The sequence below is a fragment of the Rheinheimera faecalis genome, assembly GCF_021290965.1.
In the GTDB taxonomy this organism is placed as follows: Bacteria; Pseudomonadota; Gammaproteobacteria; order Enterobacterales; family Alteromonadaceae; genus Pararheinheimera; species Pararheinheimera faecalis.
This window is the reverse complement of record NZ_JAJOYT010000008.1, coordinates 115,344-169,679: the sequence shown is the minus strand read 5'-3', so window position 1 is coordinate 169,679 and position 54,336 is coordinate 115,344. Positions and strand designations below refer to the sequence as shown.

General features: G+C 46.8%; 50 protein-coding genes and 6 tRNA genes (1 of these 56 cut by a window edge). 22 read left to right on the top strand and 34 right to left on the bottom strand.

Annotation, left to right across the window (positions count from 1 at the left end; genetic code table 11):
* Window positions 1-237 precede the first annotated feature (237 nt).
* From LSG34_RS14635 to LSG34_RS14580, 12 genes are all read right to left on the bottom strand, one after another.
* The gene (locus LSG34_RS14635) at window positions 238-2,181 is read right to left on the bottom strand and encodes an apiosidase-like domain-containing protein (RefSeq protein ID WP_233009830.1); all 1,944 of its coding nucleotides are present in this window, start codon (window positions 2,179-2,181) and stop codon (window positions 238-240) included.
* A gap of 16 nt (window positions 2,182-2,197) precedes the next feature.
* A complete protein-coding gene (locus LSG34_RS14630) occupies window positions 2,198-3,379 on the bottom strand; it encodes a hypothetical protein (protein ID WP_233009829.1) in 1,182 nt (393 codons plus the stop codon).
* Window positions 3,380-3,501: 122 nt separating this feature from the next.
* Window positions 3,502-4,461 carry an alpha/beta hydrolase gene (locus tag LSG34_RS14625; protein WP_233009828.1) on the bottom strand — a complete coding sequence of 320 codons (960 nt, stop codon included), beginning with the start codon at window positions 4,459-4,461 and terminating at the stop codon, window positions 3,502-3,504.
* Between the two features lie 90 nt (window positions 4,462-4,551).
* Window positions 4,552-5,676 carry a glycoside hydrolase family 43 protein gene (locus LSG34_RS14620; protein ID WP_233009827.1) on the bottom strand — a complete coding sequence of 375 codons (1,125 nt, stop codon included), beginning with the start codon at window positions 5,674-5,676 and terminating at the stop codon, window positions 4,552-4,554.
* 305 nt (window positions 5,677-5,981) lie between these two features.
* Window positions 5,982-7,823, bottom strand: coding sequence for a DUF885 domain-containing protein (locus LSG34_RS14615; RefSeq protein ID WP_233009826.1), 1,842 nt, complete (start codon window positions 7,821-7,823; stop codon window positions 5,982-5,984).
* Window positions 7,824-7,852: 29 nt separating this feature from the next.
* Window positions 7,853-9,016, bottom strand: coding sequence for a radical SAM family heme chaperone HemW (gene hemW / locus LSG34_RS14610; RefSeq protein ID WP_233009825.1), 1,164 nt, complete (start codon window positions 9,014-9,016; stop codon window positions 7,853-7,855).
* The gene (rdgB, locus tag LSG34_RS14605) at window positions 9,016-9,630 is read right to left on the bottom strand and encodes an RdgB/HAM1 family non-canonical purine NTP pyrophosphatase (RefSeq protein ID WP_233009824.1); all 615 of its coding nucleotides are present in this window, start codon (window positions 9,628-9,630) and stop codon (window positions 9,016-9,018) included. The genes hemW and rdgB overlap by 1 nt, the downstream gene beginning before the upstream one ends.
* Before the next feature lie 56 nt (window positions 9,631-9,686).
* Complete coding sequence (locus LSG34_RS14600) at window positions 9,687-10,112, bottom strand: DUF4426 domain-containing protein (protein ID WP_233009823.1); 426 nt, start codon at window positions 10,110-10,112, stop codon at window positions 9,687-9,689.
* Complete coding sequence (locus tag LSG34_RS14595; RefSeq protein ID WP_233009822.1) at window positions 10,112-10,402, bottom strand: DUF167 family protein; 291 nt, start codon at window positions 10,400-10,402, stop codon at window positions 10,112-10,114. The genes LSG34_RS14600 and LSG34_RS14595 overlap by 1 nt, the downstream gene beginning before the upstream one ends.
* Window positions 10,403-10,945: a YggT family protein gene (locus LSG34_RS14590; RefSeq protein ID WP_233009821.1), complete on the bottom strand. Its 543-nt coding sequence runs from the start codon at window positions 10,943-10,945 to the stop codon at window positions 10,403-10,405.
* Between the two features lie 9 nt (window positions 10,946-10,954).
* Window positions 10,955-11,770 carry a pyrroline-5-carboxylate reductase gene (proC, locus tag LSG34_RS14585; RefSeq protein WP_233009820.1) on the bottom strand — a complete coding sequence of 272 codons (816 nt, stop codon included), beginning with the start codon at window positions 11,768-11,770 and terminating at the stop codon, window positions 10,955-10,957.
* Window positions 11,760-12,452, bottom strand: a complete 693-nt coding sequence (locus LSG34_RS14580; protein WP_233009819.1) for a YggS family pyridoxal phosphate-dependent enzyme — start codon at window positions 12,450-12,452, stop codon at window positions 11,760-11,762. Before LSG34_RS14580 ends, proC begins: the two co-directional genes overlap by 11 nt.
* A 42-nt stretch (window positions 12,453-12,494) precedes the next feature.
* Here LSG34_RS14580 and LSG34_RS14575 point away from each other — a divergent pair, with 42 nt between their 5' ends.
* Both LSG34_RS14575 and LSG34_RS14570 read left to right on the top strand, forming a co-directional pair.
* Window positions 12,495-13,562, top strand: coding sequence for a type IV pilus twitching motility protein PilT (locus LSG34_RS14575; RefSeq protein ID WP_233009818.1), 1,068 nt, complete (start codon window positions 12,495-12,497; stop codon window positions 13,560-13,562).
* A gap of 2 nt (window positions 13,563-13,564) precedes the next feature.
* A complete protein-coding gene (locus LSG34_RS14570) occupies window positions 13,565-14,683 on the top strand; it encodes a PilT/PilU family type 4a pilus ATPase (RefSeq protein WP_233009817.1) in 1,119 nt (372 codons plus the stop codon).
* A 32-nt stretch (window positions 14,684-14,715) separates the two neighbouring features.
* Here LSG34_RS14570 and LSG34_RS14565 read toward each other — a convergent pair whose 3' ends face one another.
* The 9 genes from LSG34_RS14565 to metK all read right to left on the bottom strand — a co-directional run bounded on the left by LSG34_RS14565 (window position 14,716) and on the right by metK (window position 25,079).
* Window positions 14,716-17,091 carry a two-component system response regulator gene (locus LSG34_RS14565; RefSeq protein ID WP_233009816.1) on the bottom strand — a complete coding sequence of 792 codons (2,376 nt, stop codon included), beginning with the start codon at window positions 17,089-17,091 and terminating at the stop codon, window positions 14,716-14,718.
* A gap of 4 nt (window positions 17,092-17,095) precedes the next feature.
* A complete protein-coding gene (locus tag LSG34_RS14560) occupies window positions 17,096-18,904 on the bottom strand; it encodes a PAS domain-containing sensor histidine kinase (RefSeq protein ID WP_233009815.1) in 1,809 nt (602 codons plus the stop codon).
* Window positions 18,905-19,044: 140 nt separating this feature from the next.
* Entirely contained in the window at window positions 19,045-19,305 is a 261-nt protein-coding gene (locus LSG34_RS14555; RefSeq protein ID WP_233009814.1) for a DUF1653 domain-containing protein, read from the bottom strand.
* A complete protein-coding gene (gene ruvX / locus LSG34_RS14550) occupies window positions 19,295-19,729 on the bottom strand; it encodes a Holliday junction resolvase RuvX (RefSeq protein ID WP_008897896.1) in 435 nt (144 codons plus the stop codon). The genes LSG34_RS14555 and ruvX overlap by 11 nt, the downstream gene beginning before the upstream one ends.
* A complete protein-coding gene (locus LSG34_RS14545; protein WP_233009813.1) occupies window positions 19,729-20,286 on the bottom strand; it encodes a YqgE/AlgH family protein in 558 nt (185 codons plus the stop codon). Before LSG34_RS14545 ends, ruvX begins: the two co-directional genes overlap by 1 nt.
* A 39-nt stretch (window positions 20,287-20,325) precedes the next feature.
* A complete protein-coding gene (gshB, locus tag LSG34_RS14540) occupies window positions 20,326-21,276 on the bottom strand; it encodes a glutathione synthase (protein WP_233009812.1) in 951 nt (316 codons plus the stop codon).
* 23 nt (window positions 21,277-21,299) lie between these two features.
* The gene (gene rsmE / locus LSG34_RS14535) at window positions 21,300-22,028 is read right to left on the bottom strand and encodes a 16S rRNA (uracil(1498)-N(3))-methyltransferase (RefSeq protein WP_233009811.1); all 729 of its coding nucleotides are present in this window, start codon (window positions 22,026-22,028) and stop codon (window positions 21,300-21,302) included.
* A gap of 117 nt (window positions 22,029-22,145) precedes the next feature.
* Window positions 22,146-23,705: an AbgT family transporter gene (locus tag LSG34_RS14530; protein ID WP_233009810.1), complete on the bottom strand. Its 1,560-nt coding sequence runs from the start codon at window positions 23,703-23,705 to the stop codon at window positions 22,146-22,148.
* 216 nt (window positions 23,706-23,921) lie between these two features.
* Window positions 23,922-25,079, bottom strand: a complete 1,158-nt coding sequence (gene metK / locus LSG34_RS14525) for a methionine adenosyltransferase (protein WP_233009809.1) — start codon at window positions 25,077-25,079, stop codon at window positions 23,922-23,924.
* A gap of 80 nt (window positions 25,080-25,159) precedes the next feature.
* Between metK and LSG34_RS14520 the strand changes: the two genes are divergently transcribed.
* The 17 genes from LSG34_RS14520 (at window position 25,160) to LSG34_RS14440 (ending at window position 37,130) form a co-directional block, all read left to right on the top strand.
* Complete coding sequence (locus LSG34_RS14520) at window positions 25,160-25,312, top strand: hypothetical protein (protein ID WP_233009808.1); 153 nt, start codon at window positions 25,160-25,162, stop codon at window positions 25,310-25,312.
* A 115-nt stretch (window positions 25,313-25,427) separates the two neighbouring features.
* Window positions 25,428-27,425 (top strand): transketolase, encoded by a 1,998-nt coding sequence (tkt, locus tag LSG34_RS14515; protein ID WP_233009807.1) that lies wholly within the window; start codon window positions 25,428-25,430, stop codon window positions 27,423-27,425.
* A gap of 67 nt (window positions 27,426-27,492) precedes the next feature.
* Window positions 27,493-28,506 (top strand): erythrose-4-phosphate dehydrogenase, encoded by a 1,014-nt coding sequence (gene epd, locus LSG34_RS14510; RefSeq protein WP_233009806.1) that lies wholly within the window; start codon window positions 27,493-27,495, stop codon window positions 28,504-28,506.
* A gap of 48 nt (window positions 28,507-28,554) precedes the next feature.
* Window positions 28,555-29,739, top strand: a complete 1,185-nt coding sequence (locus LSG34_RS14505; protein ID WP_233009805.1) for a phosphoglycerate kinase — start codon at window positions 28,555-28,557, stop codon at window positions 29,737-29,739.
* Window positions 29,740-29,877: 138 nt separating this feature from the next.
* Window positions 29,878-30,942: a class II fructose-bisphosphate aldolase gene (gene fba, locus LSG34_RS14500; RefSeq protein ID WP_233009804.1), complete on the top strand. Its 1,065-nt coding sequence runs from the start codon at window positions 29,878-29,880 to the stop codon at window positions 30,940-30,942.
* Between the two features lie 178 nt (window positions 30,943-31,120).
* Window positions 31,121-31,957, top strand: a complete 837-nt coding sequence (locus LSG34_RS14495; RefSeq protein ID WP_233009803.1) for a DUF3450 domain-containing protein — start codon at window positions 31,121-31,123, stop codon at window positions 31,955-31,957.
* A gap of 6 nt (window positions 31,958-31,963) precedes the next feature.
* Entirely contained in the window at window positions 31,964-33,328 is a 1,365-nt protein-coding gene (locus LSG34_RS14490; RefSeq protein ID WP_233009802.1) for a MotA/TolQ/ExbB proton channel family protein, read from the top strand.
* The gene (locus LSG34_RS14485; RefSeq protein ID WP_233009801.1) at window positions 33,328-33,852 is read left to right on the top strand and encodes a MotA/TolQ/ExbB proton channel family protein; all 525 of its coding nucleotides are present in this window, start codon (window positions 33,328-33,330) and stop codon (window positions 33,850-33,852) included. The genes LSG34_RS14490 and LSG34_RS14485 overlap by 1 nt, the downstream gene beginning before the upstream one ends.
* Before the next feature lie 13 nt (window positions 33,853-33,865).
* Window positions 33,866-34,267, top strand: coding sequence for an ExbD/TolR family protein (locus LSG34_RS14480; RefSeq protein WP_147903726.1), 402 nt, complete (start codon window positions 33,866-33,868; stop codon window positions 34,265-34,267).
* A gap of 1 nt (window position 34,268) precedes the next feature.
* Window positions 34,269-34,889, top strand: a complete 621-nt coding sequence (locus tag LSG34_RS14475; RefSeq protein ID WP_233009800.1) for an energy transducer TonB — start codon at window positions 34,269-34,271, stop codon at window positions 34,887-34,889.
* Between the two features lie 4 nt (window positions 34,890-34,893).
* The gene (locus LSG34_RS14470) at window positions 34,894-36,159 is read left to right on the top strand and encodes a tetratricopeptide repeat protein (protein ID WP_233009799.1); all 1,266 of its coding nucleotides are present in this window, start codon (window positions 34,894-34,896) and stop codon (window positions 36,157-36,159) included.
* Between the two features lie 393 nt (window positions 36,160-36,552).
* Window positions 36,553-36,628, top strand: a tRNA-Ala gene (locus tag LSG34_RS14465).
* 16 nt (window positions 36,629-36,644) lie between these two features.
* A tRNA-Glu gene (locus tag LSG34_RS14460) sits at window positions 36,645-36,720 on the top strand.
* A gap of 26 nt (window positions 36,721-36,746) precedes the next feature.
* Window positions 36,747-36,822, top strand: a tRNA-Glu gene (locus LSG34_RS14455).
* 34 nt (window positions 36,823-36,856) lie between these two features.
* Window positions 36,857-36,932, top strand: a tRNA-Glu gene (locus LSG34_RS14450).
* Window positions 36,933-36,956: 24 nt separating this feature from the next.
* Window positions 36,957-37,032 (top strand) — tRNA-Glu (locus LSG34_RS14445).
* 22 nt (window positions 37,033-37,054) lie between these two features.
* Window positions 37,055-37,130 (top strand) — tRNA-Ala (locus LSG34_RS14440).
* Between the two features lie 202 nt (window positions 37,131-37,332).
* On the opposite strand, the gene LSG34_RS14435 is transcribed toward LSG34_RS14440, so the two are convergent.
* Window positions 37,333-37,938: an arylesterase gene (locus LSG34_RS14435; protein ID WP_233009798.1), complete on the bottom strand. Its 606-nt coding sequence runs from the start codon at window positions 37,936-37,938 to the stop codon at window positions 37,333-37,335.
* Here LSG34_RS14435 and LSG34_RS14430 point away from each other — a divergent pair.
* Window positions 37,937-38,653 carry an ABC transporter ATP-binding protein gene (locus LSG34_RS14430; protein ID WP_233009797.1) on the top strand — a complete coding sequence of 239 codons (717 nt, stop codon included), beginning with the start codon at window positions 37,937-37,939 and terminating at the stop codon, window positions 38,651-38,653. The two genes, LSG34_RS14435 and LSG34_RS14430, sit on opposite strands and share 2 nt — an antisense overlap.
* Window positions 38,643-41,123, top strand: coding sequence for an ABC transporter permease (locus LSG34_RS14425; protein ID WP_233009796.1), 2,481 nt, complete (start codon window positions 38,643-38,645; stop codon window positions 41,121-41,123). The genes LSG34_RS14430 and LSG34_RS14425 overlap by 11 nt, the downstream gene beginning before the upstream one ends.
* Here LSG34_RS14425 and LSG34_RS14420 read toward each other — a convergent pair.
* From LSG34_RS14420 to LSG34_RS14405, 4 genes are all read right to left on the bottom strand, one after another.
* A complete protein-coding gene (locus LSG34_RS14420) occupies window positions 41,114-42,007 on the bottom strand; it encodes a TIGR01777 family oxidoreductase (protein WP_233009795.1) in 894 nt (297 codons plus the stop codon). The two genes, LSG34_RS14425 and LSG34_RS14420, sit on opposite strands and share 10 nt — an antisense overlap.
* 72 nt (window positions 42,008-42,079) lie before the next feature.
* Window positions 42,080-42,469, bottom strand: a complete 390-nt coding sequence (locus LSG34_RS14415; protein ID WP_233009794.1) for a hypothetical protein — start codon at window positions 42,467-42,469, stop codon at window positions 42,080-42,082.
* Entirely contained in the window at window positions 42,466-43,788 is a 1,323-nt protein-coding gene (locus LSG34_RS14410) for an ATP-binding protein (protein WP_233009793.1), read from the bottom strand. The genes LSG34_RS14415 and LSG34_RS14410 overlap by 4 nt, the downstream gene beginning before the upstream one ends.
* Window positions 43,789-44,466 carry a response regulator transcription factor gene (locus tag LSG34_RS14405; RefSeq protein WP_233009792.1) on the bottom strand — a complete coding sequence of 226 codons (678 nt, stop codon included), beginning with the start codon at window positions 44,464-44,466 and terminating at the stop codon, window positions 43,789-43,791.
* 440 nt (window positions 44,467-44,906) lie between these two features.
* Between LSG34_RS14405 and LSG34_RS14400 the strand changes: the two genes are divergently transcribed.
* Window positions 44,907-45,221 (top strand): ComEA family DNA-binding protein, encoded by a 315-nt coding sequence (locus tag LSG34_RS14400; RefSeq protein WP_233009791.1) that lies wholly within the window; start codon window positions 44,907-44,909, stop codon window positions 45,219-45,221.
* 17 nt (window positions 45,222-45,238) lie between these two features.
* Here LSG34_RS14400 and LSG34_RS14395 read toward each other — a convergent pair whose 3' ends face one another.
* The 8 genes from LSG34_RS14395 to LSG34_RS14360 form a co-directional block, all read right to left on the bottom strand.
* Window positions 45,239-46,462, bottom strand: a complete 1,224-nt coding sequence (locus LSG34_RS14395) for an EAL and HDOD domain-containing protein (protein ID WP_233009790.1) — start codon at window positions 46,460-46,462, stop codon at window positions 45,239-45,241.
* A 144-nt stretch (window positions 46,463-46,606) separates the two neighbouring features.
* Window positions 46,607-48,100: a sodium/proline symporter PutP gene (gene putP, locus LSG34_RS14390; protein ID WP_233009789.1), complete on the bottom strand. Its 1,494-nt coding sequence runs from the start codon at window positions 48,098-48,100 to the stop codon at window positions 46,607-46,609.
* Window positions 48,101-48,222: 122 nt separating this feature from the next.
* Window positions 48,223-49,866 carry a BatD family protein gene (locus tag LSG34_RS14385; protein WP_233009788.1) on the bottom strand — a complete coding sequence of 548 codons (1,644 nt, stop codon included), beginning with the start codon at window positions 49,864-49,866 and terminating at the stop codon, window positions 48,223-48,225.
* On the bottom strand, window positions 49,860-51,686 hold the full coding sequence (locus tag LSG34_RS14380; protein ID WP_233009787.1) for a vWA domain-containing protein: 1,827 nt from the start codon (window positions 51,684-51,686) through the stop codon (window positions 49,860-49,862). Before LSG34_RS14380 ends, LSG34_RS14385 begins: the two co-directional genes overlap by 7 nt.
* Window positions 51,676-52,668, bottom strand: a complete 993-nt coding sequence (locus LSG34_RS14375; protein ID WP_233009786.1) for a vWA domain-containing protein — start codon at window positions 52,666-52,668, stop codon at window positions 51,676-51,678. The genes LSG34_RS14380 and LSG34_RS14375 overlap by 11 nt, the downstream gene beginning before the upstream one ends.
* Complete coding sequence (locus tag LSG34_RS14370) at window positions 52,668-53,126, bottom strand: DUF4381 domain-containing protein (RefSeq protein WP_233009785.1); 459 nt, start codon at window positions 53,124-53,126, stop codon at window positions 52,668-52,670. Before LSG34_RS14370 ends, LSG34_RS14375 begins: the two co-directional genes overlap by 1 nt.
* Window positions 53,113-54,054 (bottom strand): DUF58 domain-containing protein, encoded by a 942-nt coding sequence (locus LSG34_RS14365; RefSeq protein WP_233009784.1) that lies wholly within the window; start codon window positions 54,052-54,054, stop codon window positions 53,113-53,115. The genes LSG34_RS14370 and LSG34_RS14365 overlap by 14 nt, the downstream gene beginning before the upstream one ends.
* Before the next feature lie 10 nt (window positions 54,055-54,064).
* A protein-coding gene (locus tag LSG34_RS14360) for an AAA family ATPase (protein WP_233009783.1) crosses the window boundary here: on the bottom strand, window positions 54,065-54,336 show its end. The gene runs 682 nt beyond the window's last position; 272 of the gene's 954 nt are visible here — the last part of the coding sequence; its start codon lies beyond the right edge, outside the window — the gene reads right to left on this strand; its stop codon occupies window positions 54,065-54,067.

Here is a 54,336-nt window from a genome sequence, read left to right as displayed (position 1 = left end):
AGCCTGGTTTTACCAGTTGACATGCCGCGTTTAATTGTCTGAGCCACAAAGTGGATCTCTAAGAAGGTTTATCCCTATTCAGGAAAAATCGTGCTGGCACGCTATTCCTTTTTGGCGACCTGTTATTTACTAGCTCTATAACCCTAAGCTTCTAAATTAGAACGTTTTTCCTCCTTCAGCAACAAATAACTGTGCCTTCTAAGCCAGCGAAAGCGCGAGCCTCCGCTGCGCATCCATTTAAAGCGTAATTTTCGCTGCCCAATCGCGGCTGGCGATTTGTTCATCTTGCGGAAAACCCGGTAGAACTAAAGAGCCTTCACTATTCGCAGTCATCGAAACCGATTTTTGCCATTGACCATTGATTGGATCGAACCATTTCAAGGAATAGGTTTTATCTGGGACGAAGCCTTTTAACTTTGGCAGGACAGCTTTATTTTCAAAATAAAGCAGCGCAAAATCTTTTTCCGCTGTGCGCATCATATAAGACCAACCATCGAGCCCATCCTCTGGGCTGCCCGGAGCCTTACGCACAGATATCTCGTCAGAGGCTAACAATAAATCCTGATAGCGGCGGCCTTCCGAAAGCATAAAGGCATGCAGATGCTGCATGTAGGTGGCGGATTGGTAATTTAATGCATCCCAGATATGCGGCCTGGCACCTGCGGGTTCACCGCTAGAGGTAACGTCATAGGCTGCAGTGCCGTGCACATGGCCAGACAAGCCGCCCGAAAGCACTGAGCCATACATTTGTGCGCGCGCAAAATAATTATCCCGTGCAGAATTTGCCGGAGGTTCTTCACCCGCGGGTTTATTAATTTCGTGCAGCCAGCCGGTGTAATAGGGTTCGAAATTAATAGTTGGATAGGCTGGCGTCAGTTTAAATTGCGTTTCCAATGCCGAACTTACACGATGATCGCGTGGTTTGTTCCCCACGCTGTGCATGTTAAGCCAGGGGACTTGCTCAGTATGACCAAAAGCTTCATAGGTGGAGCGATCAATCAGTACAGTCACAGGTTGGTTAAAGGGCGGTGGGCCATATTTTTTTAAGTGATAGGTCAGCGCCTCATTAAATTGTGCAGCGCTCAGGCTGAACTCTTTTGGGATCCAATCTAAATGAATACCGCTAAAGACGATGTTGTTGGCGCCATAACGCGCAATTAAATACTGCGTGTAACGGGCAAAAGTTTCATTGAAATTAAAATAGGCATGCCATGAAGGGCCCACATCGCGCCGCACAGTTTCCAGCAGCGGCACGAAACCCTGTTGCGACAAATAATTCATTTTGCGGTCGAGGCTTTTGAAATAGGCCGGGTTGATGCGGGTGAAATCTGACACACCTTTATGCTCTGCCGACATCGCAAAAGGCAGATGGCCGTATTCATCGCGCATACTTTTTGCGGTGAACGAACCCCAATAACTGACGCCGCCCGATGCATCTGTGCCTTTTCCGCTTGCTACGTCGTAACCGAATTTTTCCCACGCATTTCTAAGATAAACGCCATTTTGATCAGCATGAGTACTAGGGTTTAAATCTGCATCCCAATTGGGAAAAGCGGCAATCATACTGACGGAGTTAAACCCCTGCTTCTTGCGAAAAGCCACTGCATCTTCAAAACCAATACCAGGGCCTGGTTGGTAGTCATTGGAGGTGGGCGCATTACGAAATGGCAAGCGCCAGGTGGTGCCAGCCAGCCAGGTGTCACCCAGCATAAAGAAGGGCGTTCCATCGGCATATTCAAGGGCATGACCATTTTGCGAGACACGGACAAAACCTTGACGGTTCGGGTTCTGTATTTTTTCAGCAGCAGACCATTCAATGGCAGTGAAGGAACCTGAGTGGCCATTTAGACCAGCATCATCAGGATGGTTGGAGCTACTTTGCCATGTCCATTCGCCCGGCTTGGTGGCCACCACGCGCACCACAAAACGGTTCTCACCATCCCAGAAACCATAGACGCGCTTATCAAAACCTGGTCCCTTCAACTGCACCCAGATATCTACATCGGTGTAATAATTTGGGTAAGACTTTTCTGCAAGCAGCACAATTTCCTGCATCTGCCAGGTATGGATTTGATTTGGTGCCGCTGTGTTAGCTGATGGCGTTGTACAGCCTGCAAGCGCTATTACAGCAACGAGGGCCAGCAGTTTCAGTATGGCTAGCAGTTTAAAAAATCGGTTCATGGGGGGCCTCAGCTGTTTATTGCGCGCTGCTACTGAAATGCAATGTGGGGGCTTGACTGCCATCGCCGTGCTCTGAGTCGTAGAACGACACTTCAAGCGCACCAAGGGGCTGCAGCAAGAGTCCGCGCGTGGTGCCATCGAGCAGGCGTTGTAATACGGGGCGGGGGATTGTTACCAGGGTTTTCCCTTGAGCTTGAGCAACCTCTGTATCAAAAATCATTTGGCCGTTGATGGTCGATTGCAGATCTTTGCCCTGGGTAAAACTGTTGAAGGTGACAGTATTTTGTTGCCAGTTTTCATCGCCGCCGAAAACTTCAAACACTCTTACTTTATCGAACTCAATACCAAAATCTTCTCCCAAAGCGCCTCTGTAGTCGCCACCTTTTTGCACCGATTGGGTGGTTAGCTCCAATACACCCGCTGCTTTGGCTTTTTGGCCGCGAAAGCTTTGTAAGTCCCAGCGCAGCAGTGGGTATTGCCCGGCACTTACAGTGAAAACGCGCGTATTGTCGGATGTCCACTTATTGAAATTCACTAAAGGGAATGCGGAGTTAATAGTTGCATCATGCTTTACCTTCAGATGCTGTGAGAAGCTTTTAAGTGCAGGGATAGGGGGATGATAAACAAGAGGCTCGCCTAGATCCGGTTTTGCATTCTTCACTGGAACCACTTCAGCGCGAAAATAATCTACATCTAAGTGATATTCGCCTGGCCCCCAATCAGTCACTCCAAGTTGTATATTCACTTGATCGCCAGGCACAGCATCCAGGTTGCGTGTCGTCATACTGATCACTTGCCAGTCAGAAGTTTGTCCCAGATCATATTCCCGTAAATGCTCGTGATAATCCGTGGTGCGCTGTGTGTTAATCATAAAGTTGACCCGCCGCGGTGCATGGCTGGGGCGCACGCGCGCTTCGACGCGCAATTCGTAATCCGGGCTTTTCAGCTTTTCCATATCCAGATACTGGGCAACATCACGTTTGATAATGGTCCAATAGATGTTGTGTTGATCTTGAGTAGCATCGACCTGCATACGGGCAAAACCATCCATAGCAACAAACTTCAGCTGCGCCTCGCCATCGCCGGTCAAGGTTTGCCAGCCTGCTACTGATTTATTAAAGTCGTCGACAAAATCGGCCTGACAAAGTGGTGTGAAGAGTAACAGTCCGCCTAATAGAGTGGTTTTTATAGTTTTCATTTTGCATCTCTCTTGAATGGTATACATAGGCCCCAAATGAAGCGGATTTATTGAGGAGCCAGGCAGATCAACTGAAAGCGGGCGCCCACAAGGGACGCCCCTACAGATCATTAGAGCAGGCCTTACTTTTTCGGCTGCATCATGCCGTGCATCTTCAGCCAGCTGCTAAAGGCATTAAACCAGCCAGTACTAGTGGTTTCTTTTGGATACATACCAAAGCCGTGACCACCTTGCTCGTAAAAGTGAAACTCGACTGGCTTCTTGGCTAGATGCCAGCTTTTGATCAGGCCAAAGTCACCATTAGCAAAAAAAGGATCGTCTGCAGCAAGAGCTACGAATAGCGGTGGCGCGTCTGCTGGCACTGTGACTTCAGCCAAAGGGCCATAGATATTGGCGATAAAAGCGGGTTTAGTTTCTTTACCTACCAGTGTAGTTGCCATAGTCAGCATAGCGCCGGCGGAAAAACCTATCATGCCAATACGGTCCGGATCGACCTTCCATTCAGCAGCGCGCTTGCGGATCAGTGTAAAGGCCGCGCTTGAGTCTTCCAGTTGTGGTGCCAGACGCTTCACCATTTCGGATGGTTCTGGGCGGGGTGGCCGGCGGGCAGTACCGGAAAACATCTGCGCCATTTCTTGCTCAAAGGCAGCCATATCGGCCGGTGTTTGGTTTAAGCGATACTTCAGTACAAAGGCGGCAATGCCTTGGCTAGCCAAAGCTTTGGCGACATCCCAGCCTTCGTTGTCCATCGACAAGGTGCGAAAACCACCACCAGGGGCAACAATAACCGCAGCACCGCTGGCTATTTTTGCATCGGGCAGAAATGGAGTCAGGGTGGCGACTGTGACATTACGCGCAAATCTGCTGCCATACTGCGAATGCCATGATTCTTGCGCCTTCGCATCAGGCAGCGGGCCTGTACCAAGTTCTATTGCATTGCTCTGATCGGGGGCTGCTATTGGCGTCATCACATCGTTGGCCTGCGCCACAGCTTGCGCTGTCCATAAATAAGCGGCCAGCAACAGGCTCTGCCGGAACAGGCCAAAGTGTGAGGAGCTGCGATTTATCAGGTTAGTTTTCATCTCGTTCCTTTCCTTGTTGTCTCTTTTGAATAAACAGATTATCCGGGCTATTTCTTGGACGTCCTGACTATTTCTTTGACGTTCGCACTATTATTTTTTGGACGTTCGCACTATGGGTTTAATAGTGCCGTCTTTATTGAAATACACTCGGTCGAGGCTGACTGAACGGCGGTAATTGCCACCGCCCGGCAGGTCTGCGCTGTGATAAGCGAGATAGGTGTTGCCTTTAAAATCAAACATTGCCGGATGGATAGTGGTGGTGTTAGGCAGAGGTTCCATAATGATGCCCTGGTATTTCCATGGGCCTGTAGCGGACGAGCTGGTGGCATAGGCCAGACTTTCCGGAAAACCCGCCGCATACACCAAATAATAGATGCCGTTGTGTTTTGACAGATAAGGGCCTTCTTCGAAATTAGGCAAGGTATCGACAGCATGGATTTTGACCTTGCTGGTATCGCGGTTTTGCATCTTGCCTTGTGCATCCAGGCTGTAGCTTTCGCCTTTCAGATGCACTAAATCGGCTTCAAGCTCAACCCACCATAACTGCTGATTACCCCAATACAGGTAGGCTTTGCCGTCGTCATCAATAAAAACGGCTGGATCTATATTGCGCCAGGTGTGATCTTTATCCTTTGCTGTATCTTCCAGCAAAATCATCGGCATACCGCGTGCGTCTTTAAACGGACCTTCAGGGCTATCTGATACGGCCACGCCAATAGAAAATCCAAATTTCCCTTCGGTTTGGCCACCTTCCACTGCGGCATAAAAATAGTACTTAGACTTGCCCGAAGCATCTTTACGGTGGATCACATGGTGAGCGTAAGCATTGCCTGTTTTTTCATTTCCTCTGGCCCACGGAAAGTCTGAGTAGCGAAATACAGCGCCTTTGTTTTGCCAGTTGACTAAGTCTTTACTGGTCCAAAGCCTATAGTCGTACATCCGATAATCTTTGCCATCCGGCAAGGCTTCATCGTGCGTGCTGTAAAGGTATAAAGTATCACCCAGCACCAAAGCGGCCGGGTCTGCTGTGTAGATCAAGTCACCCACCTGTCTGGTCGGGTCCTGGGTATCGTATTTAATAATAGGGTTGTCGAAGCTTGAGGGCGCTGTCTCTGCCAGCGCTGTACCACAGGCTAATGAGCCTAAGAAAGATAAAGCCAGGCACAGCTGCGCTAAGGGTTTTTTATTTGTACTGAAGGTTTTAACGGTAAACATTGAAGCGTATCCTTAAGCCGCAATAATGGGATAAGGCACAGTGTGTAGAAATTTTCGGCATAACGGAACGGCTATCCTGTTACGAATCCGTTTAATAGCTTTACCTTATTTGGTCAAGAGCTGAGCAGGTTAGAGCTGGGATTTTAAATAAGGATCCTGAGGTATCAGTAGCGGAGAGTTATGGAAAAAACAGTCTGTGTTTTAGAGTGTTATGAGCAGCTTAGACTGAAAAATGGTGTGAACTTAGGCAAAAAAACGGGCGCCCACAAGGGGCGCCCCTACAGCATATATTTAGTGAACTTCAATTAAGCTTTGGCTTTTGCCGACTGAATATACTGGTCCACTAACTGCTCCAGTACATCCAATGGCACTGCGCCGTTTTTCAGTACTACGTCGTGGAACTGGCGGATGTCGAACTTGTCGCCCAACGCTGTTTTGGCTTTTTCGCGCAGTTCCAGCATTTTTAACATACCTACAGTGTAAGCCGTGGCTTGTCCTGGCATGACGATGTAACGTTCAATGGCGTTGACCGCTTCACCTTTGGAGTTTGGAGTGTTGTCAACCAGATACTGAATGGCCTGTTCGCGGGTCCATTTTTTATCATGTAAACCGGTGTCGACCACTAAACGGCAGGCGCGCCACAGTTCCATGGCTAAACGGCCGAAGTCTGAGTAGGGGTCCTGATACATGCCAATCTCTTTTGGCAGGAACTCAGTGTATAAACCCCAACCTTCGATATAGGCAGTATAACCACCAAACTTACGGAACTTAGGCACATTCTCCAGCTCCTGAGAGATGGCAATTTGCATATGGTGACCCGGAATACCTTCATGATAAGCCAAAGCTTCCATTTGATACTTTGGCATGCCACTCATACGGTACAGGTTGGCGTAATAAATACCAGGGCGGCTGCCGTCCATAGAAGGTTGTTCGTAAAAAGCTTTACCAGCGGATTGCTCACGGAACGGCTCTACCGCTTTGACTACCATATCGGCTTTAGGTTTGACGATAAAAAGCTCGTCTAAGCGAGATTTCATTGTATCGATAATACGGGTAGCTTCAGCTAAATAAGCCGCTTTACCTTCTGCTGTATCCGGATAATAGAACTGCGGATCGTCACGCATAAAGGCAAAAAACTGCTGTAAATCACCTTTAAAGCCGACTTTTTTCATGATGCTTTTCATTTCATCATGAATACGCGCCACTTCAGATAAACCCAGCTGGTGAATTTTTTCAGCGCTGTAATCTGTGGTGGTAATACGGGCTAAGCGGGTGGCGTAAAACTTATCGCCATCTTTAAAGCGCCATACCCCATCTTCAGTACCAGCTTTTTCTTCCAGTGTGGTCAGCAACTTGATCAGGTTTTCATAAGCTGGTTTTACGCTGCCGACTAAGGCCAGCTCAGCTTCTTTGATCAGCAAATCTTTTTCAGCTTGTTCCAGCTTTAATTCCTGCACTTTGCCACGGAAATCTGCCAGTAAGGTGCTGTCATTACCGCCGTCAAAAGGCGCGCCGCTGATAATGTTACGGCTGGCTCCTATCACATGAGCAAAGACAAATTTCGGCGGTAACACGCCTGCATCAGCACGGACTTGCAGTAGTTGTTCTAACTGCTTGAAGTAGGTGGTGACATTTTTTAAGCGGCCAATATAAGCTTTGGCATCACTTTCATTGCTAATGCTGTGTTGGTTAATCAGTAGCGATGGCACATTGGAATGGTAGCCATACATTTGATTGACTGGGTAGCTGTATAAATCCCACTTCGCGTCGTCCAGCTCTTCCTGCAAGGCAGCTGTGAGTAATTTCACACTCAACTGACGGCCGCTGTCGAGGCTTTGCATATTCAGCGCCTGCACTAAAGCCAGTTGCTGTTTGGTTTGCTCCAGCTCTTTATCACGATGTGCCTGAGATAAATCGTCCCATTGGTCGTAATTGGTTTTTAGACCTAAACCCGTTTGGGTTTCCGGACTGTTATCCACTGATTGCTGGAAAATACTTTCAAACAGAGCATCTGCTTTTTGGTTTTCTGTCAAAACCACAGTGGCTTCAATGATTTTGCTTTGATCGATAGGGGTAGGAGCCGGTTTACAGCCTGCTACTGTTGCTAAGCTTACCGCCAGCGCCAGTGCTGAGTAACGTAAATGCATAAGTAAATGGACCTTTGTTCTATTAATGGTTAGTCGATGAAAAGAGATAGTAAATCGTTCAGATACCTGGCGCCTTTTGGGCTGATTTGCCAGTGTGTTTCTGTGCTGTTAATTAACCCCAGTTGCTCTGCTTTGGCAAGCGCATCTTCCACAGATGTGATGGGCAAACCGGTGTAAGCGCTGAAATCCTGTTTAGGACAAGCTTCGAGTAAACGAAAGCGGTTCATAAAAAACTCAAAGGCGCGATCATCAGGCTGCACTTCAGTGCTTTCATCCAGATAACCTTTGCTGATATCCATATAACCTTTGGGGTGTTTGATTTTGACCGGCCGAATAATTTTACCTGTCTCTGGCACAGTGATTTTGCCATGAGCACCACAGCCAATACCTAAGTAGTCGCCATAACGCCAGTAGTTCAGGTTATGTCTGCACTGCAGACCAGGCTGGCTGTAGGCTGATATTTCGTACTGAGTGTAGCCATGCTGTTGTAACAACTGATGGCCTTGCTCCTGAATATCCCATAAGGCTTCGTCTTCCGGCAACACAGGAGGGCGGGAGGCAAAGGCGGTATTAGGTTCAATGGTCAGTTGATACCAGGATAAATGCGGCGGTTTTAAATCAATAGCTTGCTGTAAATCGGCCAAAGCTCCTGTGACATTCTGATTGGGCAGGCCGTGCATTAAATCCAGGTTAAAGCTTTTAAGCGGCAAAGTAGCGGCCAGCTGTGCTGCTTTAATGGCTTCATCACAATCATGAATACGGCCCAAGGCTTTGAGTTGTTCGGTCTGAAAACTTTGTACACCAATAGAGAAACGGGTGACACCTGCTGCCACATAAGCGGAAAAACGGGCTGCTTCCACAGTGCCTGGGTTGGCTTCCATGGTGATTTCGCAATCTCTTGTCAACTGAAGCTCTGTACGCACACCATCTAAAATGGCCTGAATACCCTCACCGGTAAAAGTGCTGGGCGTACCGCCGCCAATAAAAATAGAGCTGATTTCGCGGCCCTGCACGTAACCCAGGTCCTGACGTAAATCAGCCAATAAATGGCTGATATATTCCTGCTCCGGGATGCCTTGTTTCACCGCATGCGAGTTAAAGTCGCAATAAGGGCATTTTTGAATACACCATGGAATATGGATATAAAGCGCCAGCGGCGGCAGTTGCAGCTGTGTGGTTGATGCAAGGTTCATCAACCTTGTTCGCCTTTTAATTGTTCGCCTTTTAATAAGGACACCAATAAGCGCAAGGCTTTGCCTCTGTGGCTTAACTGCTTTTTCTGCTCTGCGGTTAATTCAGCTGCAGTGCCTTGGGCATCATTTGGCAAAAATATCGGGTCATAGCCAAAACCACCTGAACCTGCAGCGTCAAAAGCAATTTGACCATGCCAGATGCCATGGGCTATCACAGGAACAGGATCGTCCGCATGACGGACAAAAGCCAATACACAGTGAAACTGAGCTGCACGCTCGCCTTGTGGTACATCTTTTAAATCCGACAGCAATTGCTGCAGGTTTTTTAAATCATTGCCGTGCTCACCGGCATAACGGGCTGAATAAATACCAGGCGCGCCACCTAAAGCATCCACAGCTAAACCTGAATCATCTGCAACAGCGGGTAAACCAGTTAAACGGCTGGCGTGGCGGGCTTTAATCAGCGCGTTTTCAATAAAACTTAAACCATCTTCAATAGCGTCCGGCACCTGAAAATCGGACTGCGGCAACACCTGCCAGTCAAAAGGTGCGAGCAGGGCAGATAACTCGGCTAATTTGCCTTTATTGCCAGTGGCTAAAACAAGTTTATGCATAAGAGAAACCTTTGAAACAAAAGGCTCAGTGGATACTGAGCCAGATAAACAGGGGATTATTCGGTATAAAACATCTGTGAGAACTCTAACTTTTGGTTTTCTGTGCCTTGCCAGATATCCAGCTTAAAGTTCAGGTGTTTTTGGTCGTGCACCGGCACCTGGGCCAGATAATAAATGGCATCCCCTTCTTTCACTTCACGAAAGGTCAGTTCAATCTGCTTTTGAGTTAAATCAGTGGCGGTGCCTGAAATTCGCACCTGTTGTGCTTTTTGGTCTTTGCTGTTCAGAACCGAAATATTCAGCACTGCCTCGTACCTGCTGCGCTGTAACTGGTAACTTTGTGCCACTTTGGCATCGAGCATGGTGCTGTCAAAAGCGATGTAATGTACATCCCATGGCCCCAGCACTTTTTTTTGTTCAGCCTGAAGTGGGCTTACAAAAAAGGCCAGAACCAGGCTTGCTACCAACAGATAAATTTTCATCAGGACTCCAGATAGGGTTGTAAGGCATCGGGAACAGAGCAGGGAGCGACAATGCGCCATTTTTTCTGCCGACTCAGTTCGCCTTTTTCCAGCAGCACCTGACGTTTAGGAACGTCAAAACACAATGCCAGAAACTGCTGTAAATGCGCATTGGCTTTGCCATCAACAGGAGGTGCTTTAATCGCTACCTTGATGGCATCGCCATGCAGACCTAAAAACTGATCACGACTGGCGCCTGGCTGCACATGCAATTGCAGAAGGACATCGCCATTGGCCAGTCGGGTTAACATTTAGAAACCACGTAACATATTACTCAATAAAATCTGGATAAACTGGATACCTAACAGCACCACCAGTAAAGACAAATCCAGACCACCCATCACAGGGACTACTCTGCGTACCGGACGTAATAAAGGTTCGGTTAATTGGTGCATCACCAGCTCTACCGGATTACGGCCCTGACTGAACCAGCTCAGTAAAGCGCGGATCACTAAAATCCAGAATGCCAGTTGTAGCGCTTCGGTGATCAGCAATACCAAGGCACTTAACGGCAGATAGATATAAAGCACCTGACCTAATTGCAGCAGTTGTACTATAGCCACATGCAGCACACAAATGGCAAAAGCAAAGATCCAACTAGCCGTGTCGACCGGGCCCATGCTTGGCAGAAAACGGCGCAGCGGAACAATGGCCGGATTAGTCGCCTTGACCACAAACTGGCTGAACGGATTGTAAAAATCAGCTTTAGCGCTTTGCAACCAAATGCGTAATAACACCACCATCAGATAAAGTTTGATCAGGCTGCTTAACAGAAAAAAGAATGCTTCGGTCATTATGAGTCCTTAAAGAGTTTTTGCCATTTCTTCAGCACGGCGTATCGCTGCATACATGGCGTCTTTGACCATGCTTTCAAGATTATGTTGTTTAAAAGTTTCAATAGCTTCGTGAGTGGTGCCACCTTTGGAAGTCACCTGAGCACGCAAAGCTTCAAAAGATAGCTCTGACTGATTGGCCATAGTGGCTGCACCTAAAGCCGTTTGCGCCACCATAGCTTTGGCCTGCGTTTCATCAAAACCAAGCTCTTGCGCGACTTGTTGCATGGCCTGCATAAAATAGAAGAAGTAGGCCGGTGCACTGCCAGTGACGGCAATAATAGCGTTGATGTCCTGCTCTTTTTCCAGCCAGACCGTTTTGCCTGTGCCTGCAAACAGCTTTTCAGTAAAGGATTGCTCGTAGACAGAGCAGCGGCTTGGGAATAAACCTGTGACGCCTAAACCGACCAAAGCCGGAGTATTTGGCATAGCACGGATAATACGTACCTGGCCCAATAACTGTTCAAAACGCTCAACAGAAATACCAGCGGCGACTGAAATAAACAGCTTTTCCTGACATTCAGGGGCTTGTTCTACCAGTTGCTGACAAACTTCAGCCATCATCTGTGGTTTCACCGCCAGTACTATGACATCAGCTTTGGTTACAGCTTCGATATTGTCTGTGGTGGTTTCAATCTTGTACTGGTCTTTTAAAACTTTTAACTTTTCAGCATTACGGTTGGCGGCAATAATATTTTCAGCCGGATAACCCTGCTGAATCATACCGCCAATAATGCACTGCGCCATATTGCCAGCGCCGATAAATGCGACTGTGTTATCTATCATCAGAATGTGTTTCCCTGGCTCCAAAAATGGCCGTGCCTAATCTTATCATAGTAGAACCAAAGCGCAGAGCGTCTTGCCAGTCATCTGACATGCCCATGGAAAGTTCTTTTGCATCAGGATGTTGTTGTTGCAATTGCAGTGACAGCTTTTGCATTTGCGCAAAAGCTTCAGCGCCTTTGCCTGGTTCTGGAATAGCCATTAAACCTTTGAGTCTAAGCTGCGGTAATTTGGCGACTGAAGCTGCTAATCCGGCTAAGTCGGCAGGGTTTATACCTGATTTGGACTCTTCGCCACTGATATTAACCTGCAGCAGCACCTGAAGTGGTGTTTTATCCAAAGGGCGCTGTGCTGATAAACGTTCTGCAATTTTTAATCTGTCTATGCTGTGAACCCAATCGGCATACAGTGCTATGTCTTTGGTTTTGTTCGACTGAATAGGACCAATAAAATGCCATTCTATGCCGTCAAGCTGGTGCAGTTCTGTTGCTTTACTGACCAGTTCCTGCACATAGTTTTCACCAAAAGCGCGTTGACCCGCCTGATAGGCCGCAGCAACAGAGGCTGCAGGTTTGGTTTTACTAACGGCAATAAGCCGACTTTGTTGGTTTAATTGCTGTTTTGTCTGAAATTCTGTGATGGCGTTGTAGGCTGATTTCAACGCTTCTGCTATGTTGTTTGTCATATCAACTCTGTTTTTAGCCCTTGCTTTGGAGTGCTTTCCACCATGGATATTACCGAATTACTCGCTTTTAGTGTGCAACATAAAGCCTCGGACTTACATTTATCAGCTGGTGTACCGCCACTGATCCGGGTGGATGGGGATGTGCGACGTTTAAATATTCCGGCTTTAGACCATAAAGCAGTGCACTCTTTGGTGTACGACATTATGAATGACCGTCAGCGTAAAGAATACGAAGAAAAGCTCGAATCCGATTTTTCTTTTGAAGTGCCGGGTTTAGCGCGTTTTCGTGTCAATGCTTTTGTGCAAAACCGCGGCGCTGCCGCCGTGTTTCGTACCATCCCAAGTGACGTATTAAGCCTTGAAGATTTAAATGCACCAGAAGTATTTCGCAGTATTTCGGACAACCCTCGAGGTCTGGTGCTGGTGACTGGTCCTACAGGCTCGGGTAAATCCACTACTTTGGCGGCTATGATTGACTACATCAACACCACCAAAAACCATCATATTCTGACGATAGAAGATCCTATTGAATTTGTGCACCAGAATAAACTGAGTTTAATCAACCAGCGTGAAGTGCACCGTGATACTCATAGTTTTAGCAATGCACTGCGCTCAGCCCTACGTGAAGACCCTGATGTAATACTGGTCGGTGAGCTGCGGGATTTAGAAACCATTCGTCTGGCGATGACAGCAGCTGAAACCGGTCATTTGGTGTTTGGTACTTTGCATACTACCTCAGCACCAAAAACCATAGACAGGATTATTGACGTATTCCCAGGCGAAGAAAAAGCCATGGTGCGCTCTATGTTGTCTGAATCATTGAGAGCTGTTATTTCACAAACGCTGTTGAAGAAAAACGGCGGTGGCAGGGTTGCAGCACATGAAATTATGCTGGGGGTTCCGGCCATTCGAAACTTAATTCGTGAAGATAAAATTGCCCAGATGTATTCAGTGATCCAGACCGGCGCCTCTCATGGTATGCAAACCATGGATCAATGCCTGATTAATCTGGTCAGCCGTGGTGTGATCAATCAAAAAGATGCATTGTCCAAAGCTCAGGATAAAAACTCCTTTAACAGCATGGGCTCTATGGGCCGGATGGGGCAATAGCAATGGGCTTAATCGACTATTTACATAAAATGGTGGCTGCTGGTGCTTCGGATTTATTTATCACGGCTGGCCTTGCGGCATCCGCCAAAATTAACGGTGAAATGCAGCCGATCGCCGAACAAGTGCTGAACCCTGAGCAATCTCTGGAGCTGGTTTTATCGGCTATGACCGCCAAACAACAAGCCCAGTTTCAAAAAGATAAAGAATGTAACTTCGCTATTGCCAATGACGCCGGACGTTTTCGGGTATCTGCCTTTTGGCAACGAGATCAGGCCGGTATGGTGGTGCGTCGTATTGTCACTACTATCCCAAAAGCAGATGATTTAGGCCTACCGCCTGTACTCAAAGACATCATTATGTCCAAACGTGGGCTGGTGCTTTTTGTTGGCGGCACTGGCGCTGGTAAATCCACCTCACTGGCAGCGTTACTTGGTTATCGCAATCAAAATGCCCGTGGTCATATTTTAACCATCGAAGATCCAATTGAATTTGTGCACGATCACCAAAAAAGCCTGGTGACGCAGCGCGAAGTGGGTATTGATACCGAGTCGTTTGAAGCTGCGCTGAAAAGCTCGTTACGTCAGGCACCTGATGTGATACTTATCGGTGAAATCCGTAGTCAGGATACGATGGAATACGCCTTGTCTTTTGCAGAAACCGGCCATTTATGTATCGCCACTTTGCACGCCAACAACGCCAATCAGGGCATAGACCGTATTATGCATTTGGTGCCTAAAGAAAAACACGGCAAATTACTCTTTGATTTATCACTGAATTTACGCGCTATAGTAGCCCAACAACTGGTGCCTACTATGGATGGTAAAAAACGGGTGGCAGCTATTGAAGTGCTGCTCAATTCACCGCTGATTGCCGATTTAATTAAACGTGGTGAGATAGGGGAAATCAAAGCGGTGATGAGCAAATCCCGTGAACTGGGTATGCAAACTTTTGACCAGGCGCTGTACGATTTATACAAAGCAGGCCAAATCAGCCACGCCGATGCGCTGCATTATGCTGACTCACCCAATGATTTACGTTTAATGATGAAACTGCAGGAAGGCACAACAGGCTCAGGTTTATTGTCTGGCGTGACAGTGGCAGGTTTAACGGATAATGATTAAGTCGGGGCTGGGACTATCCAGCCCTTATTATTTCAACTCAGCGGTCCTGGCCTGCCAAATAAGTAGCCCTGAGCTTTATCACAACCTATGTCTTTTAAGATCTGATATTGCGCAGTAGTTTCCACCCCTTCTGCGATAATGGTCAGTTGTAAGGCTTTGCCTAAAGCGCAGATGGCGCGGACTATCTCCGCGCTGCTGCGATCCTGTTCCAGACTGACAATAAAAGCTCTGTCTATTTTTAAGCAATCAATGGGCAGTTCGCGCAAACGGCTTAAGGACGAATAACCTGTGCCAAAGTCGTCTACCGAGATACGGGCACCCAGACTGCGCAGCTGTTCCAGCGTGCTCAACAAGCTTTGGCTTTGACTCAGGGCTGTTTCTGTAATTTCAAAATAAATCAAAGACAAAGAGACGTTGAACCGGATTGCCAGCAGCCTGATTTTCTCAGCCAGCAGTTGATCTTCTAATTGCCGCACCGACAGATTGATAGAAACAGTGATATCTGTACCATAACGCTGGATCAGCCCTGCGATATCTTTAAACACCTGCTGCAGCACCCAGTCGCCTACTTCGTTAATCAGACTACTTTGTTCAGCCACTTTAATAAAACGATCCGGTGGAATAAAACCCATAGTGGGATGAGTCCAGCGGATCAGCGCTTCAAAACCTCTTAGCTCTTCATCCCGGATCCGTACTATCGGCTGGTAATACATTAATAGTTCGCCGGTTTTATACAGGGCTGTTTTCAGATCTTTTTCAATCTGCACCCTTTGTCTGGTTTTTTCTGCCATCAAAGGGTTAAAAAATGTGAATCTGTTCCTGCCATCGTCTTTGGCTGCAAACATGGCTAAATCAGCACATTTCAGCAGTTCTTCGTAACTGGTCGCGTCGTCCGGATAGCAGGCAATACCTATGCTGGCAGAGACATTCACTATATTGTCCTGCAATGAAATATCCTGAGCTAAGGTATGCAATATTTTTTCAGCGATACGCAGGCAGTCGGATGGATGATGAATATCGGGCACCACCAGTACAAACTCATCACCACCGACACGAGTGGCCACATCCCCGGCGCGGGTGAGTTTGCAAATGCGTTTGGCGACTTCTTGTAGTAATAAATCACCAGCGTGGTGACCTAAGGTATCGTTCACCAGCTTAAAACCATCCAGATCCAAATATAAAATACCTAACATGCTTTGATTTCTGTCGGCCCTGACCAGTTCTGTTTTCAACATTTTCTCAAGCTTGACGCGATTGCCAAGCCCGGTTAAATGATCGCTAAATGCGAGTGTGGCCAGATTTTCTTCAGCACGCCTAAGCGCAGAGATGTCAGAGAACATCACTACATAATGGCTGATAGTTCCTTTGGTCATGGGTGAACGTACTTTACACAGGTGCTGCCAGGTCGGAAAATGTGAGCCGTCTTTGCGCTTACACTCCACTTCTCCGCTCCAGTGACTGGAACTTAATTCCTGCAATCGGATAGAAACAGGAGATGCCAGTTGTTGCGGGTATAAAAAATCATCCGGCTGCAGACCTTGTACTTCAGCTTCACTGTAGCCTGTCACCAGACTAAAAGCCGGGTTTACCGACAGCACTTTACCTGCTTCGTCCAGGACTAAAATGGCTTCTGATGTGGTTTTAAAAACAGTACTGGCCTGACGTAACTGCAGTTCTTCTTTTTGCTTATGGGTGACATCGCGCAGTATTCCGCTGATCAGGTGTTGATTCTGCGAGGTCTGAAAATGCCCAAACAATTCTATGTAGCGTGGCGGCTTGTTCTGAGCTGACATAAAGACCGCATTAAAATCCCGTTTGCGTGCAAAAAGCCGCGACAAACGTTGATGTTCATCGCTTGCAAGCATGGCTTTTAACTGTGAAAGACCTCCTGATTGGGAGGCATAGGCCTGTTGCTGGTCGTAAAAGTTACCGTCTATTTCCAGTTGGTCTGTGGATAAATCCAGTTGCCAGTGACTCATTTTTGCCGCGTTCAATGTCAGTTGCAGTCGTTGTTCTGAGCGACGGACTTTCAATTCGGCCTGGTGTCTGATCAGCGCCATGCGAATGCTTGCCTCCAGCTCACGACGGTCAAAAGGTTTGATCAGATAACCGTGTGGAAAAGACTTTTCGGCCTGCTCCAACACATTTTCATCACAGAAAGCGGTTAGAAAAATAACCGGCACATCCATTTGTTTTTTTAACTGTTCAGCGGCTTCAGTGCCACGCATTTTGTCTGCCAGCTGAATATCCATCAGCACCAAATCGGGCGGGTACTCCATAGCTTTTGCTACCACATCCTCACCCCGCGCTACTGTGCCAGTCACTTTGTGGCCTAAGTCTTCCAGTGTACTTTTTAAGTCCAGAGAAACGACATACTCGTCTTCAACAATCAGAATATTACTCTGCATAACCTTATTCCCTGGTTGATGAAAAATGAATGGAATAGAGGGTGCCCTGATGCCTGCTTAGTTCTATCTGAGCGCCTAACTGCGAAATAAAGGCCGGTATCAATTGCATGCCCAAAGAGTTGCCCTGACCTAATTCAATACTTTCAGGCAAGCCTATGCCGTTATCGCCTATTTCCAGTGTTATTCTGTGTTCGCTTTGTGTTAAGGCCAGTGTGACCTTACCTTTTTGATGATCTGGAAAGGCATGTTTAATGCTGTTGGTCAGTATTTCAGTGGCTAATAATCCGCAGGGAATGGCTTGTTCAAGCGCCAGTACTATCTGTTCGTCCATTTCTGCAAAATCGAAGCTGATAAAGTCGGCGTTAGTCAGGGTTTGCCTGACTAACTGGCAAAGTTGCCGTAAATAATTGGCCAGAGGTACTGAAGAGAAATCACGTTTTTCGTAAAGTAACTGGTGAGTCAGTGCCATGGTGCGAACCCGCAGCTGGCTCTCCAGCAATACTTGTTTTAGTTCAGGTGTTGCGCCGCGCGATCGTAAACTGAGTAGGCTGGACACAATCTGCAGATTGTTTTTCACTCTGTGGTGAACTTCGTTGAGTAATAAAGTGCGTTCAGCGAGCAAGGCTGTTTTTTCATCAATGATGCCTTGCAGGTTTTGCTGCGCTTCTTTAGCGGCTGATACATCAGTGATGGTCGCCAGTACAGCAGCTTTTTTATCACCTTCAAGATAAGTTAAACCAATTTCTACCGGAAACTCTGAGTTGTCTTTGCGTTTTGCATACAGCTCTCTGTGCTGCCCCATGGGTCTGGTCGTCGGGGCGAGCATAAAGCCCTGACGTAATTGAGGATGGTGCTGCTGGTAGCGCTCCGGTAACAAAGTTTCTATAGGTAGCCCTGTCAGCTGACCTGCTTCATAGCCGAACATTTGTAAGGCTCTGGTATTGGCCAGCGTAATAAGACCCTGGGAATCAATAGAGACAAGTCCATCCGCTGTACTGTCAAACACGCGGCGAAACCGGGTTTCGCTATCCTGCAATTCCTGTTCACTGCGTTTTCTGCTGGTAATTTCGATGCCTGAAGGTACCAGAAAGCTCAGTTGCTGATTGTCGTCATAAACCGGGGCCAGCATAAAATCGATGATGACGATGTCGTCTTTCATTTGCGCTGTGATATCAAAACGGCTGATGATACCGGCTCTGGCGTCTTGCACTGCTTTTTCTATCCGCTTAGCCGATTCAGTATCGTGTTGCCACCAGAAGCAGTCCCAGAATTTTTTATGACGGACCTGATCCAGTGTTAAACCAGCCAGCATTAATGGCGGGCTGTTGGAGTCCAGCAAGGTACCGTCCGGCGACAAAATACCAACAAAGGTAAACATATTGTCGAGAATTTTCCGCAGGCGGTCTAAATCATCTTTACGGGTTTGTTGCACAAACCAATCCATGGTGTTGTTCAAGGCAACCACAGCTATACCACAAAGCTGTTGTTCCGCATTAAAGAGTGGAATATAGGAACCAGACCATTGCGAGTGACCTGAGTTATTGGTGCCATCTCCGATCACGCTAAAGTTGAGTAAAGCTTTGCCGGTATCCCGTACTTGCTCCAGCATCGGCATAATGGTTTCGGCCATAGCTGGTAATACTTCAGCCACTGTACGACCTAAATGCTGCTCTATCGCAACACCGTTAAATTCGGCCAAAATAGAGTTGATGCTGATATAACGAAAGGATTTGTCTAACACAGCAATACCAGTCGGCAGGGTGTGACTAAGCGCATCCAGCGCCAGAGCTTTTAGTTCAAAACTTGATTCCATGTCTGTTCGCCTTGAATTCCATGTTTTCAACTTAGACACAAGTGCTTGTTTTATCAAGGCTGCAAAGAAAAACAAAAAAGCCCCACTAGTGGGGCTAAGCTGCTATGGAAGAGTTTCTACAAACGGCAAGGCGGAATTTATCAGGATAAAGGCGACTGGTCAGGTAAAGGGCCAGCATCTGCTGGTGCTTGCTCTGAAACAAAACTAAAACGTGGCACCAGTTCACCAGCGACTTCGACATTGCTGATAAACATCTCCAGTGGGCGCACCCATAAGCCAAAGTCACCGTATAACGCTCTGTACAGCACCAGTTCTTCATCGGTTTCGCTGTGACGTACCAGCGACAGCACCTGATACAAAGGGCCTTTATAGTGGCGGTAGAAACCGGTTTTAATCGCCATAAGCGCCGCCGTTTTCAAACCAGCTTTCTAAGATCAGTTTGGCAGAGAGGCTGTCGACCAATTCTTTGCTGAGTTTTTTAAAACCACCTTCAGCAAACAGCTGTGAACGGGCATCTACAGTAGTTAAACGTTCATCCTGAGTTTTTACCTGCAGACCATAACGACCGTGCAGGCGATTGACAAATTTATGCACACGGGCAGTAAAAGGCTGCTCTGTGCCGTCCATATTCAAAGGCAAACCCACCACCAGCAACTTAGGTTGCCATTCTTTGATTAAAGCTTCGATTTGATCCCAGTTTGGAATACCGTCCTGAGCTTTTAAGGCTTTGAGCATAGTGGCTGTGCCTGTCATACTTTGACCTACAGCCACACCAATACTTTTTAAACCATAGTCAAAAGCTAAAACTGTTACGCTACTACTCATCAGGCGTGACCTGCTTCTGGGCTAAGTTGCCAGACTTCAATGCCCATCGCATGAGCGGCACCTTGCCATTTTTCGGCATGGCTCATTTCAAAAATAATATTGTTGTCGGCCGGGATCATCAGCCAGCTGTTTTCTGCCATTTCTTTTTCCAGTTGGCCTGCACTCCAGCCAGCATAACCTAAGGCCAGAATAAACTTTTCAGGCGCGTCCTCTGTCGTGAGCTTTTCTAAAATATCGCGTGAAGTTGTCACCATCAGCTCGTTATTCAGCCGCATACTGCTGGTGTAGCCTTCTTTTGGCGTATGCAACACAAAACCACGATCACTTTGCACAGGGCCACCGGCACAAACATGAGCTTTCGCCGCCCGGCTTTCTATATCGTGTTCAATCTGCAACTGGCTCAAAAGTTCGGTCACTTTAACCGGCATAGGATGGTTAATCACTATGCCCATAGCACCTTCGGCATTGTGCTCACAAATATAAGTGACACTACGTTTAAACATCGGGTCATCAAGACCCGGCATAGCAATCAATAAATGATTCTGAAAATTGTCCATATAACCGCCTTAGGACTCTGCTTGATTTGGTTTTAACCGCTAGCTCTGCTTTAACAGTAGTTCAATCTGGTCAAATAACATGCCGGTGATATTCACAGGAAATGCTGCTTCAATTTCGCGGATACAAGTTGGGCTTGTGACATTAATTTCAGTCAGTCGGTCACCAATAATATCAAGGCCAACAAAAATCAGACCTTTAGCTTTAAGGGTAGGACCAACAGCGCGGGCAATGGCCCAGTCACTTTCGGTTAAAGGACGAGCTTCACCACGGCCACCTGCTGCTAAATTGCCACGGGTTTCACCACTGGCTGGAATACGGGCTAAACAATAAGGCACAGGTTCGCCGTTCACCACCAGCACTCGTTTATCGCCATCTTTAATTTCAGGAATAAAACGCTGTGCCATGGCATAACGACTACCATGTTCTGTCAGGGTTTCAATAATGACGCTGACGTTCGCATCGTCCGGCTTTAAACGGAAAATGGAAGCGCCGCCCATACCATCCAGAGGTTTTAAGATCACATCCTGTTCTTGCTGGTAAAAGGCCTTTAAACGAGCCGCATCGCGGGTCACCAGAGTTTTTGGTGTATGTTCAGCAAACCAGGCTGTGTAGAGTTTTTCGTTGGCATCACGCAGGCTTTGCGGTTTATTTACAATCAGCGTGCCTTCATCTTCTGCTCTTTCTAAAATGTAAGTCGCGTAGAGAAATTCAGTGTCAAAAGGTGGATCTTTACGCATTAAGATCACGTCTAAATCGGATAAAGCGATGTCCTGTGCACCACCAAAGTCATACCAGTGTTCGCCATTTTGCTGCACAGATAAAAGTCGGGTGCGGGCACGGGCCTGACCTTCGATTAAATACAGGTCGTTCATTTCCATGTAATGCAGCTGATAACCACGGGACTGAGCTTGCAATAACATGGCAAAACTGGAGTCTTTTTTGATATTGATGTCCGCGATTGGGTCCATCACTATGCCTAATTTAATCATCTTCACTCCTGTCTGGATCTGCTTCAGGCCAGATCACCAAATTGTAACTGTAATGCGCTGATGGCGGTTAAGGCCGCCGTTTCTGTACGTAATACCCGAGGGCCTAAACGAACGGCCATAAAACCTGCTTCTTTGGTTTGGGCCACTTCTGTGTCGGTAAAACCACCTTCAGGGCCTATCACTAAACGAATAGCCTGACTGCCTGCTATGGTCTTAATGGAGTCTGAAGTCCATGGATCCAAGGTCAGCTTTAAATCTTTTGTCTCTTGTGCCAGCCATTTGTGCAGCTGCAAAGCAGTATGCACAACTGGCACTACACTGCGCCCTGACTGTTCACAAGCTGCTATCGCAATTTTTTGCCATTGTTCTGTGCGTTTAGCCAGACGCTCTGCATCCAGTTTTACACCACAACGCTCAGTAAAAAGCGGAGTGATTTCAGTGACGCCCAGTTCAACCGCTTTTTGAATGACAAAATCCATGCGGTCACCACGGGAAATGCCCTGACCTAAATGCAATTTGAGGGGCGATTCGACCGGGTTGTCGCTTGAGCTGACGGCTTTAACCAACAGCTGCTTTTTTTCAACAGCAGTGATTAGCGCCTGATAATTCTGGCCGTCACCGTTAAACAAACAGAGTTCGTCACCCGCCTGCATACGCAACACCCGGCCTATATGATTGGCGCCGTCTTCGGCCAGGGCAAATTCCTGTTGTAGTGCAATAGCACCAGGCTGATAAATTCTGGGAATACGCATAAAGATAGCTTCTTAAGCACTTTGGAAAGTGCCTATGGTAGCAGGCAAAAGCGGGGCTGGGTATGGCTTGTGACGCAACTTATGCGTCACAAGCTTACTTCATTTATAGAAAAGCAATTAAGGGGCAGGGTAGATGTAACTGGCGCCAATACCTAAAGGCCATCCCATAGTCCAGAACAGAATTAAAAAGCTGGTCCAGCAAATCAGTAAAGTGACAGAATACGGCAGCATTAGTGCGACTAAAGTACCAATACCTGTGGATTTCACATACTTCTGGCAAAACACTACGATAAGTGGAAAGTAAGGCATCAGCGGTGTGATGATATTGGTGGACGAATCTCCAACCCGATAAGCTGCCTGTGTTAAATCCGGCGACACACCCAGTTGCATCAGCATAGGAACCAGCACCGCACCAATCAGAGCCCATTTAGCTGACGCAGAACCAATCACCAGGTTCACTACTGCGGTGAGCAATACCAGGCCTACCAGGTTGATCGCCATAGGAAACGCCATTTGCTGCAGGAAGTTAGCGCCTTTAATCGCCAGCAAAGCACCTAAGTTGGATTGACCAAAAGCGTAAATGAACTGAGCACAGAAAAATGCCATCACAATGTAGTAGCCCATACCACTCATGGCCTTACTCATGCCTTGCACTACGTCTCTGTGGGTTTTAACTTTACCTGAAACATAACCATAGACTATGCCTGGCAACAGGAAAAATACAAAAATAAGTCCGACTATCGACTGCATCAAAGGCGCTGAGGCTGCTGTCAGTTCGCCAGTACTGGAACGCCAGGCTGAGTTTTCCGGCCACACTGCAGCCACTAACACTGCTGCTGCAATCAGCATCGATAGCAGCGCATAACGCAAGCCTTTGCGTTCGTGATCATTGAGCGGGTCCATTGAAGGTAACTGCTCTGGGTCACCATCGACTTTGGTTTGTTGCAGACGTGGTTCAACAAATTTATCGGTCAGCACCCAGCCAACAATAACGATTAATACAACTGAAGCTGTAGTGAAGTAGTAATTGTTTAATGGATTAATCACCAGACTGGCGGCCGCAGGGTCGGCTGATAAACGGGCCGAGGCCTGAGTTAAACCTGCCAGTAAGGGATCTAAGCTGGAGGGTACAAATAAAGTGGCGGCAAAACCTCCGGATACACCGGCAAAAGCTGCGGCTATACCAGCAAGAGGGTGACGACCCGCAGCATAAAAAATGACAGCTCCTAATGGGATCACCAGCACATAACCTGCATCAACTGCGACATGGCTTAAAATACCTACTGCAATTAATACCGGAGTCAGTAAATGTTTTGACGTGACGGCTAAAATGCCGCGAAGGCCTGCATTAATAAAGCCTGTGTACTCAGCCACGCCTAAACCTAACATAGCGACCAGTACTACACCTAAAGGTGGGAAATTGACAAAAGTGCTGACCATTTTCGCCATAAAATCAGCAAAAGCAGCCCCTTCTAACAGGTTTTTCACCTGAAAAGGCTGGCCTGTGCGTGGATCTATATCGGTGAATGTAACGCCAGATAAAGCCCAGGATAAACCCCAGACAAAAAACATCAGTAAAGCAAATAAGATGGCTGGGTCTGGCAGTTTATTACCAATTCGTTCTATGGCATTAAGGCTACGATTGAGCCAGGAGGTTTTTACGGCACTGGACGTCATGGATACTCCGTGTTGTTTTAGCGTCATCTGCTGTGACTGTCTTTTATCCGTTTTACCTTATCTTGCTTTGATAAAACCGTAAATTAAAAAAATCGTCAGGAACGATTTTTAACAGCTTTAGCTGGCCCTTAGGGAGAGCGCCAAGGATGGCGGCGAATAACAAAAGGAGAGCAATGCTCTCCTTTTTGATTAGGTTCTGTTTGTCAAAACAAAAGCTTAGATTTTTGCTTCAGAGCGCAGAATGTCAGCTTTGTCGGTGTTTTCCCAAGGGAATTCATTACGACCGAAGTGACCGTAGGCTGCTGTTGCGCGGTAAATAGGACGCTCTAACTGCAACATCTGGATCAGACCATAAGGGCGTAAATCGAAGTGACGGCGGATCAGAGCTATCAGTTGATCTTCGCTTAATTTACTGGTGCCAAAAGTCTCAACGCTGATAGAAGTAGGTTCAGCAACGCCGATAGCGTAAGACACCTGAATTTCACAACGTTCAGCTAAACCAGCGGCGACAATGTTTTTTGCCACATAACGGGCGGCGTAAGCTGCAGAGCGGTCAACTTTTGAAGGGTCTTTACCAGAGAAAGCACCACCACCGTGACGCGCCATACCACCGTAGCTGTCTACGATGATTTTACGGCCAGTTAAACCACAGTCACCCATAGGGCCACCGATCACAAAGCGGCCAGTAGGGTTAATGAAATACTTGGTTTTATTGCTCAGCCATTCTGCTGGTAATACTGGTTTGATGATGTGTTCCATCACAGCTTCACGCAGGTCAGCCGTAGAAATGGTGTCACAGTGCTGAGTGGATAAAACCACTGCATCTATGCCCACTGGTTTGCCGTTTTCGTACACAAAACTCAGCTGGGATTTAGCATCAGGACGTAACCAGCTCAAAGTACCATCCTTACGCACTTTGGCTTGTTGTTGCACTAAGCGGTGAGAGTACGTAATAGGAGCCGGCATTAACACGTCAGTTTCATTGCTGGCATAACCAAACATTAACCCCTGATCGCCTGCACCTTGCTCACTAGGATCTTCATTTTTCTTATCCACACCCTGATTGATGTCAGGAGATTGTTTACCAATGGCGCTTAACACAGCGCAGGAATTGGCGTCAAAACCCATATCTGAATGCACGTAACCAATGTCACGAATAGTGCTGCGAGTGAGCTCTTCGATGTCGACCCAGGCTGAGGTAGTGATTTCACCACCTACTAACACCATGCCTGTTTTTACGAAGGTTTCGCAAGCAACACGGGCTTTTGGATCTTGTTCTAAAATGGCATCCAATACCGCGTCAGAGATCTGGTCAGCGATTTTATCCGGATGTCCTTCAGAGACAGATTCAGAGGTAAAAATGTGTTGTGCCATTTACGTATTCCACATGTTGGTTGTTATCGCGCCTGGGCGCTGTAATTTGGGGCGGCTATTTTAGTGAAAGCAGCAGGTCAATGCCAGAACTTTCTGCCGCCCGGACGTCTTTAATGCTAAAGCTTGCAAATGTATCGGCAAGAGCAGGTAAAACTTTGCTTTGGTGTGGATTAAAATTTGCGATTTGGCTGATGCTCTGTGAAAATAAGCCCAGCTTTGCCGTATCCATGTAAAAACAGCGTTCACCCGCTTAGCCGCCACTCCAATAAAGACAGAAAAGAGCAGTGCATACGGGTAACCCCACCCCTTGGATCAAAGTCATATAAAGTTAATAAAGCAGGAGAGAAGATGCCATCTCGTAAACAACTCGCTAACGCCATTCGTGCTCTGAGCATGGATGCAGTGCAAAAAGCGAAATCAGGTCACCCGGGCGCCCCTATGGGCATGGCAGATATTGCTGAAGTATTGTGGCGCGATTATTTGATTCACAATCCACAAGACCCAAGCTGGGCCAACCGCGACCGCTTTGTGTTGTCCAATGGCCACGGCTCTATGCTGTTGTATTCTCTGTTACATCTCTCTGGCTACGATTTAGGCATTGAGGATTTAAAACAATTCCGCCAATTGCATTCAAGAACTCCTGGTCACCCTGAATATGGGTATGCACCAGGTGTCGAAACCACCACTGGACCTTTAGGTCAGGGTATTACCAATGCTGTCGGTATGGCTATTGCTGAAAAAGCTTTAGCGGCTCAGTTTAATAAACCAGGCCATGCCATTGTTGATCACCACACCTATGCCTTTTTAGGTGATGGCTGCTTAATGGAAGGCGTATCGCACGAAGCCTGTTCTTTAGCCGGTACTTTAGGTTTAGGTAAGCTCGTCGCATTTTGGGATGACAACGGTATTTCTATTGATGGTCATGTTGAAGGCTGGTTCACCGACAATACGCCTGCACGTTTTGAAGCCTATGGCTGGCATGTGATTGCTGGTGTCGATGGTCACGATGCGGCTGCTATTAAGGCTGCTATTGAACAAGCCCGTACTGTCACTGACAAACCAACATTAATTTGCTGCAAAACCATTATTGGCTACGGCTCTCCAAATAAATCCGGTTCACATGACTGCCACGGCGCCCCTTTAGGTGATGCTGAAATTGCTGCAGTTCGTGAATACTTAGGCTGGGAGCACGCCCCTTTTGTTATTCCACAAGATATCTATAAAGAGTGGGATGGCAAAACCAAAGGTGCATCTGCTCAGCAGAGCTGGAATGACAGCTTCGCTGCTTATGCCAAAGCTTACCCTGAACTGGCTGCTGAATTTAAACGTCGTATGGCGGGGGATTTGCCAGCTGATTGGGCGGAAAAATCTGCCGCTTATATTCAGCATTTGCAGGACAACCCACAGTCGATTGCAACCCGTAAAGCCTCTCAGAATAGCTTAAACGCTTTTGGTCCTTTATTGCCTGAGTTATTAGGTGGTTCAGCCGATTTAGCAGGTTCTAACCTGACGATTTGGTCTGGCTCTAAAGGCGTCACAGCAGAAGACGCCAGCGGCAACTACCTGTATTACGGTGTGCGTGAGTTTGGTATGTCAGCCATGATGAATGGTATAGCTCTGCACGGTGGTTTTATCCCGTACGGTGCTACTTTCCTGATGTTTATGGAATATGCCCGTAATGCGGTGCGTATGGCTGCGCTGATGAAACAGCGGGTTATTTTTGTCTACACCCACGATTCTATTGGTTTGGGTGAAGATGGCCCGACTCACCAGCCTGTTGAGCAATTGGCTTCACTGCGCGTGACCCCAAATCTGATGAACTGGCGTCCTTGTGATGCAGTGGAATCGGCTGTGGCATGGCAGGCAGCAATTGAACGTACTGAAGGCCCAAGTACTTTAATTTTCACCCGCCAGAATCTGGTGCAACAAGCCCGTACAGCGCAGCAATTGGCTGATGTTCGTAAAGGCGGTTATGTGTTGTTAGATTCTGTAGGCACGCCTGAACTTATTCTGATTGCTACTGGTTCTGAAGTAGAGCTGGCAGTGCAGGCTTATCATCAGTTAACTGCTGCGGGCCGTAAAGTTCGGGTTGTTTCTGTGCCTTCAACCGATGTATTTGAAGCTCAAAGCGCGGCATACCGTGAATCTGTATTGCCTTCAGCAGTGACTAAACGTGTCGCTGTGGAAGCAGGTATTAAAGACAGCTGGTACAAATATGTTGGCCTGACAGGTAAAATCATTGGCATGGACAGCTTTGGTGAATCGGCGCCGGCTGAGCAGCTGTTTGAACACTTTGGTATTACCACGGCCGCTGTGGTTGCAGCTGCCAACGAGTTATTAGCGTAAAATGAAAAGGGGCCTTTTGGCCCCTCTTTTTAATCAGTAAATGTGTGAAGCGGGTAATTGAATAGCAATGACCATTAAAGTGGCAATTAACGGCTTTGGCCGTATAGGTCGGAATATTCTGCGTGCCGTGTACGAGTGCGGTTTAACAGAGCAAGTCAAGGTGGTCGCTATTAATGAATTGGCTGATGCCAAAGGTATAGCCCACTTATTAAAATACGATACCTCGCATGGCCGCTTTGGTTTTCCGGTTGAGCTGACTGCAGAAGGTTTGCTGGTCAATGGCGACGCTATAGCACTGTTTTGTCAGGCCGATCCCGCCCAGTTGCCATGGAATGAATTAGAGGTCGATGTAGTTCTTGAATGCACAGGTGTGTTTCATAGCCGTGCTGATGCGCAGCTACATTTAGATGCAGGTGCAAAAAAAGTATTGTTTTCACATCCGGCAGATGCCGATATTGATGCCACAGTGATTTATGGCATTAACCAGCATTTGCTGACCGATGATATGACAGTAGTGTCGGCGGGTTCTTGCACTACCAACTGTATAGTTCCGGTGATCCAGGTGCTGGATCAGCATTTTGGTGTAGAGAGTGGCACCATTACGACTATTCACGCCTCGATGAATGATCAGCAAGTGATAGATGCTTATCACACTGATTTACGTCGTACCCGCGCTGCCAGTCAGTCCATTATTCCGGTGGACACCAAATTAGCCCGTGGTATTGAACGTATCATGCCGCATTTGGCCGGGCGTTTTGAAGCCATTGCTGTGCGCGTGCCTACGGTCAATGTGACGGCTATGGATTTAAGTGTCACTTTGCATCAGGACGTCGATGTTACTCAGATCAATCAGGTTTTACAGCACGCAAGGGCAGGGGAGCTGGCTGGTATTCTGGATTACACCGAAGAGCCACTGGTTTCCGTTGATTTTAATCATGATGCGCATTCATGCATTGTCGATGGCTCGCAAACAAGAGTCAGCCATAAACGTTTAGTGAAATGTTTAGTTTGGTGTGACAACGAATGGGGCTTTGCGAACAGAATGATCGACACAACCCGCGCTATGATGAGTTTTGTCTAAGCTTTTTAAATTAATAATAGAAATTGAATCAAATCACAGGAGTCTGGTATGTCAGTTATTAAGATGGCGGATGTCGATTTAACAGGGAAGCGGGTACTGATCCGTGAAGATTTAAACGTACCGGTTAAAAATGGCAAAGTGACCTCAGATGCACGTTTAAAAGCTGCTATTCCTACTATTGAATTAGCGCTTAAAAAAGGTGGCAAAGTGATGGTGTGTTCGCATTTAGGTCGTCCTGACGAAGGTGTGTACGCTGAAGAGTTCTCGATGGCGCCTGTGGTTGATTATTTAAATGCTGCTTTATCTGTGCCTGTACGCCTGGTTAAAGACTACCTGGACGGTGTTGAAGTGAACGCCGGTGAAGTGGTTGTGTTTGAAAACGTGCGCTTTAACAAAGGCGAAGGTAAAAACGACGAAACCTTATCGAAAAAACTGGCTGCTTTATGCGACGTGTTTGTGATGGACGCTTTTGGTACTGCACACCGAGCTCAGGCTACGACTCATGGTGTGGCACAGTTTGCGCCAATCGCATGTGCTGGTCCTTTGTTGGCTGCCGAGTTAGATGCATTAGCCGCTGCGCTTAAAAATCCGAAACGCCCATTGGTGGCTATTGTAGGCGGCTCTAAAGTGTCGACCAAGCTAACAGTGCTTGAGTCTTTATCCGGTATTGTTGATCAGTTGATTGTCGGTGGTGGTATCGCCAATACCTTTATTGCTGCTCAGGGCTATCAAGTCGGCAAATCCCTGGTTGAAACTGACCTGATACCAGAAGCGAAACGTTTAATGGCACAAGCCAAAGCGAACAGCGGTTCTATTCCGGTGCCAACAGATGTAGTGACAGGCAAAGCTTTTTCTGAAGACACTCCGGCGACGACGAAGTCTGTTGCTGATATCAGCAGTGACGATATGGTGTTTGATATTGGTCCTGACAGCAGCGCTGCGCTGGTCGATATTCTGAAAAATGCCGGCACCATCGTTTGGAATGGCCCCGTAGGTGTGTTTGAATTTGCCTCCTTTGAACAAGGCACTAAAGCTTTGGCTTTGGCCATTGCAGATAGTCAGGCATTTTCTATAGCTGGTGGTGGCGATACTTTAGCTGCTATTGATAAGTATGAATTAGCTGACAAAATTTCTTATATTTCTACAGGTGGCGGAGCATTTCTGGAATTCCTCGAAGGTAAAACCTTACCAGCAGTGGAAATTTTGGAACAACGTGCCAAAACCACAGCCTAAAGCTGTTAGATTACAAATAACTACAAAAATCTAAACGAGAACGACCGCAGGTTCTGTGTAATTAAAGATCACCTCAGGTGACAGCAGAGTCCGCGGTTTTAAACACAACCCTTACCCTACACAAAGAGAGAGGATCTCATGGCTCTGATTTCAATGCGTCAAATGTTGGACCACGCTGCCGAGTTCGGTTATGCAGTACCAGCCTTTAACGTCAATAACTTAGAACAAATGCGTGCCATTATGCTTGCCGCTGATGCGACAGACAGTCCTGTGATAGTGCAGGCGTCTGCAGGTGCACGTAAATATGCCGGAGCCCCGTTTCTGCGTCATTTAATACTGGCTGCAGTGGAAGAATTCCCGCATATTCCAGTAGTGATGCATCAGGACCACGGAACCTCAACAGCTGTATGCCAGCAGGCGATTCAGCTGGGTTTTTCTTCGGTGATGATGGATGGTTCTTTAGGAACTGATGGTAAAACACCGATGGATTATGATTACAATGCCGATATAACGCGTCGGGTTGTAGATATGGCGCATGCCTGTGGTGTTTCAGTTGAGGGCGAATTAGGTTGTTTAGGCTCGCTTGAAACTGGCGCAGCAGGTGAAGAAGATGGTATAGGTGCAGATTGCATCCTAAGCCATGACCAAATGTTGACTGATCCGGAAGAAGCGGCTCAGTTTGTCAAAGCGACAGGTGTCGATGCGTTGGCTATAGCTTGCGGTACGTCACATGGTGCATATAAGTTCAGTCGCCCGCCTACAGGTGATATTCTGGCGATTGACCGCATTAAAGATATTCATGCCCGTATCCCGGATACCCATCTGGTGATGCATGGGTCATCTTCTGTGCCACAAGAATGGTTGGCTATTATCAATGAATATGGTGGAGCCATTCCTGAAACTTATGGTGTGCCAGTTGAACAAATTCAGGAAGGGATCAAGTTTGGTGTTCGTAAGATCAATATAGATACTGACTTACGTTTAGCCTCGACAGGAGCTATCCGCCGCTATATGGCGAAAAACCCTGCGGAATTTGATCCACGTAAGTATTTGCAGGAATCAGTCAAAGCTATGACTGAAATTTGTAAGGATCGTTATCTGGCATTTGGTACGGCCGGTAACGCGTCAAAAATAAAAGCCATTTCTCTTGAGCAAATGGTGAAGTTGTATGAGTCGGGGAAATTAACACCGAACATTAAATAAGCAAAAATTTTAATGGATTATTAATACAGGAAAGATCCTGATTTTGCTTAAGAAAAAATGGGTATAAATCGCAAGTAAGTTGCAACAAAACTGTCATCGTTGACTGTCGTTGTTATATTGACAATCCGCGAGTTTGCTGCAATGATGCGGGCGGTTTACCCTTTAACCGGGTTATCTTTTGTTACAAAAAATAGCCTTTCAAAAACAGGTTACGTTAATCAGCAATTATTGGTTGGGAACTATGTCTAACAATAACATTCGTAAGAGTCTGGTTGCTTCTGCTCTGTTTGGAGCATTCGCATTGGCCAGCACATCAGTAGCGGCAGATCCATTAGTAGAACTGCACAAAGCGGGTCAGCAAAACATCCGCGCTGCAGTTCAGTCTCAGGAAAAAATCAACAATATTTTTGACCAAAGTCAGGAATTATTGGCTGAATACCGCCAATTAGTTGAACAAACTGAAAACTTAAAAGTATATAACGACCACGTTGCTAAATTAGTTGCCGATCAGAATTCACAGCTGGCTTCTTTTGACAAACAAATTGGTACTATCGAAGGTACTAAGCAAGGTATCGTTCCTCTGATGTATCGTATGGTTGATACTTTAGAAGCCTTTATCAAAGCGGATATGCCAATCGACCTGACTAACCGTCTGGCTCGTATTGATCGTCTGCGCGCTGTGTTAGGTAATTCAGCGGTAAACACTTCAGAAATGTACCGTTTAGTAATCGAAGCCTACCAAATCGAAAAAGATTTAGGTACAGCTCTGGTTACTTATACAGACAAACTGACTGTTGATGGCGGCGAAATTACTGTGAACTACGTTTACGTAGGTCGCGTTGCCTTACTGGCTCAATCTCTGGATGAAAAACAAGCTTGGATGTTCAACAGAACTACAGGTCAATGGGAAGCTCTGGGTCAAGAGTACCTGGAATCTACCAAGTTCGCGATTCGTGTTGCGGGTAAACAAGCAGCCCCAGAATTGTTGAAACTTCCAGTTATAGCAGCGGAGTAAGCATAAATGAAGAAAGTTTTTAAAGGTTTAGTAGTTGCAGCTGTTGTAACTATGTCTGCAGGCGTGTGCTTAACTGCTGCTGCCGATACAGCCAAACTTGACCAACTGTTAGAGCAAGTTAAAAAATCACGTACTGCTGAAGGTAAAATCAACCAGCAACGCGAGCAGGAATTTTTATCTGACCGCGCTGACAAGCAAGCCCTGTTAAACAGAGCAAAAGCTGAGTTCGCAGCTGAAGAATCACGTGGCAAATCTTTAACTCAGCAGTTTGCTGACAACGAAGGTAAATTAGGCGCTAAAGAAGCCGAATTAATTGCTGCTCAGGGTACTTTAGGTGAAATGTTCGGTATCGTTCGTGGTGCTGCAACTGAAACCATCGGCGGTATCGCTACTTCTAACATCAGTGCCCAGTTTAAAGGCCGTGAAGAACTGCTGAAAAAACTGTCAGAAGCTAAAGAACTTCCAACTATCAATGAATTGGAAGAACTGTGGGTTGCTCTGCAAACTGAAATGACTGAATCAGCCAAAGTATCTAAGTTTGAAGGTAATGTTGTGTCTCTGGATGGTAACTCTGCTCAGGCTTCAGTTACTCGTATCGGTGCATTCAACCTGATTTCTGACGGTGGCTATTTAGTATTTAACGCTGACACTCAGGAAATGCAGCCTCTGGTTAAACAACCTGAGTCATACATTGTTGCTGATGCTGAAGCGTTCAAGAATGCAGCTGCTGGCGAAGTGAAACCAGTTTATATCGACCCAACTGGTGGTAACTTACTGCGTCTGAAAACTCAGGAAGCTACATTAACAGAACAATTCCACCAAGGTGGTACTGTTGGTTACGTAATCACAGTGTTATTAGGTATTGGTTTGTTGATCGGTTTAATTCGTTTCTTAGCTCTTGCAGCAGCCTCTTCTGGTGTAAATGCTCAGCTGAAAAACCTGTCTAACCCTTCAGAGAAAAATGCTTTAGGCCGTATCCTGAAAGTTTACCACGACAACAAATCTGTTGATGTTGAAACTTTAGAACTGAAACTGGACGAAGCCATTATGCGTGAAACTCCGGATATCGAAAAAGGTATCGGTATTATCAAGCTGATCGCTGCTGTAGGTCCTTTATTAGGTCTGTTAGGTACAGTTGTAGGTATGATTGGTGCGTTCCAGGTTATTACCTTACACGGTACTGGCGACCCGAAAATCATGGCTGGTCAGATTTCAATGGCGTTAGTAACAACTGTTCAAGGTCTGTTATGTGCTCTGCCATTACTGTTCCTTCACTCTATGTTACAAAGTAAATCAAACTCAGTCCTGCATGTTCTGGATGAGCAAAGCGCTGGTATCATCGCTGCTCATGCGGAGAAGGAGAAAGCGTAATGCATAGCCTGATAGAGCTTTGGGAATCTGTCAGGGATTTTATCGCAACCGGCGGTGATGTACTGTATATCGTCGCCATAGTGCTCTTCATCATGTGGGTATTGATCATAGAGCGCTTCTGGTTTATCAACCGGGAATTTCCAGCGATGCGTAATCGAATCATCGCTGACTGGAATGCCCGGGCTGATACAACCTCCTGGTATGCGCATAAAATTCGTGATGCGTGGGTGTCAGAAGCATCTACCAAACTGCATGAGCGGATCGGTGTAATCAAAACTTTGGTTGCGATCTGTCCAATGGTCGGTTTGTTAGGCACTGTGACCGGTATGATCGCTGTATTCGAAATTATGGCGGTACAAGGTACTGGTAACCCAAGACTGATGGCAGCTGGTATTTCAATGGCAACAATCCCAACTATGGCTGGTATGGTTGCGTGTTTATCAGGTGTATTTGTAACGTCCAAACTGGAAGGTAAGGTGAAGTCAGCAGTTCATGGATTAGCTGACAGTATGCCTCATCATTGATAGAGAGTATTTTATGGCACGTAAAATTAGACGTGAAGCCGAAGAGGCAGCAGTAGATTTAACGCCGATGTTGGACGTTGTATTCATCATGCTGATTTTCTTTATCGTTACGACGTCGTTCGTTAAAGAAGCTGGTATTGACGTAAACCGTCCTAAAGCGGCGAAAGCTCAATCTAAGCCATCAGCCACTATCTTTATTGCTATCCGTGCAAACGGTGAGATTTGGATGGATAAACGTGCTGTAGACGTTGAGCGTGTTGGTGCAACGGTTGAAAAGCTGTTAGCTGAATCGCCAACTGATACAGTGATCATTCAAGCAGATAAAGAAGCTAAGCATGGTATTGTGGTTTCAGTAATGGACCAAATCAAGCTGGCTGGTATCGATAAGATTTCGATCGCTGCGGAGAACAAGTAATATGGTAAGGTTATTACTATCACTGGTAGTTGGTGCGGTAATAACGTTTTTCCTGTATGTGTTGATGGCATTCCTTATAGGTGGGGATGATACGTTCACCAATGCTAAAAAGGATCAAATCGTTATTGAAATTAACTCGACACCGCCTGAGTCAAAAGCTCAGACTCGTGTTCGGGTGCCGCCACCGCCGCCGCCACCGCCGCCAGAGCCTCCAAAAGCTCCGGTTGCAGAACCAGCTTCAACTGATACTGGTGGAACCATAGGTTTCAACATCCCTTCAGTTGACGTAGGTGGTGCGAACTCAGGCTTAGGTGATCCGTCGTCAGCGATGATGCGTGATGGCGATGCTACTCCGATAGTTCGTATTGAACCTAAATACCCGGTACAGGCTGCTCGTGATGGTCTGCAGGGTTGGGTTAAAATGCGTTTTACTATTCTGGAAGATGGTAGCGTCGGTGACGTCACTGTTGTTGAAGCAGAACCTAAACGTGTATTTGACCGTGAAGCAATTCGTGCGTTAAAGCGCTGGAAATATTCACCAAAAGTGGTCGATGGTAAGGCAGTTCAGCAACCAGGTATTATGGTTCAATTGGACTTCTCTCTAGATCAGGCTGGGGGTTAACACTATGAAGAAAATAAGTAATCTTACTTCTGCGTTGATCGTACTGGCCAGCTTTGGTGTTACAACCTTAAGTTCGTATGCTGTAGCAGCTCCGGATCCTGCAAAAATTGAAGCGCGTAAAAATCGCAAATCAAGTGCTGTAGGTGAAAAGGTTGGTAAAGCTATAGGTAAAGCTTACGAGCTATACAGTGCTGAAAAGATCAATGAAGCTATTGCTGCATTGCAAGGTGTTGAGTCAAGCAATGAGTTTGACATGGCTTATTTAAATCGTTTTTTAGGCAACATGTGGGCCGCTAAAGACGAGAAAAAAGCCATCGCCTACTTACGCAAAGCGATGAAGCCAGACGTATTGAGCTTTACTGACCAATCTGCTGGTTTGCGTTTACTTGCTGACTTATTGTTAAGCGATAAACAATACAATGAAGCGATTAAAACCTATTACCAGTGGATAGACTTCACAGGTGAGAAGGATTCAAACGTTTATCTGCGTATTGCCAGCGCTTATATGGAAATGAAGCAGTATCAGAAGGTGATTGAGCCTGCTGATATGGCCATTGCTCTGCAAGATAAAGCTAAGCCAAACGCCGGTCCTTATACCTTGAAGTTTTCAGCTTATTACGAGATGAAAAACAACAAGAAAGCGATCGAAGTGTTAGAGACTACTGTGAAGGTCTTCCCAGCGGAAAAACGTTGGTGGACTTATCTGGCTCAGTTTTACAGTATTGAAGAGCAATATGAAAAAGCTTTGGTGACACTTGAAGTTGCAGCTATGCAAGGCATGTTGGATTCAGAAAATGAGTTCAAGTTATTGTCTCAGCTGTACTCAAACGCCAACGTTCCATACAAAGCGGGTATGACACTGGAAAAACATATTAAGTCTGGTTTAATCAAAAAAGATAAAACTATGCTGAACAGTATGGCCAGTTCATTCCAGGCTGCGCGTGAAATGGAAAAAGCCGCTCAGTATTACGGTGAATCAGCTCAGATAGACAATGATGGTGATGCATATCGTCGTCAGGGTTCATCTCTGATCCTTGCTGAAAAATACTCTGCTGCTGTTGTCGCTCTGAACAAAGCGTTGGATGCTGGTGTAAAAACCAAAGGTCCAGTGTATCTGGCTCTGGTAGAAGCTTATTTCTATCAGAACAAGTTCAGAGACGCCTACCAGGCTGTGCAGAAAGCTAAAGCTGATCCTAAGTTTGCCCGTCAGGCTGCAAGCTGGGAGAGCTACATTAAAGAGCGCGCTAGCAAAAATAACGTGAGTCTTTAATAGTAAAAAAACCCTGCTCCGGCAGGGTTTTTTCTTTGTATATCACTTCGTAGTGAAAGCTGCAGTTTTGTTTACTGCGAACTCTCCGCCAGACCCTAAACTCTTGCCAACTCACAGCAACCCTAATTACGTTGGCTATACATTTCCCGGCACTTTACTTTAGTTCTCATTTTATCCCGGTGTCATACCAGATCTTTGAATTGAATCCATTTGCTGGCAGAGCAGGGGCCTATGTGCTTTATTTTGCTGTATTTTGCTGCTTGAATCGTCACTTAGTTTAAAAAATACGCGAACAGTTAAGGCTTTCTAAAAAACTGTTGACACCTTTAGCCTCGGCCCCTAGAATTCGCCTCGTCTTGTAGGGGATTGCTTTGCAACTTCTACAATTGGTGTGGGGCTATAGCTCAGCTGGGAGAGCGCTTGCATGGCATGCAAGAGGTCAGCGGTTCGATCCCGCTTAGCTCCACCAAAGATTTTGTTCCAGTGTCCCTTTCGTCTAGAGGCCTAGGACACCGCCCTTTCACGGCGGTAACAGGGGTTCGAATCCCCTAAGGGACGCCAACAAAATCTGACAAACTGACTGTAGTGTCCCTTTCGTCTAGAGGCCTAGGACACCGCCCTTTCACGGCGGTAACAGGGGTTCGAATCCCCTAAGGGACGCCAATTAGTCAGTACAAAATGTGATGTTTATGCGCCTGTCCCTTTCGTCTAGAGGCCTAGGACACCGCCCTTTCACGGCGGTAACAGGGGTTCGAATCCCCTAAGGGACGCCAACATCATATGAAGAACTATCCAGTGTCCCTTTCGTCTAGAGGCCTAGGACACCGCCCTTTCACGGCGGTAACAGGGGTTCGAATCCCCTAAGGGACGCCACTTCAGCGTTACATCTGCAAGTGGGGCTATAGCTCAGCTGGGAGAGCGCTTGCATGGCATGCAAGAGGTCAGCGGTTCGATCCCGCTTAGCTCCACCAACTTAGCTCCGCTAACTTTATAAATTTCCGGCAATTCTCCGCTCTGTAGATAGCCAGTTAAACCAAGCGTCTAATTTACCTGGCCTCTTGTTGCCTTTTGATTGGCTTTCAGCAATTTTCAAATTTTATCTTTACAGTTGAACTCAATAAAAAAAGCGGCTTGAAAGCCGCTTCCTGACATTCCTCAAACTTGGTTACATCTTTATTCTAGACTCGACACCAAAGGTAGCATTAAATCTGCGATAACAGGTTGTGCTTCCAGGTTCGGGTGTAGTCCATCTGCTTGCATCCATTGCTGCTTTAACGCTATGGTCTCCATAAAGAACGGCCACAGTGGTATTTGCTGCTCCTTTGAAATCTTAGGATACAAATCAGTGAATAATTTGGTGTAACGTGGGCCATAGTTCGGTGGAATACGTATTTGCATTAAGACAGCTTTACTTTGTTGCTGGTTTATTTGCGTCACCATCGCATTGAGATTGCTTTCAAGCTGGGGCACAGGAAAACCACGCAGGCCGTCGTTGGCGCCCAGTTCAATCAGCACGTAATCGGGTTTGTGTTGTTCGAGCAGGGCAGGTAAACGGGCCAGACCACCACCGGAGGTTTCACCGCTGATACTGGCGTTGACCAGTGTCCAGTTACTGTCCTGTTGGTCGAGTTTTTGTTGAAGCAGATGCACCCAACTTTGTTGTTGGCTTAACCCATAACCGGCGCTCAGACTATCGCCAAGAATTAACAGCGTTTTGGCCTGCACTGCAGCTGCGGTGAGCGACAGGACCAAAAGCATAACGTAGATCAATCGAATCATGAAAACACCTATACCTCATATTGTTGCAAAAGATGTTGTAAAAACAGTTCAGCTTACTGAGTCAGAGCTTACCATACTGCAAGATATCCATCTGACTATCAATCAGGGCGCGACAGTTGCCATAGTGGGTGCTTCAGGCTCGGGCAAGTCTACTTTATTAGGCATATTGGCCGGTTTGGATCAGGCGTCTGCCGGAGAAGTCTATCTGGCGGGTCAGCCGCTGCACAAACTCACTGAAGATGAGAGAGCAGAGTTAAGAGCCCGTTCTGTTGGTTTTGTCTTTCAGTCTTTTTTATTGTTACCCAGCCTCACGGCATTAGAAAATGTCACTTTACCCGCTGAATTGGCAGGTATGCCGGATGCAAGAGCGCGTGGCCTTGAATTGCTGGCGCAAGTAGGATTAAGCCACAGGGCCGATTTTTTCCCTAATCAAATGAGTGGCGGTGAACAGCAAAGGGTGGCGATAGCCAGAGCTTTTATCACTAAACCAGCAGTGCTGTTTGCCGATGAGCCTTCGGCCAATCTGGATAGCGCTACAGGCGAAAAAATTGAAGATTTATTGTTTGAACTGAATGAGCAGCAAGGTACCACCTTAGTGCTGGTGACGCACAATCATGAGTTGGCGCAACGTTGCCAGTTCAGATTTCAGATGCACGCAGGCCACTTAACGGCTGATTTGACTCAAGCTACAGAGGACAAACGTCATGTGGGGTAAAATCGCCTGGAGGCTGTTCTGGCGTGAGTTAAGCCGGGGTGAGTTATGGGTGATAGCCTTTTCACTCTTTTTAGCTGTGCTGACTGTAGTGAGCTTATCCGGTATCACTGAATCTGTGCGTTCCGCTTTGTATCAGCGTAGTGCCAATTTTGTCGCTGCCGATAAAATTCTGCGTTCCAGTGTTGGCTTTAATGAGCAGATCCAACAGCAGGCAGAGGAGCTTAAACTGCAGTCATCGCGTCAGGTGCAGTTTAACTCTATGTTATTTGCCAAAGATTTGATGCAGTTGGTGTCTGTCAAAGCGGTATCAGCAGCTTATCCGTTAAGAGGCGAGTTGATATTAAGCTCGTCGCTGACCGATGCCACTGCGCTTGCATCCTTGCAGCCGAATCAGTTGTATCTGGAAAGTCGTCTTTATAGTTTACTGAATATCAAAGTGGGCGACAGTCTGGAGCTTGGTGAAAAAGTATTTACTTCCGCTGGGGTTATTGTGGCTGAGCCTGATGCGCCCTTGTCTGTATTTGGTAGCTCGCCACGGGTGCTCATGCATCTGGATGATGTGGCCGCGACAGGAATTATTCAGCCTGGTAGTCGGATCAATTACCGCTTAATGTTTGCAGGTTCCCAGCAAGACCTTGAATTACTGGAGACACAAAGCAAAGAACTGCTGGGTCCACAGGACAGATGGCAGAAAATGGACAGAGAGTCGGCCATAGGTGGCGCTCTGGACAGATCGGAGCGCTTTTTATTGTTATCAGGTCTATTGGGTATAGTACTGGCCGCTTGTGCCGCCGCAGTGGCTGCGAATCGTTATAGTCAGCGGCATGCCCGCTCTGTCGCTGTGATGAAGGCTTTGGGCGCAACCACTACTTTAAGCCGGAAAATTTATGGCAGCCATCTGTTATTTGTGGTGATCTTCAGCGTAGGCTTTGGTTTAGTGGCTGGGCAGCTGTTGGTGCAATTAAGCCAATGGGGTGTTGCCTTCTGGATGCCAGAGTATCTGGCTGAATTTAGCTTCCGGCCTCTAGGTTTAGGTGTACTGACTGCTGCTATTTGTGCTGTGTTATTTTCGGCCCGACCTTTATGGCGTTTGGCTGCAGTGCCGGCTTTGAATGTATTGCGTGAGAAACCGGATCAGATGAAATTTGATCCGGTGCATTTAATCAGCGGCTCAGTCGCCATCTGGCTATTGATGTGGCTTTTTAGTGGTGATATTTGGATCAGCAGCTGGTTGTTTGTGCTCTGCCTGGTATTTGCCGCTTTACTGATGGGATTTGCTGCTTTGCTGGTTCGGGTTGCTAAACCTATGGCTGCGGGGCAAAGTAGTGCGTTACGGCTGGCTCTGGCGAATTTACGTCGCAGGTTATGGCCCAATGCGTTTCAGTTGATCACTTTTAGTCTGGCGCTATTTCTAACCCTGTTACTGTATTTTTTACGTTCTGAGCTGCTGGACCAATGGCAACAGCAGGTTCCAGAAGGTGCACCGAATCAATTTCTGGTGAATTTAACGGAGCAGGATAAAACGTCACTGCAACAATTGGCAGCACAGCATCAGCTCACCCTGACAGATTTTTATCCGATGATCAGTGGTCGTGTTCTGGCCGTTAACGGCGAAAACTTTGCCGATGAAGCAACCAAAGAGAAACCGGAGCAGCGTCAAGGCGTAGGGCGTGAGCTGAATTTAACCTGGTTAAATCAGATGCCGGACAATAACAAGCTGGAAAGCGGGCAGTGGTTTACTGCTGATTCCAAAGCTGAAGTGTCGGTCGAATCGCAAATGGCCGAACGACTGGAGCTGAAGCTTGGCGACATGCTGCAGTTTTCTGTCGGTGGCCAGTTATTTGAAGCGAAAATCAGCAGTATTCGTAAAGTGGACTGGAATAGTTTGCAGCCCAACTTTTATATGGTGCTGTCGCCTGATCTGATGCAGGGATTTCCAGCGACTTATATCACAGCCTTTTATCTGGATATGTCAGAACAAGAACTATTAAACCAGATAGTGCGGCAGTTCCCGACAGTGAGTCTGATTTCTGTCGATACCATCTTAAAGCAGGTCAATGATATTATCAGTCAGGTGTCTGTGGCCTTAACTTTTATCCTGATTTTGGTGTTTGCATCTGCAGTGCTGGTGTTGGTGGCTCAAGTGCAGGCTACGCTGGAGCAAAGAGAACAAGAGCTGGCCATCCTTCGCACCTTAGGGGCTAAGTCGTCTTTCTTAAAAGCGGCCCTGCTGTATGAGTTTGCTGCGTTGGGTGGGTTAGCCGGTCTTTTTGCCACTCTGTTAGCTGAAGTTTTACTGGCTGTAGTACAGCAGCAGTTTTTTGATTTACCTTACAACCCTCACTGGAACTTATGGTGGTTAGGTCCGGTATTAGGTGTGGGCTTAGTCACAGCGCTGGGGGCATGGCAGGTCAGGGTATTGCTGAAGATGTCAGGCAGCACCTTATTGCGACGCGCCCTTCAGAATTGAAGGGCGTTTAAAGCATCTTTGAGCTGTGGATGGTGGAACTGAAAACCACTATCCAGTAAACGTTTAGGTTGTACATTCTGACCAAACAACAGGATGTCGGCCATTTCACCAAAAGCTAAGCGCAATACAAATGCAGGCACTGTAAAAGGTGCCTTTTTACCAAAACGTTCCGCCAGCACCTGGCTGAACTGTTTATTACTGACAGGGCGGGGCGCTGTGGCATTAAAAGGCCCACTTAAGTCCTCACGTTGCAGTAAGAAATCAATCAGGCGTACCATGTCTTCCAGATGGATCCAGGACATAAACTGCTGACCATCACCAATAGGGCCACCCAGACCGTATCTAAACAACGGCAGCATCTTGCCAAGGGCTCCGCCTTTACCACTCAGCACTATGCCTGTACGCAGTAAACAGACCCTTGTGTTCGCTCCTGCAGCTCGCTGTGCCAAATTCTCCCAGCGGGCACAAATATCATGGCTGAACTCTGGATAAAAAGAACTGTGCTCTTCAGTGACTACTGTGTTGCCCTGGCGGCCATAAAACCCTATGGCGGAACCGCTAATCAGTACTTTAGGTGGGGTAGTGCATTGCTGGATTTTTTCAGCCAGAGTTTCAGTGAGCTGCCAGCGGCTTTGGCAGATTTTTTCTTTTTGTGATTCACTCCAGCGTCTGTCCGCTATAGGTTCTCCTGCCAGATTGATCACAGCATCTATTTGATTTAAATCGATATCATCAAGAGAGTGTTGATAATTGGCGTCAACCGCCAATATTTCTTTCGCTTTTACGGATGAGCGGGTAAGGATATGTAACTGATGTTGGCCTTGCCACTGTGCGACGAGCGCACGTCCAATCAGCCCCGTAGCGCCTGTTATTAAAATGTTCATCCAAAGTTCTCCACAACCATAAGCTACTGAATACAGCCAAGTATAAGTGCTTTACTACGGTTGTGTGGGTTATTACGGTTTAGTATGAACTTGCTTTAAAAACTCGATACGTTGCTTGAGGTGGTACAACTGGCATTGTTTGTATGACGCGGTCGCAGCATTGTTATCCGGCAATTGACCAATAAACTGCCAGCGACAGTCTTGTTCTGTATACAAGCTAAAGGTTTGACGGGCTTTGTTAAACAACTTCAGACCGTCCTTACGCCCTGTGCTGGTCGATTGTGCTTCCAGTTTAAACAAATGGTTGTTTTCCCAGGTGGTTAACTCACGTCTGGTCTGCTCCAATTGTTGATCCAGACATTGCATATAATCCACTTTGTTTAGTGTGCTCTGATCACAAGCCTGCTGCGCATAAAGCGGAAAAGCACTGACCAAGGCTATCGACAACAGTAATTTCATCATTTTATACCTGGCTCCGGAAACCGAATAACAAAACGAGCTCCACCTAAAGGGCTTTGCGAAACCTGCAGCTCACCTGAATAAGATTTGACCAGTTCGGATACGATGGAAAGTCCGACCCCATGCCCTTCTTTATAGGTATCCAGTCGGGTACCACGTTGGAACAATTCTTCCCTTTTATCTTGCGGAATGCCCGGGCCATCGTCTTCTATATCCAGTTGCAGCGGTTTGCCAAAGGCACTTATTTTAACCCTGTGATTACAGGCTTTGCAGGCGTTGTCGAGCAGGTTGCCCAAAATTTCCATTAAATCTGTTTCATCACCACGGAATACCACCTGATCCGTACAATGAATTTCTATTAAACAGCCTTTATCCCGATAAATTTTGCTTAGAGCCTGTTCCAGCTTTGTGATCAGTGGTTTCACGTGAATTTGTTTGTGCCACAAATCCTGACCTGAGCTTGCGGCACGTTTTAGCTGGTGTTCAATCATGCCGGTAATACGGTCCAGTTGTTCACGTAATTCAGGTTGCTCGGACAGCTTAGAGGTCCGAAGTACAGCTATAGGGGTTTTTAGCGCATGTGCCAAATCACTTAAGTGATGGCGGTAACGCTGCTTTTGCCTGTTCTGGTTCGCCAGCAGAAGGTTTAAATCTTCTTTGATTTTGTTCAGCTCGGCAGGGTAGTCGTGCAGCAGTTGTTCTTGCTGGCCACTTTCCAGTTTATGGATTTCTTTATCTAATGAAGTTAATGGTTTAGTGATCCAATAATAAGCCAGCAAAGTTAAGCCGATAAGCACGAGCGCTATACCAATAAACCATTGGCTTAAGGTTTTGCGGAAGGCTTTCAGCGGTTCCTGCAGCAATTGATCATTTTGCACCACATGAATAGTCAGAGGCAGGGTGTTGTCGCCTAAATCAAACAGCACGGAAAAGGACAGCACCCAGTATTTTTGCTGGTACTGTTCCATCAGCACAAATTCATGAGAGGCAGGTAAAATCTGGTGAGTGGGTGGATCAAATTGCTGGTTGATTGACGAGTCCGACTGCCATAACAATTCGTTTTCGCTGGTAATAAAAGCCGCAAGCCCTGAGTCAGGGCGATAAAAATCAGGTGGCAGCAAATTATTACTCAGCTCCACCTTGCCATCGTTCGGATGAACTTCAGCCAAAATGGAGTACATATGCACTTCAAGTCGTTGCTCAGTGCTGGTCAGCAGTTGGGTATAAAACGCCTGTTCTATAGCAAAAAATGAACTGGGTAATAAAAAGAACAGCAAAAACAGGCTGATAATACCCTGACGAACCTTGAGCGACAACTGCATTTAGCTGACAACCATAGTGAAACGGTATCCACGGCCACGCAATGTTTCTATAGGTTTTAATTCACCATCCGGGTCGAGTTTTTTCCGCAGGCGTAATACAAATACTTCGATAACATTACTGTCTAAATCAAAGTCCTGATCGTAAATATGTTCAGTCAGTTCAGTTTTGGAGATGACTTTATTCGGGTTGTGCATAAAGTACTCTAACACCTTGTATTCATAAGCTGTCAGACTCACTTCATCTTCACCTAACCACACCTGTTGAGTTCTGCTGTTCAGTTTCACAGGACCAGAATGCAGCATAGGATCAGGCTGACCAGCGGCGCGGCGGATCAAAGCATTAATACGGGCCAAAAGCTCTTCCGTATGAAATGGTTTGGTCAGGTAATCATCGGCACCTGCGTCTAAACCTTCGACTTTATCCTGCCAGTTGCCACGGGCTGTTAACACAATGACAGGGGTTTTAATGTCATTCTGACGGGCTTTACGAATAAGGCTTAAGCCATCCATCTTTGGCAGGCCTATATCAATAATAGCCAAATCATAAGGATATTCACTTAACTTAAACCAGCCGTCAGCACCATCATGGGCTACGTCCACACTAAATTGCTGTTGTACCAAATGCTCACGGATTTGTTCCGCCAATAAACTCTCGTCTTCAACAACTAATAAACGCATGGGGCTTCCTTTTTAACAATGCAGAAACAAAGTGGCGTTATGCTAAAACACTCTGTCAGTTGCGGCAATCCTTAACATCAGACAAAACGTTGAAAGTCTAAGATCCAGGGTCTGAATTGCTGCTGAATACCCGTCGTACTTGAAGCCGCAGCTTTGTTGACTGCGAGCTTTCGCTCTAATGTTGGTTTGTATTTGATACGTGCGGGGATAAACCCAGCCCCTACCTTGTTGCCTTGCCATAACTTCAATGACTGAAGGGATTATTTTTGTTTAAATAATGTGAATTTAATGATGCAAAATATCATCTTTTGACTATCTTTATTGACGAGGTTGCAACTCAAAGTAGTTTCTTTGCTTTCGTTTACCGGATTGTAGTGACTGACAACAACCTTCAGTCACACAGTGAGAAGGCAAGACACTGTTAAAAGGAGAGAACTGTGATGAAAATCGCACTCGTTGCAGCAGTCGTGGCCAGTATGGCCTGTGCAGTTAATCTGACCGTAGCACAAGAGTTGGCGAAAGCCCCTCTGTCCGTTCCCGCCGCCGCTAAAGTTGCGGACAAAGCCAAACTGAATATCAATCAGGCGTCGATAGAGCAATTAGTTGCAGTGCCTGGTATTGGTGAAAAAAAAGCTCAGGCCATTAAAGATTACATCAGTGCCAATGGCCCGATCAAAGACCAGAAACAACTGACTGAAGTCAAAGGTATTGGTGACAAGTTAGCGGCTAAAGTTGCTGAACACGTCAGTTTTTAAGCAGAAATACGCGCTCGTCAGTTATCGCCGAGCGCTTTCATTTGTTCGTTCGCCCACTGTACCGCCGTATGATAAGCATCAGGTACAGATTTACTGTCGAGTTTGAGGGAATGGATCAGTGCGTTGGCATCATCCCATGCGGCCTGCTCGTAAAACTTAATCAGTTGCAGAAATTGAGCTATAGGTCCTATACCATCGATCAGCGCATCTTTAATGTCTTTGGACAGCGGCAATTTACTCATCACTGAGCTCATCGGTTCATCCAGAATCGCATCCATCAGCGACATCATTCCGGTCAAAAAGGCTTTGGACACTTCGGGGAAACCTGCAAGTCTGGCAATATCCTCAGCAAAACGAGCCCTGGTCATTGCCAGTCGCATCAGCTCTGCAGGTTTATCACTGCTGATTTGAGCTGTAAAAAGTACAGATAAAAAACGTTTCAGCTCAGCCTGGCCCAGCACTACTATGGCTTGTTTAATAGTTGCGATTTCGGCGCGACGTTTAAATACCGCTGAGTTGGTGTAGCGAAGCAACTTGTAAGATAAATGCACATCACGTTCAAACACAGAGGTGATGGTATTTAAATCCATCTCTGTTTTTGCTGTTTCATACAACAATTCGGCTAATGTCATTTGAGCTGGCGACAAAGCCCGGCTTTGCATCATCTCAGGGCGGGAAAAAAAATAGCCCTGAAAATAGTCAAAGCCTAAATCCAGCGCCTGTAAAAACTCTTCATTGGTTTCTACTTTTTCAGCCAGCAGTTTGATGTGCGGAAATTCTTTGATGGCGTCTTTAATTTGCAGCATGGTATCGAGGCTGGTGGCGCGAAAATCAATTTTAATAATGTCGATAAGCGGGTAGAAATGCCGCCAGACCGGTTGATGAATATAATCGTCCAGCGCCAGTATATAGCCCTGGGCTTTTAGAGACTCACATTCAGCTAATAAACGTTTGCCTGGCTGCACTGTTTCCAGTATTTCGATCACCACTTGCTCACAGGGCAACATCGACGGATATTTTTTCAGTAAAGAATCAAGTGTAAAGTTGATAAAGCCAGGCTTGTCGCCCAAAAACTCATCCAAGCCTAAATTGAGCTGGCTGCCTTCAATCATACGTGAGGTGGCTTCGTTGCTATCGACTTCAGGAAATACGTTCTCCACACCATCCCTGAATAACAATTCATAGGCAAACAGGTTTTTATCTTTATCCAGAATAGGTTGGCGTGCAGTGTAAAAGTACATAAGTCCCTGAACAGCTAAACAGAAGTCATGCTTCAATGTAGCAAAGATCTGCGAGAAAAGACTATGGTCTTACAGATTTTTTCAGAGATTACAGGAGGAAACTGCAGGACGACCCAAACAACAGGTCGCCTGCAGTTAGATTGCTTAATTATTTTCTAACTTATCAGACACTTGCTCAAACAAATGGCTTACATCTGCAGAAGGAGCAGAGGTCGCCAGACTCACCAGCCAGGTTAACAGAGCAGAGACAAAAACTCCCGGGATCATGGCATACAGGAAATCATTAAGCTGCTTACCATCAATTTGGTAAGGGCTGTAAGCCCAGAACAGCACAGTCAACGCACCCGCTGTGATACCCGCCAAAGCGCCCCAATGATTCATCCGCTTCCAATACAAACTCATCAGCACCACAGGGCCAAAAGCTGCACCAAAACCAGCCCAGGCGTTTGCGACTAAACCCAGAATAGAACTGTTGCTGTCAAGCGCCAGTACTATAGCGACAAGGGCAACTGCAAAGACTGAAGCGCGGCCGACCAATACCTGTTGTTGATCCGTGGCGGCTTTGTGCAGGAAAGTTTTGTAGAAATCCTGTGTTAATGCGCTGGACGTCACCAGCAACTGGGAAGATATGGTACTCATAATGGCCGCCAGAATAGCCGCCAGTAATAATCCACCAACGAATGGATGGAACAAGACCTGAGACAGCAGAATAAAAATGGTTTCAGGGTCTTTCAGTGGTATCTGGGTTTGCTGAACATAAGCAATACCGACAAAACCTATGGCCATGGCGCCTATGATAGAGATGATCATCCAGGACATGCCGATGCGACGAGCCGCTTTAAAATCTTCCACTGAACGTATCGCCATAAAACGTACAATAATATGAGGCTGGCCAAAATAACCCAGACCCCAGGCCAGTAGTGAAATGATGCCCAGCACACTAGTGCCCGTGAATAAATCCAGATGCTTTGGATTGAGCTGCTCTATGGTTGCAAAGAGTTGAGTGGGCTGATCTAAAGCACCAAAAGCCACTACAGGCACCATCACCAGCGCAATAAACATAATCATGCCCTGGACAAAATCTGTCATGCTGACCGCTAAAAAACCACCCAGCAGGGTATACGCAATCACCACGCCTGCTGTCAGAAACAGACCAAACTCATAATCCAGACCAAAAACTTCGTCAAACAACTTACCACCTGCCACCATGCCTGATGAGGTGTATAAAGTAAAAAATACGACGATAACGACAGCTGAGACCAGACGTAAAAGCCGTGTTGGATCAGCAAAACGGTTTTCCAGATAATCGGGTAGGGTGATCGAATCTTTGGCTAATTCGGTATAAAGCCTAAAACGTGGAGCCAGCAGCAGATAGTTCAGATAAGCACCAATGACTAAACCAACACCAATCCAGATTTGAGAAATACCAGCCACATACATAGCGCCTGGCACACCCATCAGTAACCAGCCGCTCATATCAGAGGCGCCGGCAGATAAAGCTGTGACTGCAGGGCCTAACTTACGACCTCCCAGCATATACTCAGACAAATTACTGCTGGACTGACGATAGGCGTACAAACCTATTGCTAACATGGATATAAAATAAAGAGATAAAGCTAAAATGGTTCCCGTGGCCACTGTGGTTCTCCCGCACTGTTATTGTTGTAGTTATAAATTGGCGCATGCTACCAATAGCATCAAACAACAGCCAGTTTTTTAAGGCAGACAAACAAAGTGCTGCTGCCAATCACGGCTGACTTTTATTCCGGGTACAGTTCTGGCAAAGCAGATTTGTAACCTGCCTTCTGCACTGATAACTCCGACCAGCAAATCCACAAGGCTTTACCTTGCCAGCTTTGCTGCTCTTTCTGATAGAGCTGTTGGTTTAGCAACTGTAATTGCTCTGAAAAAGCAGCATCTTTGCACCAGCTGGCTAATTCGGTTAATGAAGCGGGTGGGCGGCCGAATTGCTGTTCTGCCCACAACATCAGCCATTGCCGTGCTGCTGTTGCATCATTGTCATGACAGGCCCGCTGCAGTTTTTTAGGATTGGCTTTGGCAACCCCTGAGCCTCGTACTACGGCTTTTTCTACAACAGCTTTGGTGGGTCTGAACCAAAGCAGCAAAACAACAGAGCTTAGCCAGAGCAGGCTGATCACCGAGCTGGTGTAATTCCATTGCCATGGGTTAACTTCTGCTGTTTCGGTTAAAGGTGCCTGCTTTGTTGGAACCACCATAGGTGCAGCACTTTGTTGTGGCAGTTCAGGGTTTATCTGCACTGTTAAACGTTTTTCCGGCAAAGTAGCATACTGCACTGAATTGGTTTTTTTGTTCCACCAGGGCAGTTTCACCTCCGGCAGTACCAGCTCGCCCGCTTTATTGGCAACCACTGCCATGCTAAAGACTTTTTGTGATACCAGGGTACCATTACGCTCTGCTTGTTTAGCATGAGGTTGTTCTTTATAGAGTTTTACACCCTCAGGGGCATCGAGAATTAAATCCGGTAACTGATGTTCAGCCACATCCAGCGCTGTGATGGTAATAGTGCGGGTGACAGGTTCACCTTGCGTGAGCTGATCGGTGGCTGGGCTCCATTCTTCATTCAGACTGACTAAGTCAGCAATCAGCCAGTCACCCGGGAAATTATCCGGCTTGGCGGCGACTTCAATAGTGATGTCATTGGCTGTGGCATTAACGGGTTTGGTCTGGGCAAAATAATCATAACGCCCCGAGTTTCTGTCCAGCATTTCGCCGCTAAGTGTTGAACCAGGTAACACAAAAGTGCCACTACGTTCAGGAATAAGTCGATATTGCCGGGTAAAAGTGCGATAACGTTCACCGTTGACCAGTTCTGAGCCTTCTTTGTCTTTCCCCAACTGCTCAATGCTTAGTCCATCCACTTTAGGTTCGCTCAGCGAACCTCGCTGTAAATCGCCCTGAAAAAAGATTTTTACTTCCAGATAGGCCAGTTGTTGTACATAAAGTTGTGTGCTATCCAGACTACTTTGTAAAAACAGCTGAGCGTCATTGGTGCTTTGGGTCTGGGCAGAGCCTTTGACGACTTCGACTTCAATAGGGGAAGAACTAATCCCTTCAATTTCAAAGGCAGGAATAGTAAAGGTACCGCTTTGTTTTGCCTTCAGTAGCAGGCGCCAACTGGTGGTGCGGCTGGCCTGGCCGTTGACGATTTGCATTTGCTGACCCAATGAAGGACCTTGCACTATAAAATCTTTGTCCAGTACCGAGAAATCAGGTTGATGAGCGACCTGATCATCGGCCACCAACTCCAGCACTGCTGTTTCACCTAATAACAAAGGATTCTTATCCAGCGATACTTTTAATTCAGTGAAAGCCCAGACCGGGCTGGACGCTATTAAAAACAGGCATAACCACTGCTTTACCATTCTTCGACAACTCCGGCTGGTGGTTGATCATAACGACGTTTTTGATATTCAATCGCCATCTTGCGGCGTAATAACAAAGAGGGATCATCTTGTACTTTGCGTAATAAATTATCCAGTTGCTGACTTTGTTCAGCGTTTGCATTAGGCCAGGCTTCGGAAATTGCCTTTTGCTGCTGGGATTCTTTTGTATCTTTGTTTTCTTCTGTCTGTTCAGCCAGCTGTTGTTGCTCTTGCTGCTTTTGCTGTTGTTCAGTTTGACCCGGCGGCTGATCTTTTTGTGACGCAGCATCATTGCCTTGTTCAGCCGATTGCTGTTCTGATGACTGTTGTGAGGATTGCTCTTTTGACTGCTGTTTTGATTCAGAGCCTTCACCTTCCTCACCAGACTGGTCGCCGGATTGCTCACCTTGCTGCTCGTCCTGTTGTTCGCCTTCACCTTTTTGCTGTTGTTGTTGCTGCTGTTGCTGTTCCAGCGCTTTTTTTACCGCATCGATGTTTTGCTGAGCTTTATCAAGCTGCGGGTTTTTAGCCAGAGCCTGTTGATAGGCTTCTATCGCATCCTGATATTTTTTTTGTTGCGCCAGACTATTACCTAGATTGTACAGAGAATCTGCAGTATCCAACTGGCGATAGGACTGTTCAGCTGCGGCATAATCTTCTGCTTTATAAGCCGCATTGCCTTTCCATAACGGGTCTTCAAAATTCTGCCAGGCGCTTGAGTAATCCCCTTGCTGATAAGCAGCTTGCGCTTTTTGTTGTTGCGTTTGCCAGAGATCACCCCATTCAAAGGCTTCGGCTTTTGGCATAAAAAGTACCAGCACAAAGACGGTCAGGGCACCACGTTTATGCAGCCACAAGGCGAAAGGTAATACTAACCAGACCAGATAAACCGCATTGTCCTGCCATTGATCACCAAAGAGTTTTTGTTGCTCCTCGCTGTCGGTTTTTTTATCCAGAGGTTTTAACGCCAGCAGTGCTTCGACATCATTATCTTCAGAGCCAGCAACAGCAAAGACACCGCCTCGCAATTCTGCTAACTGCTGTAACTGCGCCAGAGGGACGCGGGGAAGTACTATAGCGCCCTGATGGTCTTTTAATAATTCGCCATTGCTTAAACGTACTGGCGCACCTTGGGTAGTACCAAAAGCCAGCACAGACAAGCGGTGTGGAAAATTATCCATCAGCTCACGCAGGCGGGGATAATCAGATGAAGCAAAGCCGTCGGTAAAAAGCACCACATCACCCTGCACATAACCGCCTTGTTTGAGCAGCTGATCGGCAAGCACTAATGCGGCTTCGAGGTTAGAACCCTGCACCGGCATAATATCAGGACTGAGTTCAGGCAACAGCAGCCGCACGTTATTGTGATCCTGAGTTAAAGGGGATATGACAAAAGCATCGCCAGCAAAGCTGACTAAAGCCAGTTCACCTTCTTTAATACCATTGATGTAATCCAGAGCTTTAAAGCGAGCCTGAGTAAAACGGTCTGGGGATAAGTCTGTGGCGCGCATCGACATCGACATATCCATCAAAATCACAGTGGCTTTTTTAAGTTGAAACACTGGCATGGGCAAACGTTGCCAACTCGGACCCGCCAGAGCAATCACACTCAGCAACCAGATGATTAACAGCAGCCACAACACAGGTTTTTGCTGCTGTTTGGCGGGAACAGTTAATAGCTCCTTTTGCAGATGTGGTGCTATCCAGTGTTGCCATGCGCTTTGTGGTTGACGCAGTTTGGCAAACAAACCCCAAATCAGCAGCGTTGGCAGTAGTAACCAGAAATACTCTGGTCTTAACCAATGAAAATCAGCCCACATGGTTTTTTCTCCCTGACCATCTGATCTGGCCTAAGGCAAGTAACACAGAACAAAACAACGCGGCCAGTAAAGGCCAATGCAACAAACTTTGCTGCGGTCTGTAGCTGATTTGATCGCGCTCTATCGGCTCTAACTGATCCAGCAGCTTATAAATTTGTGCCAGTTCAGCTAAATCACGGGCACGGAAATACTTACCACCGGTTTCTTCTGCGATACGGGTCAGCAGCACTTCGTCCAAATCCTGAGAAGGGTTAATGAGCTGGCGGCCAAAAATGCTTTGTTGCACCATTTGTTCGGCACCAACACCTACGGTATAGACTTTGACTCCGGCGGCTTTCGCCAGTTGCAAGGCTTCCATTGGCTGGATCACGCCAGCAGTATTGGCGCCATCGCTCAATAGGATCAGTACTTTATTTGAAGTTTCATAAGCGTTTAATCGTTTAACGGCTAAACCTATGGCTTCGCCTATAGCGGTGCGTTCACCGACTAATCCCCGTACTGCTTCATCCAGCATGGTTTGAATGGTGGTTAAATCATAAGTTAAAGGGGTTTGCTGATAAGCTGCATCGCCAAACAAAATCAGACCAATACGGTCCCCTTTACGCTGCTGAATAAAATCGCTGACGACCAGCTTCACCGCCTGCAGCCTGTCTATGCTTTGACCCTGATGCTGCATATCACTGATCGCCATCGAACCGGACAAATCCAGCGCTAACATCAGATCCCGGCCTTGTTGTGGCAAGGTCACAGTGTCTCCAAGCCACTTAGGTTGGGTCGCTGCGAGCACTAAAAAACACCAGCACAGCAGCGCTATGAGGGTTTTGACAGAGCGGGGCGCTTTACTTGTCAGTCCATCAGTCTGGCTGCTGGCTTTAATCAGCGCTTTGTGTGTTAAAGGGCTGCCTTGTTGCTGAGTTTTACGGCGCAGCAACAATGGCAAAGGCAGCAGGATAAACAGCCATGGGTAGCTAAATTCAAACATCAAAGCTGCTCCAGCTGTTTGACTGAGACTTTATTCAGCCATTTGGCCGCAAACTGAAGATAACCGCTAAAATCGGTTTGCTCAGACTGCTGCTGGTACAGCAATTTTTGTAAGTCAGGTATAGGCTGTTGGGGTAATTGCTGCTGCAAAAAGTCCTGCCATTGTTTCACTGGCGCAGATAAAACCGGATGTCGTGGGCTGTAACAATGTACCAATCGTTTTAGCAGTTCATTAAGTTCAGCACTCTGATGTGGCTCTTTAATCAGTCGCAATTCTGCTTTGGCCTGACGTAATGGCAAGGCTTTTTGCCATTTTCTCCAGAAAAAACGAAAGCCATAGGCCAGCAGTACAATAAGCAGCAATGCAAGCAACCACCAGCCTGGTGCAGGTGGCCAGAAGGTGTTCAGCATAGGCTCCTGAATATCAGCTAAAGCCAGTTGGGGTTCAGTGTTCGCCATCAGGCCAACTCCTGTTTAATTGTTCAATCAGAGGCAAAGCGGCACTTATTTCTAAATAGCGGCAGTTGAGCTTTTTTAAGTTCAATTGCAAGGCCTGTTGCCATTGGCTTTGTTGCTGCTGATAACTGTGTTTTAACGCGGAGGATCCCAAGTCGAGTGTTTTCAGCTCCTGACCATCTGTTACCGCAGCTAAACCAGAAGCAGACAATGGCAGCTGCAAATCCAAAGGGTCGGTAATATGCACACAACGAATTTCATTATGCTGGCGCATCGCCTGTAAATGACGCAAGCCTTGTGCGTCAAGCGCGCTAAAATCTGAGATCACAAAAAGAAGTGAACCAGGACGGGCTAAACGACGCATTAAACCCAAAGCATGATTGAGGTTGGACTCTGCCGCCATCCCCTGATGTTGCTGAATTTTAATCAGGGCATTTAAATAGCGTAATACGGCCTGGCTGCGTGCTGCAGGTTTGAGCTCCAGCAATTGCTGTTCACTAAATACCAGCCCACCGAGTTTGTCGCCGGTTTCACGCACATGCCAGGCCAATAAGGCGGCTAAATGCGCAGCCTGCACTGACTTAAGCAATAATTGGGTGCCAAACCGCATCGACTCAGACATATCAGTCAGGATAAAAACCGGACGTTCTTTTTCTTCGCGGAATAATTTGGTGTGGACTTTACCGGTGCGGGCTGTGACACGCCAGTCGATAGTACGCACGTCATCGCCGGGTTGGTAATGTCGTACTTCATCAAACTCCATACCACGGCCTTTACTGCGCGCCAGATAACTGCCTGCCAACTTACTTTGAATGGCCATTTTGGGCGCTAAATCCAGCAACGCATGATGACGCTGATAGGCCAGCAGCTGCGGTAAATCCAGATGGATACCGTCTGTGGCCAGTTGTTCAAGCTGAAGTTGGGTATTCATCAAAGACACATCAGGCAACCGGAACCAGTTTTAAAATCTCTCTGAGCACATCGTCTGTGCTTAAACCCTGGGCTTCGGCATCGTAGGTTAAGATCAGACGATGACGTAACACGTTAAAAAATACCGCCTGAATATCATCCGGCGTAACAAAATCACGGCCTTCTAACCAGGCTTTAGCACGGGCACAACGCTCCAACGCAATACTGGCACGTGGACTTGCACCATAAGCTATCCATTTCGCCAGTTGTTCGCTGTAGGCTTTGGCATTTCGGGTCGCCATCA

Coding starts and splice junctions, on each gene's coding strand:
- LSG34_RS14635 (WP_233009830.1), bottom strand. CDS start 2,181: ATGAACCGATTTTTTAAACTGCTAGCCATACTGAAACTGCTGGCCCTC.
- LSG34_RS14630 (WP_233009829.1), bottom strand. CDS start 3,379: ATGAAAACTATAAAAACCACTCTATTAGGCGGACTGTTACTCTTCACA.
- LSG34_RS14625 (WP_233009828.1), bottom strand. CDS start 4,461: ATGAAAACTAACCTGATAAATCGCAGCTCCTCACACTTTGGCCTGTTC.
- LSG34_RS14620 (WP_233009827.1), bottom strand. CDS start 5,676: ATGTTTACCGTTAAAACCTTCAGTACAAATAAAAAACCCTTAGCGCAG.
- LSG34_RS14615 (WP_233009826.1), bottom strand. CDS start 7,823: ATGCATTTACGTTACTCAGCACTGGCGCTGGCGGTAAGCTTAGCAACA.
- hemW (WP_233009825.1), bottom strand. CDS start 9,016: ATGAACCTTGCATCAACCACACAGCTGCAACTGCCGCCGCTGGCGCTT.
- rdgB (WP_233009824.1), bottom strand. CDS start 9,630: ATGCATAAACTTGTTTTAGCCACTGGCAATAAAGGCAAATTAGCCGAG.
- LSG34_RS14600 (WP_233009823.1), bottom strand. CDS start 10,112: ATGAAAATTTATCTGTTGGTAGCAAGCCTGGTTCTGGCCTTTTTTGTA.
- LSG34_RS14595 (WP_233009822.1), bottom strand. CDS start 10,402: ATGTTAACCCGACTGGCCAATGGCGATGTCCTTCTGCAATTGCATGTG.
- LSG34_RS14590 (WP_233009821.1), bottom strand. CDS start 10,945: ATGACCGAAGCATTCTTTTTTCTGTTAAGCAGCCTGATCAAACTTTAT.
- proC (WP_233009820.1), bottom strand. CDS start 11,770: ATGATAGATAACACAGTCGCATTTATCGGCGCTGGCAATATGGCGCAG.
- LSG34_RS14580 (WP_233009819.1), bottom strand. CDS start 12,452: ATGACAAACAACATAGCAGAAGCGTTGAAATCAGCCTACAACGCCATC.
- LSG34_RS14575 (WP_233009818.1), top strand. CDS start 12,495: ATGGATATTACCGAATTACTCGCTTTTAGTGTGCAACATAAAGCCTCG.
- LSG34_RS14570 (WP_233009817.1), top strand. CDS start 13,565: ATGGGCTTAATCGACTATTTACATAAAATGGTGGCTGCTGGTGCTTCG.
- LSG34_RS14565 (WP_233009816.1), bottom strand. CDS start 17,091: ATGCAGAGTAATATTCTGATTGTTGAAGACGAGTATGTCGTTTCTCTG.
- LSG34_RS14560 (WP_233009815.1), bottom strand. CDS start 18,904: ATGGAATCAAGTTTTGAACTAAAAGCTCTGGCGCTGGATGCGCTTAGT.
- LSG34_RS14555 (WP_233009814.1), bottom strand. CDS start 19,305: ATGGCGATTAAAACCGGTTTCTACCGCCACTATAAAGGCCCTTTGTAT.
- ruvX (WP_008897896.1), bottom strand. CDS start 19,729: ATGAGTAGTAGCGTAACAGTTTTAGCTTTTGACTATGGTTTAAAAAGT.
- LSG34_RS14545 (WP_233009813.1), bottom strand. CDS start 20,286: ATGGACAATTTTCAGAATCATTTATTGATTGCTATGCCGGGTCTTGAT.
- gshB (WP_233009812.1), bottom strand. CDS start 21,276: ATGATTAAATTAGGCATAGTGATGGACCCAATCGCGGACATCAATATC.
- rsmE (WP_233009811.1), bottom strand. CDS start 22,028: ATGCGTATTCCCAGAATTTATCAGCCTGGTGCTATTGCACTACAACAG.
- LSG34_RS14530 (WP_233009810.1), bottom strand. CDS start 23,705: ATGACGTCCAGTGCCGTAAAAACCTCCTGGCTCAATCGTAGCCTTAAT.
- metK (WP_233009809.1), bottom strand. CDS start 25,079: ATGGCACAACACATTTTTACCTCTGAATCTGTCTCTGAAGGACATCCG.
- LSG34_RS14520 (WP_233009808.1), top strand. CDS start 25,160: ATGCCAGAACTTTCTGCCGCCCGGACGTCTTTAATGCTAAAGCTTGCA.
- tkt (WP_233009807.1), top strand. CDS start 25,428: ATGCCATCTCGTAAACAACTCGCTAACGCCATTCGTGCTCTGAGCATG.
- epd (WP_233009806.1), top strand. CDS start 27,493: ATGACCATTAAAGTGGCAATTAACGGCTTTGGCCGTATAGGTCGGAAT.
- LSG34_RS14505 (WP_233009805.1), top strand. CDS start 28,555: ATGTCAGTTATTAAGATGGCGGATGTCGATTTAACAGGGAAGCGGGTA.
- fba (WP_233009804.1), top strand. CDS start 29,878: ATGGCTCTGATTTCAATGCGTCAAATGTTGGACCACGCTGCCGAGTTC.
- LSG34_RS14490 (WP_233009802.1), top strand. CDS start 31,964: ATGAAGAAAGTTTTTAAAGGTTTAGTAGTTGCAGCTGTTGTAACTATG.
- LSG34_RS14485 (WP_233009801.1), top strand. CDS start 33,328: ATGCATAGCCTGATAGAGCTTTGGGAATCTGTCAGGGATTTTATCGCA.
- LSG34_RS14480 (WP_147903726.1), top strand. CDS start 33,866: ATGGCACGTAAAATTAGACGTGAAGCCGAAGAGGCAGCAGTAGATTTA.
- LSG34_RS14475 (WP_233009800.1), top strand. CDS start 34,269: ATGGTAAGGTTATTACTATCACTGGTAGTTGGTGCGGTAATAACGTTT.
- LSG34_RS14470 (WP_233009799.1), top strand. CDS start 34,894: ATGAAGAAAATAAGTAATCTTACTTCTGCGTTGATCGTACTGGCCAGC.
- LSG34_RS14430 (WP_233009797.1), top strand. CDS start 37,937: ATGAAAACACCTATACCTCATATTGTTGCAAAAGATGTTGTAAAAACA.
- LSG34_RS14435 (WP_233009798.1), bottom strand. CDS start 37,938: ATGATTCGATTGATCTACGTTATGCTTTTGGTCCTGTCGCTCACCGCA.
- LSG34_RS14425 (WP_233009796.1), top strand. CDS start 38,643: ATGTGGGGTAAAATCGCCTGGAGGCTGTTCTGGCGTGAGTTAAGCCGG.
- LSG34_RS14420 (WP_233009795.1), bottom strand. CDS start 42,007: ATGAACATTTTAATAACAGGCGCTACGGGGCTGATTGGACGTGCGCTC.
- LSG34_RS14415 (WP_233009794.1), bottom strand. CDS start 42,469: ATGATGAAATTACTGTTGTCGATAGCCTTGGTCAGTGCTTTTCCGCTT.
- LSG34_RS14410 (WP_233009793.1), bottom strand. CDS start 43,788: ATGCAGTTGTCGCTCAAGGTTCGTCAGGGTATTATCAGCCTGTTTTTG.
- LSG34_RS14405 (WP_233009792.1), bottom strand. CDS start 44,466: ATGCGTTTATTAGTTGTTGAAGACGAGAGTTTATTGGCGGAACAAATC.
- LSG34_RS14400 (WP_233009791.1), top strand. CDS start 44,907: ATGAAAATCGCACTCGTTGCAGCAGTCGTGGCCAGTATGGCCTGTGCA.
- LSG34_RS14395 (WP_233009790.1), bottom strand. CDS start 46,462: ATGTACTTTTACACTGCACGCCAACCTATTCTGGATAAAGATAAAAAC.
- LSG34_RS14385 (WP_233009788.1), bottom strand. CDS start 49,866: ATGGTAAAGCAGTGGTTATGCCTGTTTTTAATAGCGTCCAGCCCGGTC.
- LSG34_RS14380 (WP_233009787.1), bottom strand. CDS start 51,686: ATGTGGGCTGATTTTCATTGGTTAAGACCAGAGTATTTCTGGTTACTA.
- LSG34_RS14375 (WP_233009786.1), bottom strand. CDS start 52,668: ATGTTTGAATTTAGCTACCCATGGCTGTTTATCCTGCTGCCTTTGCCA.
- LSG34_RS14370 (WP_233009785.1), bottom strand. CDS start 53,126: ATGGCGAACACTGAACCCCAACTGGCTTTAGCTGATATTCAGGAGCCT.
- LSG34_RS14365 (WP_233009784.1), bottom strand. CDS start 54,054: ATGAATACCCAACTTCAGCTTGAACAACTGGCCACAGACGGTATCCAT.